The sequence below is a fragment of the Enterovirga sp. CN4-39 genome, from assembly GCF_049446235.1.
In the GTDB taxonomy this organism is placed as follows: Bacteria; Pseudomonadota; Alphaproteobacteria; order Rhizobiales; family Beijerinckiaceae; genus Enterovirga.
The window spans coordinates 111,418-167,542 of record NZ_JBMSEF010000009.1 but is presented as its reverse complement, the minus strand read 5'-3'; the positions used below and the strand labels follow the sequence as shown (position 1 = coordinate 167,542).

Sequence of the window (56,125 nt, the reverse complement as noted above, 5' to 3'; positions counted from 1 at the left end):
CGGAACAGGTGGGGCGCTTAGGAGCGCTCGGCATACGGGCGCACGTCAACGAGAGGGTTCCGATGAGGCGCAAAAGGGCCTGATGCTCGGGCCCCTTCGTTGCCCGGCTCAGAAACTCCGAGAGCTCGATGTGGGAAAGCTGCCCGCCAGACGGCCCGTTCGGCTGATGGATCACGAAGGCATGCCCGTTCTGGGGTCGCGCCCGAGAAACCAGGCATCCCCGTTAGGGCTTCGGTACAGCTCGCGCCGTTCCGTAGTCATGTTGTGGGCTCCTACTTGCCGCCAAGCATACACGTTCGGAGCAGGACGGGGCCGGGACCCGCCCGATCGAATTCTGAAACCGAGGAAGCACCCGAGGGACGGCATCCCTGTGAAAACAGTGGAAAGCGGGGACAAAGGCCCGCCTAGCCATTCTGCTCTAAGCCCGGCGGAACGCGAAGGCGGGAAGGTTCATTCAGTTGTCGTGTTCGGGCGAGACGATGCCGGCTCAGCTCGAGAACGGGCGAGGAGGATCGGGAAATGGCGATCCACTATTTCCACTGCACCGACGGGGTCGACCTGATTCTCGACCGGCATGGCCGCGACACGAAGGCGTTTCAGGACATCATCGTGAAGGCGCGGGAGGTTGCCCGTGAGATCATGACGGCCGTCCCGTCCTACCGTGAATGGGACGACTGGGCCGTCCACATCTACGACGAGGCCGGCCCGCTGGAAGTCGTCCCGTTCGCGGACCAGACAAGGGCGGCTGCCTAAGCCGCTAGAAGGCGCATTCCTCGAAGGCGGGTTCGACCGAACCTGCCCAAGCCCCATGGTAGCGCTCCAGCAGGACATCCGCGCCGGTCCGACCCGTCTCCACGATCGACAGCAGCGGGTCCAGGTGGCGCGTCTCGTCGCGCCCGTCCGGGTCGATGAGGGCCCGCCTCGCGAGGCCAGCCCGCGCGATGCTGAGCACCTCGGAGGCAAGGTCGCGGACGGAGCGGCCCGCAATCTGCGCCTTCAACCCCTGCCGCGGAACCGCGTCCCGTAGCGCCTGACGATCATCGGCTGACCACGGACGGATCAGCTCGTAGGCTTCGTCGAGAGCCGTTCCGTCATAGAGCACGCCGACCCAGAAGGCCGTCAGCGCCCCGATCATCTCCGGCGGCCCGGTATCCGCACCGCGCATTTCCAGGAAGGTCTTGAGCCTCACCTCGGGGAAGATCGTCGACAGATGGTTCGCCCAGTCGGAACTCGTGGCGCGCTCGCCGGGAAGCTGCGGCAGACGACCCGCGAGCAGGTCCCTGAACGATGCACCGGCGACATCGTGATACGTGTCGCCGCGCTTCACGAAATACATCGGAACGTCGAGCGCGTAATCGACGTAGCGCTCGTAACCCATGCCGTCCTCGAACGCGAAGGGCAGCATCCCGGTGCGGTCCCGGTCGGTATCGCGCCAGATCTCCGAACGCATGGACAAAAAGCCGTTCGGGCGTCCGTCCGTGAAGGGCGAATTGGCGAAGAGGGCCGTCGCGACCGGCTGGAGCGCCAGGGATACCCGGAGCTTGCGGACCATGTCCGCCTCGGAGCCGAAGTCGAGATTGGCCTGCACGGTCGCCGTGCGGAACATCATGTCGAGCCCGAGGCGGCCGACCTTCGGCATGTAGGCCGACATGATCCGGTAGCGCCGCTTGGGCATGACAGGGGTCTCGGCCCGGGTCCATTTCGGGCTCATTCCCAGGGTCAGGAAACCGATCCCGAGTGGACCCGCGATGCGCTTCGCCTCGTCCAGGTGCCGCTCGAGCTCGCGCGCGGTGGAATGGACGTCGCGAAGCGGGGCACCCGACAGCTCGAACTGTCCGCCCGGCTCCAGCGAGATGGCGCCGCCGCCCTTCTCGTCCGCCAGGCCGATCGGGAGGCCATCGTCGAGGATCGGCTCCCACCCGTTCAGGGAAGCGAGGCCGTCGAGCAGCGCCTTGATGCCGCGCTCGCCCTCATAGGGCACAGGCGCGTGGCCTTCCCGGTAGAACGGGACCTTCTCGTGCTCGGTCCCCACCCGCCATTCGGAGGCGGGCTTCTCGCCGGCCGCAATCCAGGCGACAAGCTCGTCGCGCCCGGATATCGGCGTCGCATCGGTGACGTCGCGCGCCATGCGCTCCTCGATCGGCGGGCGCGTGGCCCTCGGAGGGGGCCCGGCGCCCCAGTGTGTGGAGCCGGGTACATAGAGCGGCGGACACGACGCCGCAACGACACTCCGCAGTGTCGGACGCCATCCTACCGCCAGTCGCCGATCGTCGCCTGGAGTACGGCCAATGCTGCGACCGCCGCCGTGTCCGCCCGGAGGATACGCGGGCCGAGCGAGAGGCGGATCACATTCTCGCGCGCCAGCAGAAGAGCCCGCTCCTCCGGGGCGAAACCGCCTTCGGGCCCGACCAGGAGTGCCATGGGCCGGCCTCGCCCGGCAGCAGCCAGACCGTCCATCGCGTTCGCGAGCGGCGCGTCCTCGTCGCAGAAGACAAGGACCCGTTCAGGTCCGAGCCGGCCGAGAGCGCGATCCAGCGCCTCGTCCTCAAGGATCTCCGGCACAGCCAGGATGCCGCATTGCTCGGCGGCCTCCACGGCATTGGCCCGCATGCGGTCGAGATTGACGCGGGTTACAACGGTCCGGCGCGTATAGACGGGCCGCAGGCGCCCCACTCCCATCTCGACGGCCTTCTGGACCATGTAGTCGAGCCGGGCATGTTTCAGCGGGGCGAAGAGATAGTCGAGATCCGGGGTGGCGGGCTGCGGCCGGGTGCGCTCCAGCGGCCGCAGGACGGCCGACTTCCGGCCGGACGCGACGATCTCGGCGCGCCACTCGCCGTCCCGTCCGTTGAAGGCGAGGACCATTCCGCCGGGGCCCAGCCGCAGCACGTTGAGGAGGTAGTTCGCCTGCCCGCGGTCGAGATCCACCTCGCCTTCAGTTGCAAGGTCGGCCGCCACGAAAAGCCGCGGGGCGGCGAAGTCATAGGATGCCATCAGGGGCCGCTCTCAACAGGACATCCCGGCGCGAAACGCGATCCGCTCTCGACAAGGGTGGACCTGATGTACCATTGCCGCCACATTCCTGTGGTTACCGGCGGGTCTTCATCATGCCGGAAAAGCCCGAGGCGCGGGACAATGCCCTCGCCCTCCGGGCTGCCAGCCACGTGGGATGTCGTGCGCGACATGCAAGGACCCGGACAAGCCGGGCGTTGTGAGGGGACAAGAACATGATGGTCGGCTCAGGCGCTCCGAAGATCGACGCAGCGCGTCCTGCCGTGAGAAGCATTCTGTTTGCGGCCACGTTCCTGTCGCTATCCTTCGGCGCGGCGCCCGCCTTCGCACAGGGGGCCGGGTGCGGGGATGTGCAACCCATGCTCGTCCAGCGCAAGTCGATCGGCGACCGCATCTCGGCGGCCACGAAGGGCAAGAACATCGACGCCAAGCGCGCCTGCACCGATTTCGGAGCGCTCGTGTCGAATGGCGACAAGCTCCTGAAGTGGACCGAGGCCAACAAGGACTGGTGCCAGGTGCCGGACCAGTTCATTCAGAGCATCAAGGAGGACCACGGCCGCGCCGTGCAGATCCGCCGTCAGGCCTGCGGGGCCGCGGCAAAGCAGGCTCAGATGGAGAAGCAGGCCCGCGAGGGCGGCGGAGGCGGCCTCCTCGGCGGCGGCGGTCTCACCGGGCCGACCCGCATGCCGCAGGGCGCGCTCTAGCGCCCCGGATCAGGCTTCCCGTCCGCAGGCGATCTCCCGCTCTCGGAACACGAGCGGCCGCAGTGGCAGTCTGGCGCTCTTGCGCCGGACCAGGAAGCGCGGGCGCCTGTTGCCGAGCACGGCGAGCCGACGCCTCTCCTGCGATTTTCCGAGGCGAATCTTTCCGAGCTGGCTCGCCAGCGGCTCGGTATAGCCGTCCCAGGCCCGCATCATCGGGGTGATCGCCGCCGAGGTGACGATCGACCGCCAGATCGCGATGACCTCTTCTTCCGGGAACGGGCCAAGGGTGATCAGCGCCTCCCCGGCCGCGTCCACGAGGACGATGCGCAGATCGCCGTTTCCTCGCGTCAGATCGAGAACAGCACCCGCGAGTCGATCACGAGTAATCCCTAGGATCATCCTGGTTCCGGAACCGCCCGTACAGACGGTCCGGCGCAGGTCGGAGCTGCTCCCAGAAGTGGAAGCGGCCCCGACCTGTCCGTCGTAGCCTGACATATCTGATGCCTTACCCTGCCGGCGGCTTTTGTGCCGCTCTGACCTGCGCGACAATGGCACCTGACGACCCGGCAGAAGCTTAATCGCTACGGTAAAATACGCGTTGATCTGTCGCCTTCCCGCCTCATGTTCAACAGAACATTGCGGTCCTGGCCCCGCGCGGCCGCAGGCCGCTGGTCCGGTCCTTGCCGCTGCAAGGTCGGGAACCTATTGCTTCCCTCGAGCATCCCGGCCGCATGACCTCCCTGATCCGCGATCCAAGCGACCTCACCCCCACCGTGCGGGACATCGCCCGCGAGGCAGGTGAGATTGCGATGAAATTCTTCCGCTCGGGCCTTTCCACCTCGGCCCGCATCTGGTCGAAGGCGGGCGGCTCGCCCGTGACTGAGGCAGATGTCGCGGTGGACACGTTCCTGAAGGTCCGGCTGAGCGGCCTTATGCCGGAGGCCGGCTGGCTTTCGGAGGAGACCGCGGACGACCCGAGGCGGCTCGACCGGAAATACGTCTGGATCGTGGATCCGATAGACGGAACTAGGGCATTCCTGTCAGGAAGCCACGATTGGTCGGTCGCGATCGCGCTCCTGGAGAACACGCGGCCGGTGCTGGGAATCGTGTACGCGCCCGCGCACGAGACGATCTACGAGGCCGAGGAAGGCCGTGGAGCCCGCCGGGACGGAGAGGCGATCGCCGTGTCCGACGCGCGTTCGCTCGAGGGGATCAGCGTCGCCGGCCCAAAGCCGTTCCTCGACCGACTGGCCAGGGAGGTACCTTCGATCACCCGGCCGCCCCGGATACCGTCGCTTGCTCTGCGGATCGCAAGGGTGGCGGACGGCACCGTCGATGCCGGCCTCGTGTCCACCGATGCGCGCGACTGGGATATCGCGGCGGCCGACCTGATCCTGCACGAGGCGGGTGGCGCCTTGACGACGCTCGACGGGGACAAGCCGGTCTACAACCGGCCCGAGCCTTCGCACGGCGAACTCGCCGCGGGCCCTCAGCGACTGCACGGCGCCCTCCTTGCCGCCATCGGCGGCCGATGAGCGCCAGAAGACACCATAATCCGGGAACGACATCATGACGGCAGAGAAGCAGCTCCTTCATCTCGTCTTCGGCGGGGAACTGACCGACCTCGAATCGCACGAGTTCCGGGACCTGTCGGCCCTCGACATCGTGGGCATCTACCCGAACTATGCGACCGCGCACGCCGCCTGGAAGGCCAAGGCGCAATCGACGGTCGACAACGCGCAGATGCGCTACTTCATCGTGCACCTGCACCGGCTGCTGGACCCGCAGGGTTCGTGAGCCGATGGGGGTCGTCAAGCGGCTGAGCCGCACGCGCCCGGCCCAGGAGGGGCTTGGGCTATTTCTCGCCCGCTATCTCGATCTCGTGCGCGTGACGAACCGCTTCGTGTACGAGCCGGCCGACATGTATGGCGAGCTCGCGCCGATCCAGCCCTTCATCGGCGCGATGTGGCACGGACATCATTTCATGGCGCCGTACCTGCGCCGACAGCAGGATCGCGCCGCCAGCCTCGTCTCACGGTCCGCGGACGGCGAGTTCAATGCGATCGCCCTGCATCACCTCGGCGTCCGGGCGATCCGCGGCTCGGGAGCGCGCGGCCGCGATCAGCGGCAGAAGGGCGGCGCGCCAGCACTCCGTGCGATGCTGCGTGCGCTCGAGGGCGGCGAGAACATGTTCCTCACCGCAGACGTGCCCAAGATCGCCCGCCGCTGCGGCGAAGGCATCGTCACGCTCGCCCGGATATCGGGGCGCCCGATCGTACCGGTGGCGGTCGCGACGAGCCGACGTTTGGTGTTCAAGAGCTGGGACCGTGCGAGTATCGGGTTGCCCTTCGGCCGCGGCGCGATCGTTGCCGGGCGGCCGATCGCAGTGCCCCGCGATGCCGGTGCCGACGAGATCGAGGACGCCCGGCTCGCCGTCGAACGGGAGCTGAACCGGGTCAACGGCCGCGCCTACGGGCTCGTCGGGCGGACCGATCCCGGCGCGCGCCAGGCGGTCATTCCCGAGCCGGGAAACCCGGCATCCGCATGAGCCAGCGGCTGCCGATCCCGCTCCTCGCCTACAGGGTGGCAACGTCCTGTCTCGCGCCTGCAGCGGCGCCGGCCTGGCTCCGGCGACGCGTGCGCGACGGCAAGGAGGACGAGGGTAGGCTCGGGGAACGCTACGGCTTTGCGGGACGAGAGCGGCCGCCAGGGGAGCTCGTCTGGGCGCATGGGGCGTCGGTCGGCGAGACGATGGCGCTGCTCCCGGTCATCGACGCCCTGGTGCGGCGCGGCGTGAAGGTCCTCGTCACCTCAGGGACGCTGACATCGGCCGGGCTCCTGGCCCGGCGACTTCCCCCGGGTGCTCGCCATCAATTCCTCCCCCTGGACGTGCCACGTTACCTGGCACGTTTCCTCCGCCATTGGCGTCCACGCCTCGCGATCTTCGCCGAGTCGGAGGTCTGGCCGAACACCATCATCGAGTTGGAGCGTGCGGGGATCCCGCTCGTGCTCGTGAACGGGCGCATGTCCGTCGGATCGTTCGAGGGCTGGCGGAAGGCGCCAAAGATTGCCCGTGCCCTGTTCGGCCGCTTCGCGCTCTGCGTGGCACAGAGCCGGGCCGATGCCGAGCGCCTCTCGACCCTGGGTGCGAGCGTCGCGACGATCTCGGGAAACCTCAAGTTCGATCTGCCGCCGCCACCGGCCGATCCGGCGGCGGTCGAGCACTTCGCGAGCATGACGGCCGGACGCGAGATCTGGATGGCCGCGAGCACCCATCCCGGCGAGGATGCGGCTATCTTCGAGGCGCACCAGGCGATTGCCGCACGCCGGCGGAACCTGCTGACCATCCTGGCGCCGCGGCACCCGGAACGCGGCCCGGCGGTCGCGCAGGCGGCCGCGGAGGCTGGCCTGGGCGTGGCGCAGCGCTCGCTTGGGACAGAGCCCGACCAAGCAACCGACCTCTATCTCGTCGATACCCTCGGCGAGCTAGGCCTTTTCTACCGCGTCGCCCCGGTGGTCTTCATGGGAGGCACACTGGTACCGCGCGGTGGCCAGAACCCGTTCGAGCCGGCCCGCCTCGGCACCGCCATCCTGCACGGCCAGCATACGGAGAACTTTGCCGAGATCTTCGATGCGCTCGACCGGAACAATGGAGCCGTCTGCGTGCCCGATGCGGGAAGCCTCGCGGCAGCGGCGGCTGCGTTGCTCGGCAACGGTGCCTTGATGCGCGACATGGCGCGGGCCGCCGCCGATACCGCCGCGTCGCTCGGCGGCGCGCTCGAGCGAACCATGCAGGCGCTGGAACCCTATCTGCCGGCACCGGCCGACGCCCGGGAAGCGTTCTGGTGAAGGCGCCGGGATTCTGGTGGCGTGCGCCGGGGCCGGCCGCCAGATCGCTCCAGCCCACCTCGCTCATCTACGGCGCCGTTGCCGCGCGGCGGATGAGGCAGCCCGGCCAGCGTGCGCAGCTTCCCGTAATCTGCATCGGCAACGTCACGGTGGGCGGCTCGGGCAAGACGCCGACCGCGATCCACATTGCATCCATGCTGCGCAGCATGGGCAGGAGACCAGCCTTCCTCACCCGGGGCTATGGCGGCGCGCTTGCGGGGCCGCTTGTGGTCGATCCGGGGCACCACAGCCCTCGCGAGGTCGGGGACGAGTCGCTCCTGCTCGCCCGCGACGCCCCGACGATCGTCTCCCAGGATCGGCCGGCCGGCGCCGCGCTCGCGGCATCGCTCGCCGCGAACGCCATCGTGATGGATGACGGGCTGCAGAACCCCTCGCTGGAGAAAGACCTGTCCATAGCGGTCTTCGACGGCGCGGTCGGGACAGGGAACGGTCTCTGTCTTCCGGCGGGTCCGTTGCGAGCGCCGCTTTCTGCGCAATGGCCGCAGATCGATGCCGTCATCGTGATCGGTCCTGGCGAGGCCGGGGATGCGGTCCACACCAAGGCCATCCGCCGCGGCCTACCCGTCTTCCGCGGCGAGCTGCGGCCGGACCCAGCGGCTGCGGCGGCGCTCAGTGGGCGCCGGATCCTCGCCTTCGCCGGGATAGGGCGGCCGGAGAAGTTCTTCGCGACCCTGCGGCAGCTCGGAGCGGAGGTGGTGGAGACGCGGGCCTTCGCCGATCACCACCCTTATCGCCCGGGCGAGGTCGCGAACCTGCTCGATGCAGCAAGGCGACACGATCTTGTGCCGGTCACCACGGAAAAGGACGGCGTGCGCCTTGCCGCTCTCGCGGCCGCCGAGCCGCGGGTCAGCGAGGTGCGGGAGCTGCCCGTGAGCCTGTCCCTGCTCCAGGCGGACCGGCTCGGCCGATTGCTGGAAACGACGCTGGCGGGCCGCTGATCAGGCCTTCTTCGCCGGCTGCGGCAGTCCAAGGCGGGTCAGAACCGCAGCGGGAGAGACATAGGCCTCCTGGCGCTCCACGCTCCAATATTTCAGCTGATCCAGCGGAATCGCATCGCCGGTAACGGCGCAGCGTACGAAGCGTCCGGGACGCACGACCCGAATGTTCGAGTCGCGGTACTCGATGATGGCTTCGCCGCCTTCGTACTTGTTCATTGCCTGAAGTCCGGACTCGGGCCGCCTGACCCGTCTTCTCTCAGTTATCGAACAGGCTCGTCTGTACAAGGGGGTCCGGCCGGCGCCGCGGGCGCGCGCCCTCAGCCTGGACCCGCCGGATGCCGTCCGCGAACTCGATCGTGAGCGACTGGCCGGGCGCGACCTCGGCAGCCGCGTGAATGACCGTGTCCCGATCGTCCCGCACCAGCGCATAGCCGCGGGCGAGAACCGACCTGTAGCCGAGGCTTGCGAGCAGGCTCGCCTGCGAGTCGAGGCGGTGGGCGTGGCGATCGAGCGATGCCCGGGCGCTCCGCTCCGCCCGACCGGCGAGGCCTGCGATACGCTCCCGGCAGGTCGCGATCCGGACACGCTCGGCGCGCACCACAGCGTCCCGGCCTGAGGCGAGCCGGGCGGAAAGGTCGGCCAGCGCCTTGCGCCTGTCCGCCACCATGCGGCCGAGACAGATGCGGGGTTTGTCGCCGACAGCGTTCAAACGCGTGCGAATCTCGGCGAGCTTCACGTAGGGGGCCTGCCGCGCGAGCCGATCGGCAACGCGCTTCAGCTCCCGCTCGTGTTCCCGCGCATTAGCCAGCAATCCCGGCCCGAGCTTGGCCCATGCCAGGTCGAGCCGCTGGCGCGGCACGCCGACCAGCGCCTCGGGGCTCGGCAGGGCGCGGCCGGCGGAGCGCAGCTCCGTGCGCCGGCTCTCGACCAGCCGCAACATCGCCTCTGCCTGCCGGCGGGCCGTCCCGCCGACCTGAACGACGAGTTCCGCCCGGACCGGCACCGCCATCTCGGCTGCGCCCGTCGGCGTTGGCGCCCGCAGGTCGGCCGCATGGTCGATCAGCGTCCAGTCGGTCTCGTGGCCGACAGCAGAGATGAGCGGGATCGGGCTCTCGGCGGCGGCCCGTACCACGGCTTCCTCGTTGAAGCCCCACAGGTCTTCGAGCGAGCCGCCTCCCCGCGCGACGATGAGGACGTCGGGCCGCGGAATGGGACCCTCGGGCGAGAGCGCACCGAAGCCGCGGATCGCCGCCGCCACCTCGTCCGCGCAGGTCTCTCCCTGAACCCGGACAGGCCAGACGAGGACATGCCGCGGAAACCGGTCCTCTAGCCGGTGCAGAATGTCCCGGATCACGGCACCCGTCGGCGAGGTCACCACGCCGATCACCCGCGGCAGGAAGGACGGCCGACGCTTCCGCGCTTCGGCGAAAAGGCCTTCTGTCGTCAGGCGCCGCCGCCGCTCCTCCAGCAATGCCATCAGAGCGCCGACGCCGGCGGGCTCGAGTTGCTCGACGACGATCTGGTAGGTCGACTTGCCCGGGAAGGTCGTGATGCGGCCGATCGCGACCACCTCGAGTCCTTCCTGCGGCTTGAAGCGCATGCGGCTGAAGGCCGATTTCCAGATCACCGCATCGATCCGGGCGTCACGGTCCTTCAAGCAGAAATAGGCGTGGCCGGAGGAATGCTGGCCGCGATAGCCTGAAATCTCGCCACGGAGACGCACATGCCCGAACGCGTCCTCCAGTGTGCGCTTGAGGGCGCCCGAAAGCTCCGAGACGCTCCATTCCGGTGCATTGGTGGTCTGGGCGGCGGCGGGAATCATGATCGAGACTTAAGGCCGGCGGTCTCGGGTGGCAAAGAGCCCTCCCCTGTTGAAGGCCCGGCCGAAACTCCGTAGGGCGGAGGGGTCTCAGAGGATCTGCGGTTGAATATCCTGCTCATCGGCTCCGGCGGGCGCGAGCACGCCCTGGCGCGCGCCATCCAGGCGAGCCCGCTTTGCACAAGGCTGGTCACGGCGCCTGGAAATCCGGGCACGGCCCAGCACGGCACGAACGCTGCCATCGACATCACGGATCACGCAGCGATCACCGAGCTGTGCCGACGCGAGGCGGTCGACTTCGTTGTGGTAGGTCCGGAAGCGCCTCTCGTCGCCGGCCTCGTGGACGATCTTGCGGCAGCCGGCATCAAGGCCTTCGGGCCGACCGGCGCGGCCGCGCAGCTCGAAGGCTCCAAGGCCTTTACGAAGGAGCTCGCGCGCGAGTTCGACATCCCGACCGCCGCCTTCGTGCGCTTCACCGACGCCGCCGCCGCCAAGGCCTATCTTGGCGAGCGCGGCGCCCCGATCGTGATCAAGGCGGACGGCTTGGCGGCCGGAAAGGGCGTGGTCGTCGCGGCGACGCTGGAGGAAGCCGAGGAGGCTGTCGAGTCGATGCTGGGCGGCAGCCTGGGCCAGGCCGGCGCCGAGGTCGTCATCGAGGAATGCCTCGTCGGCGAGGAGGCGAGCTTCTTCGCCCTGTGCGACGGCAGCCACGCCGTCCCGCTCGGCACCGCACAGGATCACAAGCGGGTCCATGACGGGGACCGGGGGCCGAATACGGGCGGGATGGGCGCCTATTCGCCGGCGCCCGTCCTCACCCCGGCCCTGGAGACGGAGGTGATGGAGACCATCATCCTCCCGACGCTGGACGGCATGCGGCAGCGCGGCACGCCCTTTACGGGCATCCTCTATGCCGGCCTGATGCTCACGGCCGAAGGGCCCAAGCTCATCGAGTACAACACCCGCTTCGGCGATCCGGAGGCGGAGGTGATCCTCCCCCGGATGCGGACCGACATCGTGGCCGCGATGGTCGCGGCCGTCGACGGCGTCCTCGACGAGGTCCGGATCAGTTGGTCCGATTTCGCCGCCCTGACCGTCGTCATGGCCGCAAAGGGCTATCCCGGCGCGGTCGAGAAGGGCTCGGTCATCAGGGGTGTCGAGGAAGTCGGCCGGCGCGATCAGGTGATTGTCTTCCAGGCCGGGACGGCGTTGCGCGGCGAGGATCTGGTGGCGAATGGCGGTCGCGTGCTGGCCGTGACAGCGCTCGGTCCGACCATCCGGGAGGCTCAGGAGAAGGCCTACGAGGCCGTCCGGGGAATCGACTGGCCGGAGGGATTCTACCGGACCGATATCGGCTGGCGCGCGGTGGCGCGAGAGCCCTAGCTAGCTATCCGCCTCCGGTCGGGCCACGAAGGTCATGCGCTTTGGGTTGTGACCGAGATTGGCGGAGCGCCGGACGGCCGTGAACCCGCGGCCGCGCAGGATGTCCAGCATCTCGCCTTCCGCGTAGTGCGTGAGCCCGAGTTCCGCCCTCAGCTTGCGGTAATCCGAGACCGCCGTCTGGGCGAGGCCCTTGAGGGCCGCCAGAAGGAACCCGCCCTTCCAGCCGAAAGATAGAAGCGCGGCCGCATCATCGACCGCCCGGATGTCGGGCGGGATGACGTCGGCCAGCACCAACTGGCCGGTGCCCTTGAGCTTGGCGCGCCAGAGGCTGAGGAGTTCCCCGAACTCCTCAACCGAGAGGTATTGCAGGAGCGAGTTGACGACGATCAGGTCGAGCGTGCCATCGGCGACGGCTCCCATGTCCTCCGGCGCGAGCACAACCACCTTCGGGTCGCCCCGAAACCGGGCGTTCAGGCGCTCCCGCACGAGCGGCGCGCCATCGCAGAGGTACAGACGACCACAGGCCGCGGCCACGCGGCCGGCCGAGAGGGCCTCGCCGCATCCGTAATCGAGGACGATCGCATCGCGGGAGGGAATGAGTTCGACAATGTCGCGGGCAACGAGCCCGTAATGGAGCGCCTTGTGACGCTCGTTCACATAGATGGGGGTGTCAGCGTTCCAGAAGTCGCGCCAGCTCATGCGACCAGCGCGTCCGCCCAGAGCCTGAGAAGAATGCCGTCTTCACCCTGCACGGGATCAGCCTCCGGGAACGGCACGGCGGCGATCCGGTCGAGAGCCGGACCGAGGCTGGCCGAGCGCGGCCTCAGGATGTCCCAATGCCGGCCGCCTGCATAGGCCCCCACCACCAGGAAGCCGTCCCGCTCCTCTACGAGCTTATGCGCGACGCCCGCCGGAACCACGAGCACGTCGCCTGCCGAAACCTCGACCTCCCGCCCATCCTCGCCGCCGAGGCACAGCCGGGCCGAGCCGCTTGCGATCCCGAGCACCTCGTGCGCCGTCGAGTGGTAGTGGTGGTAGGGGTAGACACCGTTCCGCCAGGTCCCCGTCCAGCCATTCCGGCGGAACGTTTCCTCGAAGGATGCGGGCGCGTCCTCCGGGTCCGGGGCGATGGCGGCGCGCAGCAGCACGACCGGGAGGGCGTTGTTCGGCACGTCGCCCGCCGGGGCGAGGCGCACGACCTCGATCCCGGTATCGGGCTCGGCCTGGGTTTCGGTCGGCGCTCTTGGGCGGCGTCGTGCCGTGGTCTTGGTCGAAATGGGTGGGACGTCCGAGTTGATCAGAGGCCCAGCGAGTAGGCCGTTACCGCCCGGTACACCGACACGCAGAACACTGCAAAGGCCACGAGCGCGGCTATCCCGAACTCCACATTCTGGTTCTTGAGCAGTTGCGAGCGTCGGAAGGCGTTTGCCCCTAGGGCCGCGCAGAGCCAGGCGGCGGTCATGAGCGCCGGGAGTGCAAAGAGGTAGGAGGCGGTGCTCTCAGGCCGCTCAAAGGGATCGATCAGACCCCGGATATTCCGCACCCAGGGCGCATAGGCAGCCGCATAAGCCGAGGCGAGCCAGGCGAGCCCGACCGCTATTCCGAGATGTTCTACGAACGTCCGGTGAAGGCGCGTGAAATCATCGGGAGCACGCCCGCTTGGGATCGCCTGAGGTGTCATGTTGCCCTGCTGCCCCGCCGACGGCTGGCCGGCCTTGTGCTGGCCGACCTTTGCGCGCCATCGTTAAGCGAGGGTTACAGCGGGAAGCGCGCCTGCGGCAACCGGGCTGTTTCGTCGCAGGGAACCGTCAGGCTCCTTTTGCGTTGCGCTGCTCCATCAGCTTCACGAACCGCCCGAACAGGTAGTGGCTGTCGCGCGGGCCGGGGGAGGCCTCCGGGTGATACTGGACCGAGAAGGCCGGCCGATCGGTCAGCTCAATGCCGCAATTCGTCCCGTCGAAGAGCGATACATGCGTCTGGGCGGCGTTGCGCGGCAGGGTCGCGGGATCGACGGCAAAGCCGTGGTTCATCGACACGATCTCGACCTTCCCGGTCGTATTGTCCCGAACCGGGTGATTCGCGCCGTGATGCCCCTGGTGCATCTTCATCGTCTTGGCCCCGATCGCGAGGCTCATGAGCTGGTGCCCGAGGCAGATCCCGAAGGTCGGCACCTTCCGGTCCAGGAGTTCGCGGATCACCGGCACGGCATATTCACCCGTCGCCGCCGGATCCCCCGGACCGTTCGACAGGAAAATGCCATCCGGCTCGAGCGCGAGGATCTGGTCCGCGGTGGCGGTGGCGGGAACGACCGTCACGCGGCAGCCCGCATCCGTGAGAAGCCGCAGAATGTTGCGCTTGATGCCGAAATCGATCGCCACGACGTGGAAGCGGCCAGCTTCGCCGATGCCGTAGCCCTCGCCCAGCTTCCAAACCGTCTCCGTCCACTGGCCGTTCGCATCCCGGGTGACCATGGGGACCAGGTCGAGGCCTTCCATCGACGGCAGGCCCGCCGCCCGAGCCTTCAGGGCCTCCAGGTCGAACCGGCCCGAGGGGTCATGCGCGATCACGGCATTCGGCATCCCACGATCCCGGATGAGGGCCGTCAGGGCGCGCGTATCGACGCCAGTAATGCCGATGATCCCGCGCACCTTCAGCCAGGCATCCAGCGGCCGGGTCGCGCGCCAATTCGCCGGCTCGGTGATGCTGGCGCCGAGGACGGTGCCGCATACGCCGGAGGTCTTTTCGACATCGACGGTTTCGACATCCTCCTCGTTTGCCCCGACATTGCCGATATGCGGGAACGTGAAGGTGACGATCTGCCCGGCATAGGACGGGTCGGTCAGGATCTCCTGGTAGCCGGTCATAGAGGTGTTGAAGCAGACCTCGCCGGACGCCTCTCCCACAGCGCCGATGCCTTGTCCCTCGATCACGGTCCCGTCAGCCAGGACGAGGAGCGCGGTCGGGCGCGGCTCTTCCCAGCCGGACACTGAATCGGCGGGCGCGGGGGATTGCCGTCCCGGCAGGGCGCCGGGGGCGTGGGGCTGTTGCGACATCGGGCTGATCCGGGCTAAGTCGCGCCGACCTCGACACATTCGGTCACGGGCGCGTTTCGACACTTAGGAGCGCCTCACCGCCGCGTCAACGCGCCGGACCGTGTCATCCTGGACCAGAGCCATGCCGCTGCGCGAACGTTTCACCGAGGACCTGAAGACGGCCATGAAGGCCGGCGACAAGGCCCGCCTCTCGACGATCCGCCTGATCCAGGCCGCCCTGAAGGACAGGGACATCGAGGCGCGCGGCCAGGGGAAAGACCCGATCTCCGAAGACGAGATCCTCGCGCTCCTCCAGAAGATGGTGAAGCAGCGCCAGGAATCGGTCGCCATCTACGAGCAGAACGATCGCCCCGAACTCGCCGCTCAGGAGAAGGGCGAGATCGAGGTCATCTCGTCCTTCCTGCCCCAGCAACTCGGCGAGGCCGAGATCGACGCCGCCATCGCGGCTGCGATCGCCGATACCGGGGCCGCGTCCGTGAAGGACATGGGCAAGGTCATCGCCAAGCTTCGCGCCGACTACGCCGGCCGGATGGATTTCGGGAAGGTCAGCCCGAGGGTGAAGGACAAGCTGTCCGCGGGATAGGGTCCGGCGGGGCAGCCGCCCGCATCCCACACCTATTCCACCACGACCCGCACCGGCCGGGAGGCGCCTTCCTGGAGGGGGAGACGGACCTGGAAGCGGTGCACCCCCGGCTGCATCGGCCAGAATACCGGAAGGTCGGGATCCGTGACGGCAAAAGGCTCGCCATCGACGTACCAGACGACCTGCGGCACGCGCGGCTCCACATTCGCCTTGAGCACGATCCGGTTCGCGGCTGGCGGCGCGTCCGGGTTCCGCCACAGCCGGGCGTTCTGCTCGGGCGTCGCCACTGAAAGCTTGACCGGGCCAGGCGATGTCGGCGGGGCGTCGTCGAGCGGGTAGCCCTCCTGCCGCGCCCAGGCCCGATGGGCCGCTGGCACCACCAGTTCGAGACGCGGCCCTGCCGCAGTAGAACGCAGGACGGCGACGTCCTCGAGCGGGGGCAACTCGTCCGGCTTCACCCATTCCGTCAGGGTAGGCCCGCAGTTCCCGGCGGATCGCTTCCCTCCGATCAGGCAGAGTTCGACGGGCACCCTGCCCTCCGGCGCCGGAAAGCCGGTTTCGGCAAGGTCCCCCGGCTTCGATCCGTGCAACTCGTGCAAGATCGCCTGCGCGAGACGCGCTGCGGCCCGCCCGCCGGAGAGCGCGTTCATGGTTCCGGCATCGGGACGGCCGACCCATACGCCGACGACGTATTTGGCGGACCAGCCGAGTAGCCAAGCATCACGGTAGCCCTGGCTCGTCCCGGTCTTGAGCGCGACCGGAAACGGGAACTCGGTCGCGCCATACCGCGGGAAACTCGGTAGCCGGGCCAGGGGATCGGCCAGGAAGAGCGTCACGAGCCGCGCGCTCTCGACGGAGAGGACGCGGCGCGGCGGGGCGACGCGCTCGCCTGCGTACCAGACGAGATCGCCGATCACGCCATCCTCGGCCAAAGCCGCATAGGCCCGGACAAGCTGGTCGAGGCTCGTCGGCAGCGAGCCGATTGCCATCGAAAGCCCGAAACTCTCGGCCGGCACCTCGAGATCGTGCAATCCGAGCGCCCGGAAGTGGCGGAAGGTCGCCTCGAGGCCGATCTCGCGCAGGAGGTTCGTGGCCGGGACATTGCGGGAATTGGCGAGCGCCTGGCGAGGCAGCATCGGGCCGAGGAAGGCTCCGTCGGCATTCCCGATCCCGGCCGCGCCCTCGGCAAGATCGGCGATGACGTCGCTCGTACGGAGACGTCCTCGCTCGAGGGCGAGTGCATAGATAAAGGGCTTGAGCGTCGAGCCCGGAGAGCGCTGCACGCGCGTGAAATCGATCGCCCCGCCCCGCCGGTCGCGATAATCCACCGAGCCGAGCGAGGCGAGGACGCGGCGCGTGCCGCGCTCGACCACCCTGACGGCGACCTGCTCGGCGCCGGCCGCACGCCAGCCGGCCAGGTGCTTGCCCGCGAGCCGACTCACCCGCTCCTGAATGCCGAGATCGAGGCTCGTCGTGATACGGGGATCGCTCGCCCGCGCCGGCACGAGTTGCCCGGCCTCGCGCAGCGCCTCGAACCGAAGCAGCGCATGCAGGGCGCCTGGCCGGCGTGGTCGGGGGGGCGGCGCAATCTCGTCGAGCTGACGGTGGGCGAGCGACAGCTCCGCCCCGGTCACGATCCCCTGCCGGCCGAGCTCGTCGAGCATGGAATGCCCACGCCTGATGGCGCCGGCGAGCCCCTCCGGCCGGAGCGGATTCATCCGGGTCGGCGACTGCGGGATCGCCGACAGGAGCGCGATCTCGGCCCAGGACAGGTCCTCGACGGGCTTGTCGAGATAGAACCGGGCCGCATGCGCAATGCCGTGGCTGCCGTTGCCATAAGGCACGAGCCGCAGGTACTGCGCGAGCACCGCCTCGCGGCCGTAGCGGAGCGTCAGCGCGACGGCGGTCGCGGCCTCGAGCGCCTTCGACCCAAGATGACGCGCGGCCGGCCGCTGCATGCGGGCGACCTGCATGGCGATCGTGGAAGCGCCGGAGATGCGCCGCCCGCTCGTCAGGTTCTGCCGGACCGCGCGGGCGAGGGCGAGCGGGTCCAGCCCCGGATGCGACCGGAAGCGCCGGTCTTCCAGCGCGAGCGTCGCGGCAACCACCCGATCGGGGAGCTTCTCCAGCGGCCAATACCCGTAATCGATCTGCCGCCCGCCCCCCTCCGCCCCGGTCTCATTCCCAAGCTGCGCCAGGAACGCCCCGCTGCGATCGTAGAGGATCGGCGTGGCGGGCGGGGATTCGAGACGCGCACGGTCGAGGACGAGGAGAGCGAGGGCCGCACCGAGTGCGGTCGTGACAAGCGCAACGGTGAGGGCGAGGCGCTTCCCCTCCCCCCGCAAAAGCGGCGGGGAGGGGCTAGGGGTGGGGGGAGCCCGGCCGAACCAGCGCGTGAGAGGTCGCAACTGCCACGACCGCCCCCCACCCTTACCCTCCCCGCCGCAAGCGGGGGGAGGGAGAGGCACCCGCTCGCTCATCCCCCTACCCTCAAGCCCGGCTCCGGCAGGGCAGCCAGAATCCTCTCGACAACGCCGTCGAGGTTCTCAACGACCTCGCCGTTCCAGAAACGAAGGATGCGGTGGCCGGCCCCCTCGAGATAAGCTGCGCGAACAGCATCGTGCCGCTGCCCCGCCGGCAGCCCGTGCTGCGCACCGTCGAGTTCCACGATCACCCTCGCGCCCTGATGCGCGAAGTCGGCGAAATAGGGCCCGATCGGCACCTGACGGCGAAAGTGGCCACCCTGAAGCTCCAACAGACGAAGCTGCCGCCAGAGCCTCCGCTCCGCGGGGGTCGCGCTCCGCCGAAGACTGCGCGCCCTTGGGGTCCGAGGATCGCGCCTGTCGCGCTGATCTGCGGAGCGGGCCATCTCCCTACCGCTCGATCACCACTCGCGCACCCGCCGAGGCGCCGTAGATCCCCACTTGGTACATCGTCTCCGCCTCACCGGGCGGGGACGTGAAGGTTCCCGGGATCAGGGCGCGCGTGCGGAACACGAAGCGGTAATTGCCCTTTGGAAGCTGCTCGTAGGCGTAGAGGACGTGGTCGTCGTTGAACGCGACGTACGTCGGGGCAAGCGTCGGGCCGGCCGACGGCACGGCCTCCGCTGGGGCGGTCGCGAGGTTGGGGTTCAACGGCTCGAGCCCGGCCGCGAGCGGAAGACGGATGGCGACATGCGTCCGGTCCTCGCCGTTGACGAGCTCGGCGCTCTCCTCGACCACCTCGCCGACCTTGAGGCGGACGGCGTTGTCGTTGTCGACTTCCAGCCGCTCCATGGGCGCGCCGCCGCCCGGCACCTTGAAGAACGTCCGGGACAGCACGAAGCCGTTCGCGGCAGGCTTGGCCAGATAGCCCGGCTCGACGGGCTGGTAGCGGGTGTCGACGAGCGTCACGACCGGGCGCCCGCCGTTGTTCTCGACGCGCTGCGCCTGCGGCTCCGTCGAGACCCGTCGGACGAGCGGCGTCGAGCCGCCGAGCGTCACGCGCTCCGAGCCGCTCGGGCGCGAGAGCGTGACCGGAACGGAGGCATTCGCGGCCCGCCAAGTCTCGGCGAGCGCACGGATCGCCGCCGCATTGGCATTGGTCGAGCCCCAGCCGTTCCCCTCCCCGAGCCGGATCAGCCCGTCCCGAAGGACGGCATTGCGGGAATCCTCCGACGCCGCGACCGCGGTCGCGCGCACCATTTCGGCGAGGGTCCGGGTCTCGGAGGGCAGGATCGCCGGGCTCGCGCTCTCGCCCGAGATGCCCGCATAGATCGGGCGGCCGTCGCGGTTGAGGATGCGGACACGGCTCCAAAGCGTGTCTACTAGGCTCTCCTGCAGCCGGCGGTCATCGCCCGGCAGCTTGGAAACAGCATAGGTCGCCTCTGCGACCGCGAGGCTCGGCATCGCGTCCGCGCGGCGCGCGAGTTCGGTCGCGTAAGCCTCGTCCACGAGCCCGCCCTCGGCGAGCGCGGTCAGCGCCTCGACCCGCTCGCGCAACTCGTTGTCGCGCAGGAGCCGCGGGTAGTCGGAGCGGAGCGCGAGCTTCAGCACTTTCGAGAGGCGGTCGAGCAGGGTCTTGTCGACGCTCTCGCCCGCCTTCTCGGCCGAGACCAGGAAGCGGTAGGCCCACGCCGTCAGGGAGACATTGCCCTTCGCACGGGGCCAGAAGGCCACGAGCCCGTCCTCATCGATAGCCGCGTTGATCGAGCGCTGGGTCGAGCGGACATTGTCCGAGAGACGGTCGCCGAGCCCGCTCGCCTGCAGGATCGGCAGGAACGGCTTCAGGGCAAGGCCCGCCGACGCCGTCGCGATACGCTGCTCCGTGCAGCCATAGGGATATTCGACGAGATAGGTCATGCCCCCGATGAGTCGCACCACGACCGGATCGTTCGCGACGGTGACGGTCCGCGAATAGGAGCCCGGGCGTACGGCGCCTGAAGGCAGCGCGAGATCGACCGCCCGGCCGGACGCGATCTCCGAAACCTCGCGCCGCCTGACCGGCGGGCGGTCGGGCCGGACTGGCAGGTCGATCTGCACCGCGTCGCCCGCCTTGTCGGCGTCCCGCTGCAGCACGAAGCGCAGGCGCGCGCGCTCCTCGCCGGGCCGGGGCTCGCCGATCGTGAGCGGGAAGTCGGCCCGCGCCGGGAGGTTGCGCTCCCAGGCGAGCAGGCGTTCGGCCGGCCCTTCGAGCGCCGCGCCCTCCGCCGTGATCGCGACCCGCCCGGTGCCGCCCGGCCCTTCCACGATGCGGCCGATAAGGCCGGCATCGAACCGGTCGCCCGGGCGTACGAAGCGCGGCAGCGCCGGCTGCGCCACGAGCTCCTGCCGGATCAGCATCTCGCCGGTCGCGAAACCGAAGCGGTCCGGGCCGGAGATCGCCTTCGCCCGGAGCTTGAACACCGTCAGCGTGTCCGGAAGCTTCACCTTGATCCTGGCGATGCCATCCTCGCCCACGGGCACGCGGGGCAGGTAGACCGGGACCGGCGTGAAGTTCTTCCGCACCGAGATGTTCTCGATCCCCCAATCGTCCACGGCTTCGTCGCCACCTGGGTTCTCGTCCAGCGGAATGATGCCGAACGCCATGTTGCGCGTGTCGCGCGCCGCCATCCGGGTCGGGCGGTTCACCACGAAGGACGGCAGCGGATCGAGCGGCCGCTCTCGCGCCAGTGACAGAACCGCCTGATCCACCATCCAGAAGGTCGCCTCGCCGGCGACCGGCTTGCCGGTATCGTCCGCGAGCCGCAGAGCCACCTCGACCTCATCACCCGGGCGGGCCCGCGCGGGCGCTTCGAGCGAGGCCACAACGATGTTCTTGGCGGGCGAGACCTTCACCCATTTTGTCGCCGCAATGGTGGTGGGCTTGGCAAGGTCGAAGGGCGCGGTCGGGTTCTGCTCAGCCCCGGCAAGCCGGCCCCGCATCACGAGGAAATGGACAGCGACCTTCGGCAGTTGCTGCTTCCGCAACGTCAGCTGGTAGCGGCCGAAGCCGTTCTGGATATCGACCCAGTCGTAGAGGAACCGGCCTTCCGGCTCCTCGACGATCGCCAGCGCCCGGGCGTTCTGGAACGGGCTCTGGACGACGAGCGTCGCGGTTTCGCCCGGCGCGTATTCCTCCTTCTCGGTCGAGACCGAGACCGTTTCGGCCGGCGGCCGCGACCAAGTCACGGGCGTCGAGCCGCCCATGAAGAAGTCGACCGACACGATCTGGCGGCGCCCGATCCGGTCCGACGCCTCGACCTGAACCAGATAGACGCCCGCCTCCCGCGCCTCGAAGGACAGCTTCTGCGCTTCCGCCCCGGACGTGATCTTCCGCTCGACCAGCGTCTCATCGATCACCTGGGTCACGTATTTCGCCGAACCCTGGCTGAAATCAGAGGCTTGCAGCACCGAGCTCCAGTTCCGCCTGACGAGGCGGACATTCATATCGAGCCCTGCGAGCGGCGTGCCGTCTGCCTTGACGGCCAGGATTTCAGGCTCGATCGCACCCGCCTGAGGCAGATAGCGCGGGATCTTCACACCGAGGGTGAAGGGCGGCAGTGCCACGACGTTCTGGATGGAGCGGACCTGGATGTCGTCGTCGCCCGTAACGGTCGCCTCGACCGAATAGCGCCGCGGCTGCGCGGTCGGCTCGATCGTCGGGTCCAGCGTGAGCCGGGCCGAGCCGCCTGCATCGGTCTTCGCCTCGCGCTCCAGCACCGGCGTCGAGCGGAACTTCTGCTCGCCCGAGAAGCGGGAATCGGAGGAGAAGAGAAACCCCTCCCGGCCTGGCGGGCTCCAGACCTGCGGGAACTGCGTCACCCGCCACTTGATCGGGCGCTCGGCCACGAGGCCGCCGGCGAAGTACTTGGCGATGAGGTCGACGGAGAACTCGCCATCGAGCGGCACCTCTCGCGGGCCGTTGAGCAGCACCTCGAAGGTCGGGAGCCGATAGGCTTCCTTCTTGAACAGGAACTCGCCGCAGGTCTCCTCCTCGCCGTCCGGCTGGAAGCGGACGGAGTAGTCGCCCGTCGCCTCCGTGGTGACGTCGAACTTGTGATAGAAGCCACCGACCTGATCGAGCGAGACCGGGTACTTCCATTCCGCGTCGCCAGGCCCGTTCACGATCACCGTGCCGCCCTTCGAAGCGAAGGACAGCTCGCCGCCGAGATAGCGGCGGACCATTCCCTTGATGTGGACCGGCTCCTCCGGCCGGTAGATTGGCCGTTCGGTGAAGACGTGACAGAGGGTGCGCGCCTCCTCCCGGCGCTTCTCGTCCGGGTTCACGCTCCAGGCGAGCCAAGGCTCCTCCGGCTTCGTCCAGTTCTCGTCGCGGTATTCGGCCGGGCCGCGCGTTGGCTCGAGGACAAGCGTGTCGAGCCCCTTCTGCACGACGATGCGCCTGACCTCTCCCTTCTGCCGCGTCGCGAGGTTCCAGACGAAAGCCCCCTCCCCGTCCGTTCGGCCGCGCGCGAGTGTCACGAAGCGGTCGTTGCGCAGGCCTTCCAACCGGATATCGGCCTCCCCGACCGGGCGCGCTGTCGAGAGCGAGGTCACGGCGAAGCGGACGCGCTCGGCCTCCTCCACGGAGGTCAGGACGAGGTCCGTCACCTGGACGCGGATCCAGCGGCGCTTGCCGCCGTCGATCGGGCGGAGGCCGACCAGGTAGGTGCCCGGCTGCTCGGGTCCGGCGATCTTGGCAAACTCGGTTTTCAGATCGAGCCCGAACTTGGCCTCTCCGCCGCCGCGCTGGCTCGGCAGTTGGACGATCTCCGAGACGGGGGGTGAGCCGAGCGAGCGGATGCGCTCGGCCATGCCACCCGACCCGATGTCGCTCTTGTCCGTCCAGAGACCGGCCTCGTTGCCGGCGAGTGGCGGCGTGTCGTCGTCGCTAGTCTCGAGCCCGTCGGCCGGGAACGGCCAGAAGTGTCGGGCCAGCGGGTCGATGGCGTGGATGCGGATGTCGGCGCGCTCGTAGCCACGGCCGCGCAGCGGGATCATCTGCGGGCCGAACCGCTCCGCGATACCCTGCGCGGCGTCCCACTTCAGGCGGGGCCGGTCGGGCAGGAAGGCGAGCCTCGTTCGAAACGCCTCGCCGGCGAGCGAGCGGCCGCGCGCATCCTTCAGCGACCCGGGGTCGACGCGGAGGTCGTAGATCGTCTCCGCGCGGAAGCGGCCGGACACCTTCAGGCGCGAGCCATCCCGCTCCACCGAGAGGTCGTCCACGGCCGGCGTCAGGCGGAACGCGCCGCGTGCCCGCACGACATCCGGCATTTCGGGCTCTGCCGAGAAACTGACGACGAAGCTGCGCCTTGGCGCGGCCTCACTCTCGTTCTCGACGCCGTACTCGTTCGGGTCACATTGGTTGATGCCGTCTCTCACCTGGCGAGAGAAGCCCCGTCCGCAGCCGAATTCCGTGATCGCAAATGGAACGGCGGATCGCAGCGAGAGCTCGAAGCTCGGATCGTCGAGCCCCGGCTCATCGGATAGCCTCAGGCGCAGGATGGCGAGACGCCCGTCCGGCACGGGCTGGCGCAAGCGGACGAGATAGGATTGCCCGTCCGAGCGCCTGGCGCGCTCGAGCGCCTTGATCTCGAAATCCCCCGCGCCCAGCACCTGCCCGCTTTCCGCACCGATGCCCGGCAGCGGCCGCAGTTCGACGGAAAGGAGGCGACGTAGCGCCTCGACCTCGACCGGTTCCGGGAAGGTCAGCCCGAACTGATCGAGATCGGGGATGCCGTCGCGGTTTGGCTCGGGGGACGTCGCGCTCGGGGTGGGCAGAAGCGGGACCAGCCGCGTGGTCTTGCCCGCCGCCGCGATCTCTACCCGCTCCAGCGGCCGCCAGGTCTCGGCGGGGCGGAACTGCAATGTGCGGGCGTTCAGCCATTGCCAGGATCCCGCGGCCGCCGGGGACATCTTAACCACGCGGCCGGGATCGTCCTCAGGCCCGCCGGAGGCAGGCCCGGTGTCAGCCGCAAAGAAGATGGTGATCGGATCCCAGCGGCGCAGGAATTTCTCGGGCACGACGCTCGCGCCGTCTGCGCGTTGCAGCCGGTCGAGCTGGACCGGCGGGCGTGGCGGCTCCGCGGCGAGGTTCTGGGCCGAGGCGGCGGCCGGGAGGAGTAGCGAACCCGCCAAGGCGAGCACCCGAACGACTTCCCTCCCCCTCGTCAGGAGGGCATCGGGCGCGGGTCTCCTCTCCCAGCGGGGTAGCTGGCAGGCGCGAAGCGCCTGACGGAGGGGGACGGACCCTTCCCCGGTTCGAACCTCCGGCTCGACTTTGCCCGCCCCGCTGAGGGGAGAGAAGAACCGCTGCGTCAGGACAGCGAGAGAGCGCTTCATCGACGGGCCCTCAGCGGGTGGGCGCGGTCGGGGCGAGGCCGACCATCTGCAGGTAAGTCCGGACGACGTCCGGCGGCGGGCCGGCGGGGGGCGGCTCCAAGCCGACGATCGCGGGCCGGACGATCGCCGTCCGGCCATCCGCCGGAATGCTCGCCTCGAGCACGTAGCGGCCAGGCTCCAGCTTCTGAAGCTGCGCCACCCCTCTTCCGAGCGGGCGGCCCGATGCATCGAGCAGCCGCACGGAGGCAATGTCCGGCTCGGCTCGCACGCCGATTCCGATCTCTGCCGAACGCTTGGCCTCGAAGCCGAAGAGCACGGCTCCGCCCGCCGCAACTGTCACCGGCTCTCCAATTCCCTCCCCGGCGGGGATCACGGCGCTCGCCGTGAGTTCGACCGAACCCGCAAGGGCGCCGTCATGGGGGGAATAGAGACGGAGGGCGGCGTCGCCCGGGGTTAGGAGGGCGTGGAACTCCGCCCCCGACGGGAAGGCGAGCTGCGGGGCGGACCCACCCTGCTGCGCTAGCGCCAGGATCACCGGCGCGCTCGTGCGAACGTGAAGGAGTTTTGGCCCGTCTGCCTTGAGGGCGAGCGACATGGCGGGGCCGTCGAGCTTCACCACCGACGGGAGTTCCACCGGTTGCGTGACGGGCTCCGGCCAGGGGGAGCGCCCGCCACGCTCGAGCCAGGCCGCAACGAGGCCGCCCTTGTGGGACAAGATGAGCTCGCCGGGCCCGGAAAGGGGAATCGAGCCGCCCCGCAGCACGCGGCCGTTCTTGCCCGTGAAGGTCGCATCGGCCCCGGCCGTCATGAGCCGATCCCCAGGCTCAGCCACGACCCGGAGGGCGAGCGACCCGGCGGCGCCGAAGAAGCGCTTCAGCGCCGCGTCGGCCTTCAGCTCGGCCAGTCCCTCCCCGGCCGGCGCCACGGCGAGCCGGACGGGCCTTGCCTCCGGCGTCAGGTTCACGAGCAGGACGTTCGTCCACTCGCCGGTCGCGGTCCGGGTCAGGGTCTCGTTGCCGGCCCAGACCGTCATCGCGTGCGGGTGCGCCCAGTCCGCAATGGCGGCGGTCCCGGCAGGCAGATCGAAGGTGAGGCGCTTGAGGCCTGCAGGCAGCCGGACCGGCTGCGCCGTTCCAGCCTGGACGAGGCCGGAGAACTCCGTCGCCTTACGCACCTCCTCGACAAGCTTCAGGTCGCGCGCGCCGATCCGGACCGGAAGGGCGTCCGAGCCGCCAGCATTCCAGGCTCGGAGCGCCTCGTAGCCGCCGAGCGCAACCGCGCTCCCGCTCGCGACCCCCATGCCGCGGCCTCCGGAGAGGCCCGGCTGGCCGAAAGTGGAGGTCGCGCGCCAGACCCGCACCTCGCCCGCGCCCGGCGCGACCTTGGGCCAGTTCGCTTTGCCCTCGGCCGGAACGGTCAGAGGCATCTCGTCCAGCGGCAGGGCGGCGGGCTCGAGTTCGACCTTGCCGGGATCGCCGCGCGAAACGAGCCAGACCGTGTCGCCTTGCGGCACAATATTCCCATCCGCTGGCCGGAGCGCCTGCCCGGAGACAGAGCCCTGCAACAAGTTCCGGGGTGCCTGCCTGAATGTGAGCACACCGGAGCCAGGCGCGGCCGTCAGGTCGATGCGAACATCGCCCGAGACACGCCCGAGCGGCACAGGATCAAAGGATAGCAGGCCCGTTCCGCCGGGCTCCCGGTGGATGGCGCGCGCCGCGATTTCGATCCGTGCCAAGCCCCCATCCACCGTCCAGGCCGCCACGCGCCAGGGCCGGGAGGCATCGCCGTCACCCGGCGCGGCCACGAGCGGCGACAAACCGCGATCGGTGCCGATGACCGTCCAGCGACCGCCCGCCTCGTGGCGCTCGAGGGAGAGCACGGATTCCGTGCCGGCCTTCGCGGCCACGACGAGCAGATGCCCTGCCTCGACGGCGGGAAGGCCGAAGACCCGCACACCGGCTGCTTCGACCACGCGCTCGCCCTCGCCGTCGAGCGCGGGCTGCTCGACGCTTTCCGGCAGCGCGAGGCGGATCTCGATGCGGTGGTCGGCCGGCGGGGTCTCGTCTCGGGTCTCCGCGTCCGCGACAGCCTGCTCGCTGGCCGGCTGCTCGCCACTCTCGGCTTCGGCAGTCTCGTCCGTCGGGGCGGGCTCGGCCTCGTTCTCCGCTGCTGCGTCCACGCTCTCGGCACCGGGAGGTGACTCATCCTGGCGAACGGGGGCGCCTTCCACGGGCGACAGTTCGAGCGTGTAGGCCCCTGCCGGCAGGCGGCGGGACAGGCCAATGTTCCAGTCGTCCGCCCGGTCGTCGAGGCGCTCGATGACCCTGCCCTCGGAGTCCTTCAGGATTCCGCGAAGATCCGTCCGGCCGAAGGTCGTCAGGCTGACGACGCGATCCTCTGCGATGGCAAAGGGCACAGTCACGGGAAGCTCGACCTTGCGCACCACGCCCGGCTGCAGCTCTTTCGCGGAGAGCGACACGCGATAATCGAGCCGGTCGTTGCGGCCCTGCGCGCGCGCCTCCAGGGTGTAGCGGCCGGGTTGCAGGCGGCCCGAAAAACCCTGCTTGCCGACGACCCTGGCCACGGGCTGGGTCTCGCCATCCTTGAAGAGCTCGCCCGCCATGCCGTCCGAGAGGCTGAGCGTCACCTCCGCAGGCCCGGCGAGTGCGAAGGCCCAGCGGTCCGGCACCCGCTCCTGTCCCAGGGCGGCCGGCTCGCGCCATTGGAAGGGTGCCTCGGCGTCGAAGGGCAGCGGATGCGGCCCGCGCCCCGAGAGCTCGCGTTCCGGGACAATGCGGGTGAGCCGCACGACGGCCCGCGCTTCGACGGACGGCGGCAGGAGCACGAGGCGGTAGCTTCCCGGCTCGAAAACGCGCTCGAGCGTGGTGAGCGGACCGGGAGCGGCGAGTGGCCACCCTTCCGCATCCTCCAGCCGGGCGCGGAACGGCTCGCCGAGTGCAAAGAGCTCCAGGCGATAGCGCCCGGCTTCCGCGATTTCGATCGGGAATACGGCCCCGACGCCGTCGGCGAGCGTGGCGCGCACGCTGGTTTCCGGCGCGAGCACGCCCCGTTCGGGCAGGGAAGCGGGCACGGCGGTTAGCCCGAGCCGGCCGGCGGAATCCTGCGCCTTCACGGCGACTCGATAGCGGCCGACCTTCAGATAGGTGAGGGACAGCGCATTTTGCCCTGCTCCATTCGCCTCAGCCTTGTCGATCCGTGGCAGAAAGGAGGTCGCGAGCATCAGGCTCGTCCTGAGCCGGCCCAGCGTCTCGATGCGGTAGAGCCCGCCTTCCTTGACGTCGACCGCAAAACTCCTCTGCGCATCCCGGGCGAGGTCGAAGAAGCGTGGGGTGCCGGCCGTCACGGCCTCGAGTTGCTCGGCCGCGGGCGGCGGCGCGACAGGCGTGTGCTTAGTCGGATCCAGCCACGAGAGGACGGTGCCGCGGGCTTGGGCCGGGGCCGGGAGGCGCACGGTAGCCGAGCGGCCATTCGCAAGCTGCCTCTCGTCGGCCAGTGCCAACGCAACCGGAACGCCGTTCACGGCCACGGCCGCCAGGCTACCCGCCTTCGGCATGCGCACGGGAACGTCGAGCGGCTGCCCCGCCGCCTGATAGAGCGGGAGCGGGGCCGCTTCGAGGTCTGCCGGCAGGAGGCGGGCGACCGGCGCGAGCACCAGGCCCGGCGCCTCGTTGGCCAGGATCTGATAGTTGCCGTTCTGGTCGAGGTTCTGGATGCCGAGCGGGATGGAGGGACGCGCCGCCTGTGCCCTCAGGGGCTCGGCCGAGACCCCGGGCGGTCCGAGCGTCACGTCGAGCGCCCCGAAGGCACCCGCGACCGGGGCCAGCGTCAGCTTGTACCAGCCCGGCTCGAGATCCCAGCGCGGCGTCCGGCCGTCCGTACGCGGCGGGCGGCCGCCGAGAAGCGGAGTGATCGTGGCGTTCGTCTTCGGCCCGGTGGTGGCCACCGCAATCGGCGTCGCTCCCGTGATCTCGAAGATCAGGCTGGCCGTCCCCCGGAGATTCAGCTTCTGGCGCCAGGCCATGCCCGGGCCGACCTGCGGCGCATTGGAGGCGAGGACACGGCCGCCCCTGCCCTGTTCGAACCGGGCGAGGAGCACCGTCGCCGGGACCTCGTCTCCGCCCTCCCCGGCGACATCCACCGCGATCCAGTGCGGGCCGCCCCCCGAGATGCGGCGCGAGGCCGAAGGATCGAGAGCACGCAGGCGGAAGGGCTGTCCCTCCTGGCCCGACACCTCGACGACAGCCGGCTTCGATGGGTCGCCGCTGCTGGACAGCGTTACGAACGGCTCGCGCGTCGCCTTCGAGATGGCGGCCGTGACCGCGGAACCGGTCTCGCGGCGCACGGAGAGGGTCGCCGCGGTGGGCTCGGGAAGCTCAAGAAGGAACTGGGTTGCGGCGCCGGGCGCCTCGAAGCGGGCCGCACCCGTCGGGCCGATCGTGCCCTCGACCCATCCGCCCATTGGCTCGGGAAGCCCGAGCCTGACGTGAAGCGGTTCGGCCGGATCGCCGTCCGTCCAGGCGAGCTTCGGCCCGCCATAGGCGGTGATCAGATAGAGGCCCGGCTCGACCTCGCCATCGATCCGGGCGCGGGTGAGCGGATGGCCTGATTTTGGCGTTACCCGCGAGATTCTAGGCTCGACAGGTGCGAGGTCCCGCCCATTCTGCCAGAGGCGCAGGTCCGCAAGGCTGCGCCCCGCCGCCTCGACCGAGACGCGGCCGGGCTTTTCGACCTGGAACCACCAGGAACGCTGGGTCAGATCGGACAGGTCGGTCGAGGCCGCGCCGCCATGGGCCAGTGCCGCCGATATCTCGCCGCGTTCGCGGACCGGCTCGATCACCAGCTTGGCCTCGCCCGGCGCATTCGGCGCACCAAGGACCCGAAGCTTGTAGGTGCCCGCGTCGAGGAGTTCGTCGATCCGGCCGTCCTTCACGCCCGGCTCGCCCTGGTGCTCGCCCGGTCCCGACATCTGGCTCACGAGTTGCAGAGCCATGCCGGTCCGGCTCTCGGCGCGGATCGCAAAGCGGCCGGGAGACTGCACCGCGAGCATCACGTCTGTCCGGCCGGCGGCTGGAACCGTGCTGCGCGACAGCGAGGCTTCCGCGGGAGCGGCCGAGACCGGCAGCGCCGCGACCGGAGGAAGAGGGGGCGACGGCAGTACCTGGGCGTCCGTCGGCGCCGCGGCGGGTCCAGGCCGCACGGCCGCGCCGGGGTTGGCGGGCGGCAGGGGCATCGCGGCCGCTGGGGTGGCAGCGGCCGCAGCGTTCATGGCCGTGAGTCGGGTTCGATAAAGGCCCTGCAGGCACGCGGCCACGCGCTGGAGCGGCTCGTTCTTCGAGGCGCAGAGGCGGTCGCGGTTCGCAAGCCAGCTCCGCTGCTCGCCCCGCAATGCGCCGGCTTGCGCCGGCTCACGGCCGAGGCGCGCCGAATAGGCGATCGCTAGCGCGCGATCCTGCTCGATCAGCCCCGGCGTCGCGCAGATCGCCTGCTCGACCGGCGTGCGAGCCTTTGTACAGTCGAGGCCCTGGGCCGCAGCCGGCAGCGCCCCGACGAGAAGGCCTATCGCGAGGACTGACGCTCTGGTGGGCTGCATCCGACTGGGACCCCTCCGAGCTCGCGCCCGCAAGCTTAACAGGTCTTGAGATAATCGCGATCCATGCCGGCTCTGTTTCGGCAGGCGCTCCAACCTGAAACGATGCCGCACGGCACGAAATCAAGGGCCCGAACCACGCAATTCACACGACACCGCGATCCCGCAGAGAGAGGCCGAACGGAGAACGGCCCGGTGACGAGGCTGCAGGGAGGCATGATGTCGACGAAACTGAAGATGGCGGGAACGGCAGCCGCGCTCGCCGCGGCGCTCGGCGAGTTCGTGCTGATCAGCGCCGGCGAGAGCGCGTCCGTGGCGGCGGCGCCCGCCGCCCTCGCACCTGCGCCATCCGCTTCGCTGGACGCGAAGCCTGCGCCCGCGCACCAGGCAGCCGCCGCCGATTGCGGGAAGCAGGCCTGGCCCTACGTGGCGCCCGAATGCCTCGCCGCCGCCAGAGGCACGCCGGTCCGCAAGGCCATCCGCGCCATCGAGGTCAGCGCCCGCTGAACTCGTTCACTGCAGGTCGACCTTGTCGAAAGCGTGCCGGCCGAGGAGGTCCATGCGGAAGCCCGTGACCTCCTTGCGGGTCGCCATGAAGACCAGCGAATGGGCGATCGGCACCCAGGGCGCCTCGCGTTTCGCAATGGCCTGTGCCTCCCGATAGAGGCCCTCGCGTTCGTTGCGATCGAGAATGCGCTTCGCCCGGGTGACCAGGCTGTCATAGGTGGGCTCGCACCATTTGGCGATATTGTTGCCGCCCGGACGGGCGGATGTGCAGCCGAGCAGAACATCGAGGAAGTTGTCCGGATCGCCGATATCGCCTGTCCAGCCGAACAGCGCCATGGGCGCTTCCCCGGCCAGCAGCTTCGCCCGGTAGGCACTCCAGTCGGCCGTCAACAGGCGCAGCCGGATCCCGAGCTTGGCGAGGTCCGCCTGGATCATCTCTGCCACACGCTTGCCATTCGGATTGTAGGGGCGGCTGACCGGCAGGTACCACAGCTCGGTCTCGAACCCGGCGGCGTGGCCCGCCTCCGCGAGCAGCTTCCGCGCGCCTTCCAGGTCGAAGGGGTAGTCGCGGATCTCGGCGTTGAAGGACCAGAGCATGGGCGGGAACGGGTTCTTCGCCACTGTCCCGGCGCCACCATAGACGGCCTCCACGATCGCGGCCCTGTCCATTGCCATGTTCACCGCGCGGCGCACGCGCACGTCGTCGAACGGCTTCATCGTCGTGTTCAGCCCGACATAGCCGATGTTCAGCCCCTCCTGGCTCAGGAGCCGCAAGGCAGGGTCGGCGGAGATGCGGTCGGCGTCGGCGGGGTTTGGATAGGCCATCACGTGGCATTCGCCAGACTTGAGCTTCGTCAGCCTGACGGCCGCATTCGGCGTGATGGAGAAAACTAGCGTGTCGACCGGCTGGCGCCCGCCCCAGTAATCCTCGAAGGCGCGATAGCGAACGACGACGTCCTTCTGGTAGCCCGCGAAAACGAAGGGCCCCGTCCCGATCGGCGCCTCGTCGATGAGCTCCTTTCGGCCTTCGCGCGCCAGGAATTGCCCGTATTCGGCCGAGAGCACCACGTTGAAGGGCATCCCGAGGCTCGGCAGGAACGTCGCCTCTGGCCGCTTGATGGTGATCCGGAGCGTGTGGTCGTCGATTTTCTCGACGCGCTCGAGCAATTCCGGCATCCCGACGTCGCGGAAGTAATCGTACTGGCCGCCAGAGATTTTGTGGAACGGGTGGCTCTGCTTCCATTGCCGCTCGAGCGAGAAGATGACGTCATCCGCGTTGAGGTCGCGCGACGGCTTGAAGCGCTCGCTCGCGTGAAACTTCACGCCCCGCCGGAGGTGGAACGTATAGGCGAGCCCGTCCTCGGAGATCGTCCAGCTTTCAGCCAGCGCGGGAACAGGCTGCAGCGTCCCGCTATCCAGCTCCACCAGATTGTTGAACATCGGGCGTCCGGCATTCATTCCGGTCGTGTCCGTCACGAGCTGGGGATTGAGCGACCGGGGATCGCCCTCCGAGCAGAAGACCAGGGTCTTGGCGGGGGCCGCCGAGACGGCCAGGAGACCGAGAAGGCTCAGCCCGAAAGCGGTTCTCATGTCCCCTCCTCCACAAGCTCGGCCTTGCGCCGCGCGTCCGCTTCCGGCCCCGCCGGGACCGTCGCAGGGATGTCGATCCGGACGGTCGTGCCCTCCCCGCGGCGGCTCTCGATGTCGATCCGCCCTCCGAGCGTTCCCGTCACCAGATTGTAGATGATGTGGAGCCCGAGGCCGGTCGAACCTCGGTCCCGGCCGGTCGTGTAGAATGGGTCGAATATTTTAGGGAGGTGCTCGGGCGCGATGCCGACGCCGTCGTCGGAGAATTCGATCCTCACCCAATCGCTCGGCAGGGTCGTGGCGACGAGCGAGAGATGCCCCCTGCGGCCATCCGGGAAAGCGTGGTCCCGCGCGTTGGAGATCAGGTTCGTGATCACCTGGACGAGCGCGCCCGGATAGGAGTCCAGCATGAGATCGTCAGGGCACTCAGCGCTCATCTCGTGCCCTGCGCGGCGCAGCATCGGGCCGAGGCTCGTGAGCAACTCGTGTAGCCAGCCCTTCAGCTCGAACCGCCGGCGCTCTCCCGATGCCTGGTCGGCGGCGATCTGCTTGAAGCTGTAGACCAGCTCTGCCGCGCGGTTCAGGTTGACGAAGGTGAGGCGGGCGCCCTCCGACAGGCGATCGACGGCACGCGTCATGTCCGACCGGAGGAGACGCCCGCTCTCGACCTTCTTGCGCAGCGTCTCCACCTCGCTTTCGAGCGCCGTCGAGGTCGTCATCGCGACCCCGACCGGCGTGTTGATCTCGTGGGCCACGCCCGCCACGAGCTGGCCGAGGGACGCGAGCTTCTCGGCTTGGATCAGGCTGCGCTGCGCGTCCCGAAGCTCGGCCAGGGCGATGTCGGCACATTCCTTGGCGCCGCGCAGGTCGCGCTCCCGCCGGCTGAGCTCGGTCACGAAGACGTTCGCGGCCCGGGCCATGGCGCCGAGTTCGTCCCGGCGGTTTGCCTCCTCGATCAGGCTGCCGGCCGGGTTGGCCGCAAGCCCGATCATGCGCCGCTGCAGATTGCGCAACGGCCGGGTGATGGAGCGCGCGACCACATAGGCCGTCAGTGAGCCGAGCAGGAGCCCGATCGCCGCGCCGATCACCAGCGTCGTCCGGACAAGATGGCCGATGCGGTCCGCATTGGAGGTGAGTGTCTCGTAGACGCCGCTCGCCCGGGACGTCATGACCTCGGCGGTCTCCATCATGCGCGAGAGGATCGCATTCTGCTCGCGGATGCTCTCTCCGGCCGCCGCCAGGCGCTCCTGCCACTGACTCGTGGCCTCCATCATTTCGGTCTGGATCAGCGGCGAGATCGGCAACTCGCCGATGGTGCGCGCCAGGATCTTGCTCTCGCCCACCATGCGGGCGACCGCATCCGCATCGCGCCTTGCAAGCGCGGTGGTCGTGAGCCGCTCCAGTTCCAGCATCTCGATGGCGATGTTCTGCGTCGCCTGCTCCGTCTCGGCCGCCTGGACGGCATAGGTGAGAAGCTGTGTCACCTCGTCGTGGAGCGCGCGTTCCTCGGTCGCGTTCACCTTGATGAGGCGCTCGATCCAGTCGTCGAACCGCCTCGCGCCATCACGGGTCACCGCCCCGGCGACGCTCACCTTCAGCTGGTCGGCCGCGCGGGAATCGCCGGCGGCCCGCAGGCTGTCCGCAAGCCGTTCCGCCGCGTTCCTGATCCGCGCCTCCGCGAGCAGCGACGTGTCCCCTGCCGCCTGGCCGTCACCCGCCGCGACCAGCCGCCCTTCGAGCGCGGCGGCCCGCAGGTCATGCGCGCCACTGACGATGTCGCGGGCTTGGCGGAGCTTCCGGTCGCCTCCCGTGATCGACGCGATGATGTCGGCATTGGAGGCGTGCTGTCGCGTGCGGGCGCGATCGGTCAGCACGACCAGCGACGCGGTCCGGGCGTTCAGTTCGGCAACCTTCTGATCGCTCGCCCGCGTCAGGGACCTGAGCTGCGCCATCTCGCCCGAATAGCTGTCGAGGATGCGCAGCAACTCCTCGGCCGTGGTCCGCTGGGTATCCGCGCCGGAATCGTCGAGTTCCGCGAGGAGGGCACGGGCTCGCGCCGCGGCCGCGTTGAAGCGCTCCGCCTGCTGCTCACGCCCGCCCGGCTGCGCCCGGATGTAGCTCTCCCGGGCATTCACGACCTGGACCAGATCGCTCAGGGCGGCGCCGGCCAGCGCGGCTCCGCTTCGCGCGCGCTCGGCCTGGTCGAGGAGGAGCCACGCGATGAGCGCGATCGCCGCCGCGACCGTGATCGGGATGATCCCGACCAGGGCGACTTTGTAACGGATGCGCATCTGCTCGGGTCTGGGCTCGTGGTCTCTCGTTAGGGCGGCGCGGGCGACTGCTCGCACTCCAATGTTTCAATCTCAATTCGTCCCCATGCCAACGTCGCGCTCAGCGTGCGGCGCGTGGTCCCTTTTAAGCGGTGGCAGAAGACTGCCCGCCGGCCGCCACCATTGGGCCCGAAGCGGGGCGGAGAGGACGGCGTGTGTGGGGGCGCGGGCGAACGCCTTGATTGCGGTCGTTGAACCGCCCCCGCCCCGCTTCGTTCTTCAAGGATGAGCGCTCCTGCGTCCAAGCAACCCGACGCGATCTCCAGCCTGCCGGTCGGCCTCGACACGCACCCCATGGAGGCGCGCTCGGTCAATGAAGTTCCGGCCGGCGAGGGCTGGCAGTTCGAGCCCAAATGGGACGGGTTTCGCTGCCTCGCCTTCAAGGCGGGCGAAGAGGTGGAGCTCAGGGCGAAGTCTGGCAAGCCGCTCGGGCGCTATTTTCCGGAGGTCGTGCAGGCGCTGCGCGAGCTGGCGCCGGCCTCGTTCGTGCTCGACGGCGAACTCGCCATCCCGCAGGAGGAAACGCTCAGCTTTGATGCCCTTCAGCTCCGGCTGCACCCGGCCGAAAGCCGCATCCGCAAGCTCGCGCGGGAGACGCCGGCCCGGCTGATCCTGTTCGACATCCTGCTGACGCCGGAAGGCCGGGACATGCGGAATGTGCCCCTGTCGGAGCGGCGGGAGGCGCTCGAGGCATTCTGGGGATCCCTGGATGACAGGAGCCTGTTGCGGCTCTCGCCCTATTCCCGCGACAGGGCCGAGGCGGAGGGTTGGCTCGCCAAGGCTGGCGGGGCGCTGGACGGCGTTGTCGCGAAACGCGTGGACGGCCGCTATGAGGCAGGCGAGCGCGCCATGCTCAAGATCAAGCGCCTGCGCAGCGCCGATTGCGTGGTCGGCGGCTTCCGCTACGAGGCGAAGCGCAAGCTGGTCGGCTCCCTGCTCCTCGGCCTCTACGACGAGGAGGGGCGCCTGGACCATGTCGGCTTTACGTCGGGGATCGCCGATGCCGAGAAGCCGGGCCTGACGAAGAGGCTGGAGGCGCTGATCGAGCCGCCCGGCTTCACCGGGGACGCGCCCGGCGGACCGAGCCGCTGGGCGACGGAGCGCAGCACGGAATGGCAGCCGCTCCGTCCCGAGCTCGTCGCCGAGGTGCGCTACGACCATGTCACCGGCGGGCGCTTCCGGCACGGCACGCGGTTCCTGCGCTGGAGGCCCGACAAGGCGCCCTCGCAATGCACCTTCGAGCAGATGCAGGAGGGGGCCCGGCCAAGCCGGGTGATCGCGGCCGTGACGGAGGGCTGAGACTGGGATGGCGAAGGAGGAAACCGAGATCGACGGCGTCCGTCTCACGAGCCCCGACAAGGTGCTCTACCCCGAGCAGGGCGTCACCAAGCGCGATCTGGCCGAATACTACCTGGCCGTCGCAGACGTGATGCTGCCCCATGTGGCGCGGCGGCCGATCACGCTGGTCCGCTGCCCGACCGGCCGGGAAAAGAAGTGCTTCTACCAACGCCATGCCGGCTCGGGTGTCCCGCCGGAGCTCAAGCAGATCCCGATCGAAGGCTTCGAGGAACCCTACTTATACCTGGAGGATAGCCGCGGCCTGATCGCGCTGGTGCAGATGGGCGTGCTCGAGATCCATCCCTGGAACTCGCATGTCGACAAGCCGCACCGGCCCGACCAGGTGGTCTTCGACCTCGATCCCGGCGAGGGGCTCGCCTTCCCGGACGTCGTCGCGGCCGCGCATGAATTGAGGGCCAAGCTCGACAGCCTCGGACTCGCGAGCGTCCCGAAGACGACCGGAGGCAAGGGCCTCCACCTCGTCGTGCCGATCGAGCGCCGCTACGAATGGCGCGACGTGAAGAGCTTCGCCAAGGCCGTGGGGAACGCCCTCGCGAAGGATGCGCCGGACCGCTACCTCACGAAGCAATCCATCGCCGAGCGCCGGGGGCGGATCTATATCGATTACCTCCGGAACGACCCGACCTCGACGGCGGTCGCGCCCTACTCGACCCGATCGCGCGAAGGCGCGCCGGTCTCGGTGCCTCTGACCTGGGACGAGGTCGTGCCGAGCCTCGACCCGAAGGCCTTCACAGTCCGGACGGTCCCGACCCGCGTGGCCAGCCTGAAGGCCGATCCCTGGGCGAGCATCGCGGAGATGAAGCAGCGACTGCCGAAGCTCTGACCCTCACTCGATCAGGATCGCCCGGAAATCGTTCACGTTGGTCAGCGTGGGGCCGGTCACCACCTGGTCACCCAGCGCCTCGAAGAAGCCGTGGCCGTCGTTGCGGGCGAGGCTGTCGGCGATCCGGATGCCCTTCTCGAGCGCCCGCCCGATGGAATCCGGCGCCAGATAGGCGCCTGCGACTTCCTCGGCCCCGTCCACCCCGTCGGTGTCACCGGCCAGTGCATGGATGCCGGCATGGCCGGTGAGCGCCTGGCCGAGCCCGAGCAGGAATTCGACATTGCGGCCGCCCCTGCCCTCTCCGCGGATCGTGACGGTCGTCTCGCCCCCGGAGAGGAGAAGACAAGGCTTCGGGAAAGGCTGGTTTCGGCGTGCGATCTGGAGGGCGATCCCGGCCAGCACCTTGCCGACGTCGCGCGCCTCGCCCTCGATCGCGTCTCCTAGGATGTGCACCGGGATGCCGGCTTCCTGGCCGACGGCCGCCGCGGCCTCGAGCGCCATCTGGGGCGTGGCAATGAGGTGGAACTCCGAGCCGGCGAGGCGCGGATCGCCCGGCTTCACGCTCTCGCCGCGACCACTCTCCAGGATCTCGCGCGCGGCCGCCGGAACCTCGACGCCGTAGCGGGCCAGGATGGCCATGGCGTCCTCGCAAGTGGTTGCGTCCGGCACGGTCGGGCCGGAGGCGATCACGGCCGGATCGTCGCCCGGCACGTCCGAGATCGCGAGCGTGACCACCCTCGCCGGATGGCAAGCTGCCGCGAGCCGGCCGCCCTTGATGGCTGACAGGTGCCGGCGGACGATGTTCATCTCGCCGATATCCGCACCGGAGCGAAGAAGCGCGCGGTTGATCTCCTGCTTGTCCGCGAGGGTCAGACCCTCGGCTGGCAGCGCCAATAGAGCCGAACCGCCGCCGGAGATGAGGCAGATCACGAGATCGTCCGCCGTGAGCCCGCGGACGAGTTCCAGAATCCGCCGGGCGGCACGCTCACCTGCCGCATCCGGCACGGGATGGGACGCCTCGACGATCTCGATGCGACGGGTCGGGGCCGCATGACCATAACGCGTCACGACGAGGCCGGAGAGTTCGCCCGGCCAGTGCTCCTCGAGCGCACGGGCCATCTCGGCCGAAGCCTTGCCGGCGCCAATCACCAGCGTGCGGCCGCGCGGCGGCTCAGGCAGGTGGCGGGCGAAGACCCGCGCCGGCTGCGCCGAAGCGACCGCCGCGTTGAAGAGGCGCGTCAGCAGCGCCTTGGGGTCATCGATTGCAGCCATCGCGTGTCCTCGCCTCCCCTGCCCTGCCCGAAACAGGCAGGCCGGGGCAAGAAGCGGCTGGCGCAAGCTACCTCGGCAACGCTAGATGAAGTCAGCCGCACCAGACGGCTCACATCGGGAGGAAGCGCATGCTGTCGGAGGCAACGCGCGCCAAGCTGAAGACGGTTTCTGTCGCCACGCTGACGACGGCACTCTTCAAGCGCGGGCTGCGAAACCAGTTCATGCAGGACGTCCATCCGCTGAACCCGAGCGGCGCCCCGATGGTCGGCCCGGCCTTCACGCTTCGCTACATGCCGGCTCGGGAAGACCTGAACCCGATCTCCGTCTTCCAGGACCGATCCCACCCGCAGCGCAAGGCCGTGGAGGAATGCCCGCCGGGGGCGGTCTTCGTGATCGACAGCCGTGGGGACCCTCGGGCCGCTTCCGCCGGCGGGATCCTTGTCACGCGCCTCATGAAGCGCGGCGTCGCCGGGATCGTGACCGATGGCGGCTTCCGCGACTCGCCCGAGATCGCAGGCCTCGACATCCCCGCCTATCATCGCCGCCCGGCCCCGCCGACGAACCTGACCCGGCTTCAGGCGATCGACATCAACGTGCCGGTCGGCTGCGGCGAGGCACCCGTCTTTCCCGGTGACGTGATCGTGGGCGATGCCGAGGGCGTCGTCGTCCTTCCCGCCCATCTCGCGGAGGAACTCGCGGACGAGGCCGTCGAGATGACGGCTTTCGAGGATTTCGTGACGGAGGAGGTTCGCAAGGGCCGGTCGATCCTGGGCCTCTATCCGCCGACGGATCCCGAGACGCCGGCGCAGTTCTCCGCCTGGCGGAAGGCGAACGGGCGGTGAGCGAGACCATGAGCAGGCGCAAAACTCCCGAGGATCTTCGCAGCCAGCGCTGGTTCGCGCCGCAGGACCTCCGCTCATTCGGGCACCGGTCCCGGATGCTGCAGATGGGCTATTCGACCGCCGACTTCGCCGGGAAGCCGGTCGTGGCCATCATCAATACCTGGAGCGATCTGCAGCAATGCCATCAGCACTTCAAGGCACGCGTCGAGGAAGTGAAGCGCGGCGTTTGGCAGGCGGGCGGCTTCCCGGTCGAGTTGCCGGCCTTGTCGCTCTCGGAAAGCTTCACCAAGCCGACCACGATGCTCTACCGCAACCTCCTCGCGCTCGAGGTCGAGGAGTTGCTTCGCCAGCACCCGGTCGACGGGGCGGTTCTGATGGGCGGGTGCGACAAGACCACGCCCGCCACCATCATGGGCGCCATCAGCATGGACCTGCCCACGATCTTCATGCCGGCCGGCCCGATGATGCGCGGCCATTTCGGCGGGCAGATCGTCGGCTCGGGCTCGGACGTTTGGAAATACTGGGCCGAGAAGGAAGCCGGCACCATCACGAACCAGCAATGGAACGACATGGAGGCCGGGATTGCCCGCTCGGCCGGCACCTGCATGACGATGGGTACGGCCTCGACGATGACCATCATTGCCGAGGCACTCGGCCTGACGCTGCCGGGCGCGACCTCGATCCCGGCTGCGGACGCCGCCCATCCCCGGATGGCGACGGAGTGCGGACGGCGCATCGTCGAGATGATCTGGGAGGACCTGAAGCCGTCCGACATCATCGACCGGCGCTCGGTCGAGAACGCGCTCGTGGTGCACAATGCGCTCGCCGGCTCGACCAACGCCATGATCCATCTGGTCGCGATGGGCCGCCGCGCCGGCGTTGAGGTAAGCCTGCGCGACTTCGACGACTTCGCCGGGCGCGTGCCGGTGATCGCCAACCTGCGTCCGTCGGGCGCCTGGCTGATGGAGGATCTCCACATAGCCGGCGGGACGCGTGCGCTCTTCAAGCGGCTCGAAGGCATGCTGCACCTCGATGCGCGCACCGTGTCGGGCGCCTTCGGCGAGGGCTTCGCCCATTCGGCCGTCTACAACGACGACGTCATCCGGCCGCTCGACCAGCCGATTGCGGCTTCCGGTGGGACGGCGATCCTCTACGGCAACCTCGCGCCCGACGGCTGCGTGATCAAGCCGCCCGCAGCGGAGCGGCGTCTGCTGCAGCATACGGGGCCGGCCATCGTCTTCGACCATTACGACGAGATGACCGCGGCCGTGAACGATCCGGATCTCGACGTCACGCCGGACCACGTGATGGTGTTTCGCAACGCCGGCCCAATCGGCGGCCCGGGCATGCCGGAATGGGGCATGCTGCCCTTGCCCAAGAAGCTCCTCGCCCAGGGCGTGCGCGACATGGTCCGCATCTCGGATGCCCGCATGTCCGGCACGAGCTACGGCGCCTGCATCCTGCATGTTTCGCCCGAGGCAGCAATCGGCGGGCCGCTCGCAGCCCTCCGCAACGGCGACCTAGTCACTGTCGACGTGGCCGGTCGGCGCCTGCACGCACATCTCTCTGACGACGAAATCGCGGAGCGGCTCAAGAGCTGGACGCCGCCTCGGGGCGAGTACCCCCGTGGCTACAACCGCCTCTACGCAAAGCATGTCCGGCAGGCTCATGAGGGCTGCGATTTCGACTTCCTGGAGGGCGCAGGCGGGGTCGGTGAGCCGGAGATCCACTAGGGCCTGCCGGCCAGCTGCATGGCTGCGCAAACCCAGGCAAGTTCTCGCCTTCGGGTATCGTCCGCATTGACTCTGTGCCGAACGAGGACCGTGCACGGCCGGAACAGGGCATCGTCGCGCCTGTTTGAACCCTCGGAATCCGCGCGGTCTGCCGCGCATCGGAGAGAATGACCCATGCTTCCCGCGTCCAGGAAGGCGAAGTTCGGCCTCTTGGCTCTCGGTCTCAGCTGCTTGGTCGCCCCGGCGCTTGCGCAGGGCCCCCTGGACGGGCTGACGGATGAGGGCTGGAAGAACCTTCGGGCGAAGGCGAAGTCGAGCGGATATTCGTCGTGCATCGCCTCGGCCAGCAAGCAGACGACGAATCAGGCCCTCGTGACGTCGTATTGCGGGTGCATCGCCGAGAGCATCGCGGCGATGCCGGCCGATACGATGAAGCAATACTACGCGGCATCGCTGACGAACGCGCCACCCACCGGTACGCTGAAGGACATGCTGGATCAGCAGGCAGCCGAGTGCATCAAGGGCGCGATGAAAGCCTTGCCGACGACGCAGTAAGGTCCAGCCGGCTGCTCCCCTCAGCTGGCGCGGGACTGTTTGGGACCCTGGCGCCCCGGTGATCTCCAGCTCAAGCCGGTTTCGGACGCAGCCGGTTTCCGACAGGGCCACGAGCCAAGCCTTTCATCCTTCAGTTGCGATGGCGAGACTTTGACGGAGAGCGTCATCTCGCTCGGCCACTCCTGCCCGGCGTCGTGGCCGCGGCTACATGAGGTCGGCGGCTTCGGCTTCCCGGAGGGCGCTGCCTCGAGGAACCGGAAATCCACTAAGGCCCGTCTGGGCCGCGGCCTGGGCGAGGCCTGTAGCGCGGTAGCGACCAACCCCGCCAGAGCGCTGTCCCGCGTACGAGCAGCCCCGCCGCGAGCCCGGCCGCAAGCGCGCTTTCGCGGGAGAGGCCGAGCCCCGTGAGCCCAACGAAGACCACCGCCCCGATCAGGGCGGCCGTCACGTAGACCTCGCGCGACAGCACCACCGGGCTTTCATGGCCCAGAACGTCCCGGATGATCCCGCCGAACGTCGCCGTGATCACCCCCATGGCGACTGCGACCACGGGCCCTGTCTCAGCGAGGAGCGCGCGCTCGGCACCCGTAACGGCGAAAAGCGCGAGGCCGAGCGCATCGAACCAGAGGAGCACGCGATACCGGCTCTGAGGCAAATGGGCCGTCAGGAAGACCAGCCCCGAGACGATCACGCAGACGATCAGGTAGGCCGGTTCCGTCACCCAGAAGACCGGCCCGGTATCGAGAAGAATGTCGCGCAGCGTGCCTCCGCCGATCCCGGTGACGGTGCCGAGCATCGCGAAGCCGACGATGTCCATCTGCTTGCGCGACGCGACCAGAGCGCCGGAGACCGCGAAGACGATCACGCCCAGCCAGTCGAGCGCGGCGGCAACTGTGTCGAACAGGATCAAGACGGATCGTCACCTCGCCCGGGGAGAGGCCCGGGGCGTAGTGTGAGGTGTGTCCTGGGTCAAACCGACCCTGCGTCCCCGGCCACCGACTGGGAGGCCGTCAGCCGACCGTTCCGAGCTCGACCGCCATGACCTGCGTCAGGGTGATGACGCCACCGTTCCATGCGCCGTGGGCCGAGCGCCCGAGGTTGCCCCGCATGCCGGATACAAGGGCGAGGTCGACGATCGCCCCGCCGCCGTGCCGGCGCATGCAGCGCGCCGCACCCCTGCTTAGCAGAGTTCGCATGGCGTGCACCGGGGAGGGTTCTTGGCCCAATGCATAGGTCCCGGCTGCTTGATCTTTGGTTCGGCCTGTCTCAACACTCCCGGCCAACGAGGCGGCCGAGAATGGATCGCCCGGATTTGGGAAACGTCGCTGGCTGCGCGCCAGGATCGAGGGGAGAGCTTAGATGGACCTGTCTCGTCGCTTGCTGCTGAAGGCGACTGCCTCGACCGCCCTGGTCGGCGGTACGATCGGCGCACCCTGGATCGCTCGCGCGCAATCGGCCGAGTACACTTACAAGTACGCCAACAATCTCCCCGTTACCCATCCGATGAACGTTCGCGCCCGCGAGATGGCGGAGGCGATCAAGGCGGAGACCGGGGGAAAGGTCGAGATCCAGATTTTCCCGTCCAACCAGCTCGGCTCGGACACGGACATGCTGAGCCAGCTCCGCTCGGGCGGCATCGAGTTCTTCACCCTCTCGGGGCTGATCCTGTCGACGCTGGTACCAGCCGCCTCGATCAATGGCGTCGGGTTCGCGTTCCCCGATTACGACTCGGTCTGGAAGGCGATGGACGGCGACCTCGGCGCCTATGTGCGCGCGCAGATCGCCAAGGCGAACCTCGTCGCGATGGAGAAGATCTGGGACAACGGCTTCCGCCAGACGACCTCCTCGACGAAGCCCATCGCTGCCCCCGAGGACTTCAAAGGCTTCAAGATCCGGGTGCCGGTCTCCCCGCTCTGGACGTCCATGTTCAAGGCGCTGGAATCCGCGCCGGCGAGCATCAATTTCGCCGAAGTCTATACGGCGCTGCAGACCAAGACCGTCGACGGCCAGGAGAACCCGCTCGCGATCATCTCGACCGCGAAGCTGTACGAGGTCCAGAAATACTGCTCGCTGACGAACCACATGTGGGACGGGTTCTGGTTCCTGGCGAACCGCCGCGCCTGGGAGCGCCTTCCCGAGAACCTGCGCACGGTGGTCGCCAAGCACGTCAACGAGGCGGGCATGAAGGAGCGCGCCGACGTCGCCCAGCTCAATGCCTCGCTCCAGAAGGAGCTGGCCGACAAGGGCATGACGTTCAACCAGCCCAAGATCGACGCCTTCCGCGACAAGCTGCGCCAGGCCGGCTTCTATGCGGAATGGAAGGGCAAGTACGGCGACGAGGCCTGGGCAATCCTGGAGCGCTCCACCGGAAAGCTCGCCTGACAGCGCCCTGAAATCGGGCGGCCCGGAGCCGGGCTGCCCTTTCCCCGGCCCGCCCCTGATGGGCGAGGTCGAGATACTCGGTTCCTCCATGACCCGTTCGAGCACCGCTTCGGCCGAGGCCTTCGTCCCCGGTGTCCCGTCCGTCGCATTGATCGAGACGGAGGGGGCGCGGCCCGGCTCCCGTTTCATGCGGCCGCTCGAGGCAATCGCCGCGGCGTTGCTCGTCGCGATCGTCGCCCTGCTCTTCGCGGGGGTGGTGTCGCGCTACGTGTTCTCGCTCCCCGTCGTTTGGATCGACGAGGTGGCATCCCTCTGCTTCCTGTGGCTCGCCATGCTCGGCTCCGCGATCGCGGTCGACCGGAACGAGCATCTGCGGCTCACCCTGTTCCTGAACAGGGTGCCCCAGCAGGCACGCGGGTTCGTGGAGGTCTTCGGGGCCCTCGTGGTCGCCGCCTTCCTGGCGGGAATGATCCCGTCCGCTTTCGACTACGCCTCAGAGGAATGGTTCATCACCTCGCCGGCGCTCAACATCCCCAACACCTTCCGCGTCTCGGCCATTCCGTTCGGGATGGTGACGATGTTCGGCATCGTGGTCACCTACGCGCTCCGAAGGTCGCGTTGGCGCGACCTCGTCCTTGCGGCCGCCGTCGTGGCAGCCATCGGCCTCGCGCTATGGCTGCTTTCGCCGACGCTCGTCCGGACGGGACAGGTGAAGATCGTCCTGTTCCTGGTGGTCTTTGTCGCCGTGACCCTGGCGGCAGGTGTTCCGATCGCCTTCTGCTTCGGTATCGGGACGCTGACCTATCTGGCCTTCGCCACGAGGGTTCCAGTCTTCGTCATCATCGGTCGGATGGACGAGGGCATGTCCAGCCTCATCCTGCTCTCGGTGCCGGTCTTCGTCCTCCTCGGCTGCATCCTCGACGCGACCGGGATGGGCAAGGCGATCGTCAGTTTCCTCGCGTCGCTTCTCGGCCATGTGCGGGCCGGCATGTCCTACGTGCTCCTCGGCTCGCTCTTCGTGGTGTCCGGCATCTCCGGCTCGAAGGTCTCCGACATGGCGACCGTCGCTCCGGCACTCTTCCCGGAGATGAAGCGGCGCGGCCATTCCCCGCGCGAGATGATCGCGCTTCTGGCGACCGGCGCCGCGATGGCCGATACGGTCCCGCCCTCGATCGTCCTCATCGTGCTGGGCTCCGTCGCGGGCGTCTCGATCGCGGGTCTGTTCACGAGCGGCTTCGCGATCGCGATGGTGCTGCTCCTGATGCTGGCCGTCCTGGCCCGCTGGAAGTCCCGGCACGAGAGCCTCGAGGGGGTGCGGCGGGCCCCGGTCGGGGTCATCGGCCGCACGATGCTGGTCGCGGCTCCGGCCCTCGTCCTGCCGTTCCTGATCCGATGGACCGTCGCCGATGGCATCGCGACCGCGACCGAGGTCTCGACGATAGCGGTGCTCTACGCGCTCCTGATCGGCATCGTGCTCTATGGCGGGATCGGCCGACGGGCGTTCTACGCGATGCTGGTCGAGACGGCCGCGCTCACCGGCGCGATCCTCCTCATCCTGGGGACCGCACTGGCGATGGCCTGGGCGATTACCCAGGCCGGCATCGCGCAGCAGGTCGCATCCTTCATGACAGGCCTCCCGGGCGGGTGGATCGCCTTCATGGGGCTCAGCATCGCCGTGTTCCTGGTCCTCGGCTGCTTCCTGGAAGGCCTGCCGGCGATCGTCCTGATGGCGCCTCTGATGTTTCCGATCGCCAGGAATCTCGGGATCAACGACATTCACTATTCGATGGTCATCGTCACGGCGATGAATATCGGGCTGATGACCCCGCCCATCGGCATCGGGTTCTACCTCGCCTGCAAGATCGGCGGCGTCTCGCCGGACGAGGCCCTTGGCGCGATCTGGCCGTATCTCGTGGCTCTCTTCGCCGGCTTGGTGTTGATCGCGGCGGTGCCCTGGTTCTCGACCGCGTTCCTATGACGATCCGGCTTCGTCAACGACTTCGCCGCGTAGCCCGGCTGCAACAACCGGACCCGCGGCGACATCCCGCGGAAATGGGCGGCGCCCAACCTCCATCTCGGGCCAGCCAGGCAAGAGGTTGGAGATGGCGAGACATCATGCGACCCCACCGAACGTAGCGGCAGCCTGCAACGACAATGGTTGCCCCGCCGCCTGTGCAGGCGCGCTTGCGCCGAGAGGCATCCTGTCGGCAGTCCGTCGCACCTGCGGCCCGATCGAGCTGAGCTATCTCGCGACCGGCACCCTGCGGATCTCGGGGACGAGCCGCGCGAGGGCTTCGGCGGCGGCGTGATACTGCTACTAACAATTGTTATCAGCCAAGCTGAAACCTAGGCCTTTCCCGGGACTTAAGACTCCGTACGTGGCGGGAGGGGCCATTGATCATCGTTACCGAACCGGGCCCGATTCACGGTGGAGGGCGCGGTCGCTCGCGAGCGGACCAATTCGCGACGCTGCTTCAGGGTTTCTACCAGGACCTGCTCGAGCAGGGAGTGCCCGAACGGCTGGCCGGGTTGGTTCGCCAGATCGCCGACCAGCACGGCTCCCTGTCGCAGGATGACCGTCCATTGGCCCTCGTCGTCGAGTCGAACGAGGAGAGCAGGGCCTTGGCGGCGACCCTCCTCGAGGAAACCGAGCTCGTCGTCATCGAATGTGCTGAGCAATCGGCAGCTCTGGCCTTCCTGAAACAATACGGCGAGCGCATTGCTTTCGTGTTCGTGGACGAGGAACTGGCAGGTCCAGACGACGGGTTCGACCTCGCCCGTTCGACCGCGACCCTTTGGCCCCATGTCCACGTCGTCGTCACGACGGGCAGGGACGACGACAAGCTGTCAGTACCCGAGGGCGTCCGGGCGCTTCGCAAGCCGTGGCGGGGACTGGACGTCCTGCTCGCCGCCGAGCGGGCGTTGGCGGATCGAAAAGCCGTCCGCCTCTGATCTGCGCGCCAGCTCTGGCCGCGTTAAAGCCTCGTTTTCAGCTGCCTCTCTGCTCGATCGGCATCCTTTCGAGATCCGATCCGGCGCGCAGGCTCCATGCTGGCGTCCCGAGTTTTCTGCTCCACTCGAGGCTTTGCCTGAAGCAGCGCTCTGCTTCCGCACGCTTTGAGGCATCCGCCCCGAACGTGATTCCTCCCCTCATCCGCAGGAGCTCGGGGAGATAGGCCAGCGCTCCGGTCGTCTCGTCGTGCCGGATCCTCTCGTCGAGCAACGCCATCGCTTCCGTCGATCTGCCGATCGAGGCCATTCCCTCTGCAAGCGAGATCGTGAAAGGTGTCGCGAGCAGCGTGTAGCGCGCAGCCTCCAGGTCGCTCAGACAAGCCTGCAGTTCCTGTACGGCGAACTCGGCATCGTTCCGCCGGAGCGAGAGTTCCCCCCTGAACCCTCGCCCGACTGCGCGGAACGGCGTCAGCGAATGGGACTCGGCATGGGCAACGAGTTGCTCCGTGTAGTGCTCTGCGCTCTGGAGATCCCCGATCCACAGGAAGACTGTCACGGCACAGTTGAAAGCGATCGATAGTGAGATCGGGCGGCCCAGGAGCGCCGCGGCGTCCACGCTATGTCTTGCTCGTTCTTCGGCCTCGTCCGGCCGGCCTTCCAGCCAAAGGTTTCTCGCCAGGGTGCCGCTCGCCCAATTGGCATGGCTGAACCCGAGATAGATCATGCTCGGCCGTGCAGCTGCCCTCGCGTGCTGCAGGGCCGCCTCGAGCTCCGCACCAGCTCCGCGGATATCACCCATGTGGTGGAGGGACACACCGACGGCGCAATGGCCGATCGCCGCTGCCACAGGATCCTTCATTGCCTCGGCGCATGCGAGCGCCTGACGCCCATAGCGGAGAGCGGTCCGGAAATCGCTGGTCCGGTGGTGGAACATGTGGAGCAGCGCCAGCGACTGTACCTCGCTGAGGGTGTCTCGGCGTCGCCCGGCGATGTCCAGGCTCCGGCCTGCGGCCTTGCGGGCAGCCTCCGTCTCACCCCTCGTGAAGATCAGCGATAGCCCGAGCGCCGCCTGAAGCCGCATCTCGTCCGTTCCGCCGCGCCCGCCGGCATCTAGGGCGAGGAGAGCGGATTTCGACCAGCGGGAGCACTCCGTGAACAAGGAGATGGCGAGAAAAACAGGTGCGGCCGCGGCTGCCAATCCGACGCCGATGACGGGATCTCCGTCGGGCCCGAAGCACCATTCCAGGGCGGAACGGACGTCGCCGAGGCGCGCCAGATAGGCCGCACGCTCGGCCGCGCTTGGGGAGGCTTGCGGCGGCTCCAGCCAGCGCTGCCAGTAGCGGGCATGGCGCGCAGACACTTCAGCGAGTTCCGTCCGCTCCAGCCCGATGTCGCGTGCATAGGTGCGGGTGGTCTCGAGCAACCGATAGTGCATGGTCGCCCCGACCGGATGGGCTGCGATCATCGACTTGGCCACCAGGCCGTCCACTGTCGCGATCAGCAGCCCATCGTCGAGATTGAGGTCAGGCACGACGGCCAGGGCCGCTTCCAGCGTGAATTGCCCGACGAACGCGGTAAGGCGGCCGAGAACCCTCCGCTCATCGTCGGTCAGTAGCTGGTAGCTCCAGTCCAGCGTGGCCTGCAGGGTCTTCTGCCGTGGCGGCGCGGTCCGTTTGCCACCCCAGAGCAGAGATAGCCGCTGGTCGAGCAGAGAGGCCGTCTGTTGCAGGCCGTAGGCCTGGACCCGCCCAACGGCGAGCTCGATCGCCAGGGGAAGTCCATCGAGCTTGCGGCATATGCCACTGATCAGCGTGACGCTCTCGTCGTCGAGCTCGAGGCGGGCACCGCTCGCCAGGGCTCTGTCGAGAAACAGCTGGGGCGCCGAGTAGTTGAGGGCGTCTGCCGCCGTGAGTTCAGGCGCATCCGATGGAACCGCGAGCGTCGCCAGCCGGCGGACATGCTCCCCCTCAACCCGAAGAGCTTCCCGGCTGGTCGCCAGGAGATGAACCTCCGGCGCGCCGGCCATGATCCGCGCGGCCAGCCCGGCGGCCGCCTCGATCAGGTGTTCGCAGTTGTCGAGTATCAACAGGATCCGCTTGTCGCGAAGAAAGGCGACAATGCTGGGCGCTGGATCCTCGGACTGCACGGAAAGGCCGAGCGATGCAGCAACGGAGGCGGCCACGAAGGTCGGATCGCTCAGTGCGGCGAGATCAACGAAAAGGACCGCGCCTTCGAACGCCTCCGCCAGATCGTATGCGACCGCGACGGCGACCGTCGTCTTGCCCACCCCACCCGGGCCTACGATCGTGATGAAGCGCGAAGCGGGCAGCTCGCCCGAGAGCGTCCTCACGGTGTCGTCCCGGCCGATCATCCGGACGAGGCGAGCGGGCAGGTAGCTGCGCGAAATGAGAGGGGAAGCCGATGCCTGGGTAGGCGCCGGATCGTCCGATGCAGAGGTTGGCGCGACGAAGCAGTAGCCCCGGCCGGCCAAGGTCGCGATGTACCGGGCGTCATCCTTTCCGTCGCCGAGCGCCTTGCGGAGAGCGGCGACGTGGAACCGAAGGCTTCCCTCTTCGACGGTCACGTCCGGCCAGACAAGCGCCATGAGATCCCTCTTGCTCACGGCCTCGTGCGGACGCGAGGTGAGGGCCAAGAGCACGTCGAGCGTCCGCGCCCCCAATTCGACAGGCCTGCCAGCCTTCAGCAGGAGTCGTTCGCTCGCGATCAGGGTGAATGGGCCGAAGGATATGCGCTCACCGGCCGGTGCTCGCGAGAGGCTAGCCATGGGCAATCCCCACCGGATGGACGCTCCCGACCATAAGCGATCGGGAGCGCACGCACCACGCGGAGGGTCCTGAGCGCGACGCTCACGGGCGCTGACATCGGCTCACAAGCGATAACGGGCGGCACCTCGGCCCCTCTGGCAGTGTCGGCGACGCAATCGCCCGACGAGCCTTTTGGCAGAGGAGGACCAACGTGACCGCACTGTCGCTCTCGCCCCACCGCCGCGCGCTGTTGGCAACCGCAGCAGCCCTGGGCGCGGCCAGCGTCTCTCCTGTCACGGCGCACGGCGCGGGAGACCCTATTCATCCCTTCCGGGTCCAGGTCCCCGACGAGCAGCTCGTCGACCTGCGCCGACGGCTTGCCGCCACGAAGTGGCCGAGTAGGGAACTCGTGGCGGACGCGTCCCAGGGAGTTCAACTCGCGACGATGGAGAAGCTCGCACGCTACTGGGCGACCGAGCACGATTGGCGCAGGTTCGAGGCGCGGCTGAACGCGTTCCCTCAGTTCATCACCGAGATCGACGGGCTCGACATTCATTTCATCCACGTTCGCTCGAAGCACGAGAATGCGCTGCCGCTGATCGTGACCCATGGATGGCCGGGCTCGATTGCCGAGCAGCTCAAGATCATCGATCCGCTCACGAACCCGACGGCACACGGCGCCGGCGCGTCGGACGCCTTCCATGTCGTGATCCCGTCGCTTCCCGGGCACGGCTTCTCCGGTCAGCCCAAGACGACCGGCTGGGGACCGGAGCGCGTCGCCCGAGCCTGGGCGGAGCTGATGAACCGGCTCGGGTATCGGCGCTATGCCGCCCAGGGCGGCGACTGGGGTGTCATGGTGACCGAACTCATGGCCGTACAGGCCGCCCCCGGGTTGATCGGCCTCCACACCAACATGCCCTTCGCGGTGCCGGCCGAGATCTTCAGCGCGCTCCAGGGCGGCCCGGCGCTGGCCGGTCTTTCGACGGAGGAGAGGCAGGCCTACGACCAGCTCGCCTTCTTCTTCAAGAAGGGCCTCGCCTATGCCCAGGAGATGGGGAACCGACCCCAGACCCTGTACGGCATCGAGGATTCGCCAATCGGTCTCGCCGCTTGGATGCTCGACCACGACTTGCGCAGCTACGAGTTGATCGCGCGCGTCTTCGACGGTGAGGTGGAGGGGCTCACGCGAGATGACATTCTGGACAATGTCACACTGTATTGGGTGACGAATAGCGGAGTGTCTTCCGCCCGCCTCTACTGGGAGAACAAGCTCCCGTTCTTCTCGCCGCTGGACATCACCGTTCCGGTCGCCGTCAGCGCCTTTCCGGACGAGTTGTACCAATGCCCGCGGAGCTGGGCGGAAAGAGCCTATCCCAAGCTCATACATTACAACCGGCTCGAGAAGGGCGGGCACTTCGCCGCCTGGGAACAACCGGCGCTCCTCTCCGCCGAGCTTCGAACCGCGTTCAGACCGCTCCGCCAGCTTCTCTGAGGAGGGTCCGGTGCAGCGACTTCGGCGAGCCGCGAGAGGAGTTCCCGCGTGTCTCACGGCTCAGGACACCCGACGGGAGATTCAGCTCCTGCGGCGACTAGAAAGGCCCAACTCCATGGCATCATCTGGAAAGACGCTCGCCGCGGCGATGCTGGTCATGGCGACGACAGTCTTCGCAGCGAGAGCGCAGGACGCGGTTCTGGCTGGGCTGAAGCGCACCGACCTCGTGAGGCAGGATCTCAGCATTCCCGGGCGCGAGGTCGTCCAAGTGCTCGTTGAATTCGCGCCGGGGCTTTCCGCCCAGCGCCACACGCATCCGGGCGAGGAGCTCGTCTATGTGGTCGAAGGCGCGCTCGAATACGTGCTCGATGGGCGCTCCCCGGTGACGCTCCGGGCCGGCGACGCGCTGATGATACCCCGGGGAACGCCGCATGCCGTGAGGAATGTCGGCAGCGGCAAGGCCGCTGAACTCGCGACCTACATCGTCGAGAAGGGCAAGCCGCTCCTGACGCTCGTCGATTGAGAGCGTCTTTCCGGTGATCCTCTCTCACGCGCCAAGGAGGAAGCCATGAACCAGTCAGGCCCGACGACCATGAGCAGCAGCAGTTCCGGCAAGGTCATCTACACCGCGAGGACGCATACGACGGGAGGCCGCGAGAGTGGCGTCTCGCGCAGTTCCGATGGCCAGCTCGACATCAAGCTGTCGTCGCCGGGCTCCTCTCGACCGGGGACCAACCCGGAGCAGCTTTTCGCGGCCGGCTGGTCGGCGTGTTTCGAGGGAGCCCTCGGTGTGGTGGCTCGCGGGAAGAGGCTCGACCTGCCTTCGGACCTCGCTGTCGATGCGGAGGTCGATCTCCTTGCAAATGGTGGCGAATACGCCCTCAGGGCACGCCTAAACGTATCCATGCCGGGTGTGGAGCGAAGCGTCGCGCAGGAGCTGGTGGAAGCCGCCGCGAAGGTATGTCCGTACTCGAAGGCGACGAGCGGCAATATCGATGTCGCCTACAACGTGATCTGAGCACCCATCCGCCGCACCAGGGTACTCGACCGATCCCACCACTCCCGACTTAGGAGGCCTCCTGCCATGAGCAGTTCAGGACAATTCGGCCCTGACCGTCGCCGGTTCCTCAGCGCCGCAGTCTTGGCCACAGCCTCTCTTCAACTCGGAGCGGGCCGGCCAGCGTGGGCGCAGGTCGGCCGCGTCGGCATCAACCCGTCCTTCGGCCCGCTCAGGCAGGTCCGTGCGGGCGTCCTGGATACCGGCTACGTCGAACTCGGCCCGCAGGACGGGCCGGTTGTGATCCTCCTGCATGGCTGGCCGTATGACATCCACACCTATGCCGAAGTGGCCCCCCTTCTGGCCGCCTCCGGCTATCGGGCCATCGTTCCCTACCTGCGCGGATACGGGAGCACGCGCTTCGTCTCGGATGCGTCGGCGCGGAACGGGCAGCAGGCGGTGATCGCGGCGGACATCGTCGCCCTCATGGACGCGCTGGGGATCGACAAGGCCACGGTCGCAGGCTGCGATTGGGGGGCGCGCACCGCGAACATCATCGCGGCGCTGTGGCCCGAGCGCTGCAACGCCCTCGTGTCGGTGAGCGGCTACCTGATCGGGAGCCCCGAGCTGAACAGGATGCCGCTGCCGCCCAGGAACGAGCTCGAGTGGTGGTACCAGTACTACTTCGCGACGGAGCGCGGCCGGGAGGGCTATGACCGCTACAGGCGCGATTTCGCCAGGCTGATCTGGCAACTCGCATCGCCGAAATGGAACTTCGACGACGTCACCTTCGAGCGGTCCGCCGTCGCCTTCGACAACCCCGACCATGTCGCCATCGTGATCCACAATTACCGCTGGCGGCTCGGCTTGGCCGACGGGGAGCGGCAGTATGACGACCTCGAGAAGCGGCTCGCGGCCTTTCCGGCCATCGCGGTGCCGACGATCACGCTCGAAGGCGACGCGAACGGGGCGCCGCACCCCGACCCTGCCGCCTATGCCAAGAAGTTCTCCGGCCGGTACGAGCACCGGCTCGTCACGGGCGGGGTGGGACACAACCTTCCTCAGGAGGCGCCCCGGGATTTCGCCCGTGCCGTCGTGGACATCGCCCGGGGCAGCTGACCTGCCCCGCCAACACGGCTTCATCAAATCTGGCCCGGCGACCTGAGGTCAGCCCGCTCCGCCAACGCCGTCGCCGAGGAGCCCAGCCAGGCGCTGGTTCTCAGCCCGCAGCCGGGCGATCTCGTCGTGCATCGGACGGATGGCCCGCTTCACCTCCTCCTCCGTGAAGCGGGGCGTGATGTGCTGCGGGCAGTTCCAGTCGAATGCCTCCACTCGGATCAGCGCCACGCGTTCGATCGCAGCCTCGTAGCCCGGCACCCCGAGGCTCGCGACGAGTTCCGGCTTTGCGCCGGCCTCGATCATCTGCAGATGCCCGAACATCTTGAGCCGTCGCTGGTGGGCGTAGTCCATGAGGAAGAGCGAGACTCGATCATCGGCGGCCACGTTGCCGGTCGTGACGTACTGACGATTCCCCCGGAAATCGGCGAAGCCGAGGGTGCGCTCGTCGAGAACCCTCAGGAACCCGACAGGCCCGCCCCGATACTGAACGTAGGGCCATCCGGTTTCCGAGACGGAGGCGAGATAGAACCCGTCCCGCTCCGCGATGAAGGCCCGCTCGGCCGGGCCGAGCCGGTCGTTACGGACTGGTCCGTCCCGGTCCAGCGTGCCGTCGAGGCGAGCATATTGAGCGGCACTGCCATAGCGCTCGCGGGCCGCCTTGACCGAAGGCGTGGAGGCAAGCTGGAGCCACTTGTGAAGCATTTCGGTCGGCCTCCTCGAAGGCGAGCCTGCGTGCGTCGGCCCTAGTCCTGGAACGCCCAATCCGCCGGAAGCCAGCTGAACCGACCGCCCTCCGAGACGACGCGTCCCAGCCCCGGGAACGGCATGTGGGTGGCCGCAATCAGCACCCCCTCCTCCGCGGCCCGGGGAAAGAACCGGGTGCGCATGGCATGCGCGGCCGCGCGATCTTGCTCGAACAGGAAATTCACGTCCGTTCCCATCGTCGGATGCACGACGGGAAAGAGCATGTCAGAGACCATGACGAGGCTGCGGGACCCGTCCTCAAGGCGAACGCCGATATGGCCCGGGGTGTGTCCCGAGAGATCGATCAGCGACAGCCCAGGCGCGATCCGGTGATCGCCCTGGGTGGCCTGCAGCTTCGGGTAAAGCCGGAGCAGTTCGGACGAGAGACGGAAGCTGGTCTGGAGATAGTCCGGGGCGCCGGCCTGACGGGCCGGATCCGTCCAGTGCGCTACGTCCCGCCGGTCGGCGTAGACCTCCGCATTCGGGAAGTTTCGCCTCCCGCCCGCGACGAGGCCGCCAAGGTGATCCTGGTGCATGTGGGTGACGATGACGGCATCGATTTGATCCGGCCGCAGGCCGCGGACCGCTAGGGCGGCAGGTAGCCGCCCGGTCTCGCCCAGCGTCCCCGCCGGCCCGGCATCGATCAGGATGCGGCTTGTTCCGTCCTCGACGAGATACTGGTTGAACACGAAGCGGACGCCGCTTGGCCGGGCCGTGAACTGCGCCTTCGCGGCAGCCTCCACCTGCTCGGGCGTGCGTCCGGGAAAGTAGCTGTACGGCATGTCCGCATATCCGTCCGACAGAGCCGTCACGGTGAAGCGGCCGACCTTGATCTGGGCCAGCGGCGTCAACTCGGGGGAGGAGGACGGCGCGTCCGCCCTCGCCGCCATCGTCTGCGCACCCGTGCCGAGGGTGACGGTGGAAAGCCCGAGCATAACAGCACGACGGGGAAGCGAGGCAGCCATGAGACAAGCTCCAGGAAGGCGCGATGTCGGACATCCCAGCGTCGCCCGGCGGTCCGAACCGACAGGAAGGTAGAGCCTCCCTCCAGGAAGCTGTATCCTGGCATCTCAGGAAGCTTCCTCCCATTTTTCGGAAGACACGATGGATCGCCTCGACGCCATGTCCGTGCTGCTGGCCGTGGTGGAGGAGGGTAGCCTTTCCGCCGGATCGCGGCGGCTGCGCGCGCCGCTCGCCACGGTGAGTCGCAAGGTCGCCGACCTCGAGAAGCACTTGGGCGCTCAGCTTCTGGTGCGCACGAGCCGTCGCGTGCAACTCACGGAGGCCGGTCGGGCCTATGTCGAATCCGCCCGACGCATCCTGGAGCAGGTCGAGGAGGCGGAGCGGAGCGCCGCGGGCGAGTACAGCACGCCCAAAGGCGAACTCTACGTGACGGCGCCGACGATGTTCGGCCGTACGCACCTCCTGCCGCTCGCGATCGACTTCCTGAAGGAGCAGCCGGAGATCGACATGCGGCTTCTACTCAACGATCGCCAGGTTGACCTCGTCGAGGAGCACATCGACGTTGCGGTCCGCATCGGACACCTGATCGATCATGATCTCCGGGCCCGCAAGGTGGGCGAAGTGCGGCGGGTCGCCTGCGCGAGCCCTGCCTATCTCGCGCAACGTGGAACGCCCACGGTCCCCGAGGATCTACTCTCGCATGACGGCATCACGTTCAGGGGCTTCGCGAACGCGCCCGAATGGCGCTACCGGGGCGACGGCCCGGCGTGGGAGGCCGAGCCGCGCACGCGCCTTGCCGTGAACTCGACGGAGGCCGCGATCGCCGCAGCCGTCGCCGGTGTCGGCATCGCCCGCCTTCTCTCGTATCAGATCGAGGACGAGTTGCGGTCCGGCTCGCTCGTCGCGATCCTGGAGGAATTCGCACCTCCGCCCCTGCCGGTGAACCTGGTCTATCCCGAGGCACGTCTGGTACCGCGCAAGCTCCGCGCTTTCCTGGATTGGACCGCACCCCGGCTTCGGGCACGTCTCTGAACCGCAACCTCTGCCGCCTCCCCGCTGGGGGTCTTCGAGCGCCGGCCTCAGCCCGAGCCCAGCCGCCCTGCCCGGGAAGGCGCGGAAATCGCAGGCACCGTCAGCGGCTCCCGCCAGTCCTCCGAGACCAGGACAGAGAAGATCGTATCCGAGTCCCCGGCCGACAGGATCGCGTCCCGAACGGCCCGGTCCCGCAGGCGGCGGGCCACGCAGGACATGGACCGCAGGAGGGTGGATGGGTCGTCCTGCGGCGACAGGACGAGCGCCACGATTTGCACGAGTTCGCCATCGGCCGCCCCGAACGGGATCGGCCGCGCAAGGCGGGCAAGGAACGCCGCGGGCGCCTCCAACCCCTCGATGCAGGCATGCGGCATCGCCACCCCGCGGGCCGGTCCGAAGGTGGGCAGGTCCGGTTGGGACACGAGGGCATTGAAGACCGTGCGGTGGTCGACCCCGAGTTGCGGGGCCGCGACGCCGACCAGGTCGCGAAGGACCTGACGCCTGCTCGAGGCGTGCAGCCGAGGGAAAATGCGGTGGGGCGAGATCAGCCGCGCGAGCGCCGGCACCTGGATCATGTCCGCGTGCTCCGGCCCACAAACCCGCTTTGGCCCGGCGCCGCGCCTTGATGCTGTGCCGCGATCATGACAGCCGAAATGTCTGCGAAGAGCGGGCGGGTTTCAACCCCGCGCGTCCCGCGAGGCGCCGAAGCCCTGACCTGCACGTCAAGGCCGGAGTTTCCGGACCATGTAGCGGGCGCCCTCTCCGTAGCTCGAAAGATCTGCGGAGGGTACGGCCGCATCGTCCACCCGGAAGCCGTGCCGTTCCCAGAACGAAAGCGCTCCATCTACGGCCACGAGAGACAGG

46 protein-coding genes (1 of these 46 cut by a window edge) are annotated in these 56,125 nt (G+C 68.5%); 23 read left to right on the top strand and 23 right to left on the bottom strand.

Annotation, left to right across the window (positions count from 1 at the left end):
- Positions 1 to 519 precede the first annotated feature (519 nt).
- Positions 520 to 753, top strand: coding sequence for a DUF6894 family protein (locus ACO2SS_RS16235; protein ID WP_423278792.1), 234 nt, complete (start codon positions 520 to 522; stop codon positions 751 to 753).
- A 4-nt stretch (positions 754 to 757) separates the two neighbouring features.
- On the opposite strand, the gene ACO2SS_RS16230 is transcribed toward ACO2SS_RS16235, so the two are convergent.
- Positions 758 to 2,128: a glutamate--cysteine ligase gene (locus ACO2SS_RS16230; RefSeq protein WP_423278791.1), complete on the bottom strand. Its 1,371-nt coding sequence runs from the start codon at positions 2,126 to 2,128 to the stop codon at positions 758 to 760.
- Between the two features lie 122 nt (positions 2,129 to 2,250).
- Entirely contained in the window at positions 2,251 to 2,994 is a 744-nt protein-coding gene (locus tag ACO2SS_RS16225; protein ID WP_423278790.1) for a 16S rRNA (uracil(1498)-N(3))-methyltransferase, read from the bottom strand.
- A gap of 233 nt (positions 2,995 to 3,227) precedes the next feature.
- Here ACO2SS_RS16225 and ACO2SS_RS16220 point away from each other — a divergent pair, with 233 nt between their 5' ends.
- On the top strand, positions 3,228 to 3,716 hold the full coding sequence (locus ACO2SS_RS16220) for a hypothetical protein (RefSeq protein WP_423278789.1): 489 nt from the start codon (positions 3,228 to 3,230) through the stop codon (positions 3,714 to 3,716).
- A gap of 9 nt (positions 3,717 to 3,725) precedes the next feature.
- Here ACO2SS_RS16220 and ACO2SS_RS16215 read toward each other — a convergent pair whose 3' ends face one another.
- Positions 3,726 to 4,115, bottom strand: coding sequence for a DUF6101 family protein (locus ACO2SS_RS16215; protein ID WP_423278788.1), 390 nt, complete (start codon positions 4,113 to 4,115; stop codon positions 3,726 to 3,728).
- A 332-nt stretch (positions 4,116 to 4,447) separates the two neighbouring features.
- Between ACO2SS_RS16215 and ACO2SS_RS16210 the strand changes: the two genes are divergently transcribed.
- From ACO2SS_RS16210 to lpxK, 5 genes are read left to right on the top strand one after another with little or no spacing between them, the layout of a single operon-like run.
- Positions 4,448 to 5,251 carry a 3'(2'),5'-bisphosphate nucleotidase CysQ gene (locus tag ACO2SS_RS16210; RefSeq protein WP_423278787.1) on the top strand — a complete coding sequence of 268 codons (804 nt, stop codon included), beginning with the start codon at positions 4,448 to 4,450 and terminating at the stop codon, positions 5,249 to 5,251.
- A 34-nt stretch (positions 5,252 to 5,285) separates the two neighbouring features.
- A complete protein-coding gene (locus ACO2SS_RS16205; RefSeq protein WP_423278786.1) occupies positions 5,286 to 5,513 on the top strand; it encodes a DUF4170 domain-containing protein in 228 nt (75 codons plus the stop codon).
- Between the two features lie 4 nt (positions 5,514 to 5,517).
- On the top strand, positions 5,518 to 6,264 hold the full coding sequence (locus ACO2SS_RS16200; protein WP_423278785.1) for a lysophospholipid acyltransferase family protein: 747 nt from the start codon (positions 5,518 to 5,520) through the stop codon (positions 6,262 to 6,264).
- Entirely contained in the window at positions 6,261 to 7,565 is a 1,305-nt protein-coding gene (locus tag ACO2SS_RS16195) for a 3-deoxy-D-manno-octulosonic acid transferase (RefSeq protein ID WP_423278784.1), read from the top strand. The genes ACO2SS_RS16200 and ACO2SS_RS16195 overlap by 4 nt, the downstream gene beginning before the upstream one ends.
- A complete protein-coding gene (gene lpxK, locus ACO2SS_RS16190; protein WP_423278782.1) occupies positions 7,562 to 8,563 on the top strand; it encodes a tetraacyldisaccharide 4'-kinase in 1,002 nt (333 codons plus the stop codon). The genes ACO2SS_RS16195 and lpxK overlap by 4 nt, the downstream gene beginning before the upstream one ends.
- Here the strand turns inward: lpxK and ACO2SS_RS16185 are convergent, their stop codons facing one another.
- Both ACO2SS_RS16185 and xseA read right to left on the bottom strand, forming a co-directional pair.
- Positions 8,564 to 8,779 (bottom strand): DUF2093 domain-containing protein, encoded by a 216-nt coding sequence (locus tag ACO2SS_RS16185; RefSeq protein WP_423278780.1) that lies wholly within the window; start codon positions 8,777 to 8,779, stop codon positions 8,564 to 8,566. It abuts the gene before it with no gap.
- 40 nt (positions 8,780 to 8,819) lie between these two features.
- Entirely contained in the window at positions 8,820 to 10,385 is a 1,566-nt protein-coding gene (xseA, locus tag ACO2SS_RS16180) for an exodeoxyribonuclease VII large subunit (RefSeq protein ID WP_423278778.1), read from the bottom strand.
- Positions 10,386 to 10,487: 102 nt separating this feature from the next.
- Between xseA and purD the strand changes: the two genes are divergently transcribed.
- Positions 10,488 to 11,762, top strand: coding sequence for a phosphoribosylamine--glycine ligase (purD, locus tag ACO2SS_RS16175; protein ID WP_423278776.1), 1,275 nt, complete (start codon positions 10,488 to 10,490; stop codon positions 11,760 to 11,762).
- Here the strand turns inward: purD and ACO2SS_RS16170 are convergent, their stop codons facing one another.
- The 4 genes from ACO2SS_RS16170 to carA form a co-directional block, all read right to left on the bottom strand.
- Positions 11,763 to 12,461 carry a class I SAM-dependent methyltransferase gene (locus ACO2SS_RS16170; RefSeq protein ID WP_423278774.1) on the bottom strand — a complete coding sequence of 233 codons (699 nt, stop codon included), beginning with the start codon at positions 12,459 to 12,461 and terminating at the stop codon, positions 11,763 to 11,765.
- Positions 12,458 to 12,958 (bottom strand): cupin domain-containing protein, encoded by a 501-nt coding sequence (locus tag ACO2SS_RS16165; protein ID WP_423278772.1) that lies wholly within the window; start codon positions 12,956 to 12,958, stop codon positions 12,458 to 12,460. Before ACO2SS_RS16165 ends, ACO2SS_RS16170 begins: the two co-directional genes overlap by 4 nt.
- A gap of 101 nt (positions 12,959 to 13,059) precedes the next feature.
- The gene (locus tag ACO2SS_RS16160) at positions 13,060 to 13,443 is read right to left on the bottom strand and encodes a hypothetical protein (RefSeq protein WP_423278770.1); all 384 of its coding nucleotides are present in this window, start codon (positions 13,441 to 13,443) and stop codon (positions 13,060 to 13,062) included.
- A gap of 127 nt (positions 13,444 to 13,570) precedes the next feature.
- Positions 13,571 to 14,815: a glutamine-hydrolyzing carbamoyl-phosphate synthase small subunit gene (gene carA / locus ACO2SS_RS16155; RefSeq protein ID WP_423278768.1), complete on the bottom strand. Its 1,245-nt coding sequence runs from the start codon at positions 14,813 to 14,815 to the stop codon at positions 13,571 to 13,573.
- 121 nt (positions 14,816 to 14,936) lie between these two features.
- Between carA and ACO2SS_RS16150 the strand changes: the two genes are divergently transcribed.
- Entirely contained in the window at positions 14,937 to 15,398 is a 462-nt protein-coding gene (locus ACO2SS_RS16150) for a GatB/YqeY domain-containing protein (RefSeq protein ID WP_423278766.1), read from the top strand.
- Positions 15,399 to 15,430: 32 nt separating this feature from the next.
- Here the strand turns inward: ACO2SS_RS16150 and ACO2SS_RS16145 are convergent, their stop codons facing one another.
- The 4 genes from ACO2SS_RS16145 to ACO2SS_RS16130 all read right to left on the bottom strand — a co-directional run bounded on the left by ACO2SS_RS16145 (position 15,431) and on the right by ACO2SS_RS16130 (position 29,810).
- On the bottom strand, positions 15,431 to 17,806 hold the full coding sequence (locus tag ACO2SS_RS16145; protein WP_423278764.1) for a transglycosylase domain-containing protein: 2,376 nt from the start codon (positions 17,804 to 17,806) through the stop codon (positions 15,431 to 15,433).
- A gap of 68 nt (positions 17,807 to 17,874) precedes the next feature.
- Positions 17,875 to 18,267 carry an endonuclease domain-containing protein gene (locus ACO2SS_RS16140; RefSeq protein WP_423278762.1) on the bottom strand — a complete coding sequence of 131 codons (393 nt, stop codon included), beginning with the start codon at positions 18,265 to 18,267 and terminating at the stop codon, positions 17,875 to 17,877.
- 4 nt (positions 18,268 to 18,271) lie between these two features.
- The gene (locus tag ACO2SS_RS16135) at positions 18,272 to 24,004 is read right to left on the bottom strand and encodes an alpha-2-macroglobulin (protein ID WP_423278760.1); all 5,733 of its coding nucleotides are present in this window, start codon (positions 24,002 to 24,004) and stop codon (positions 18,272 to 18,274) included.
- A 205-nt stretch (positions 24,005 to 24,209) separates the two neighbouring features.
- On the bottom strand, positions 24,210 to 29,810 hold the full coding sequence (locus tag ACO2SS_RS16130; protein WP_423278758.1) for a lysozyme inhibitor LprI family protein: 5,601 nt from the start codon (positions 29,808 to 29,810) through the stop codon (positions 24,210 to 24,212).
- Between the two features lie 213 nt (positions 29,811 to 30,023).
- On the opposite strand from ACO2SS_RS16130, the gene ACO2SS_RS16125 reads away from it, so the two are divergent.
- On the top strand, positions 30,024 to 30,314 hold the full coding sequence (locus ACO2SS_RS16125) for a hypothetical protein (protein WP_423278756.1): 291 nt from the start codon (positions 30,024 to 30,026) through the stop codon (positions 30,312 to 30,314).
- Between the two features lie 6 nt (positions 30,315 to 30,320).
- On the opposite strand, the gene ACO2SS_RS16120 is transcribed toward ACO2SS_RS16125, so the two are convergent.
- Both ACO2SS_RS16120 and ACO2SS_RS16115 read right to left on the bottom strand, forming a co-directional pair.
- Positions 30,321 to 31,904 (bottom strand): ABC transporter substrate-binding protein, encoded by a 1,584-nt coding sequence (locus ACO2SS_RS16120; RefSeq protein WP_423278754.1) that lies wholly within the window; start codon positions 31,902 to 31,904, stop codon positions 30,321 to 30,323.
- Positions 31,901 to 34,192 (bottom strand): ATP-binding protein, encoded by a 2,292-nt coding sequence (locus ACO2SS_RS16115; protein WP_423278752.1) that lies wholly within the window; start codon positions 34,190 to 34,192, stop codon positions 31,901 to 31,903. Before ACO2SS_RS16115 ends, ACO2SS_RS16120 begins: the two co-directional genes overlap by 4 nt.
- 264 nt (positions 34,193 to 34,456) lie before the next feature.
- Here ACO2SS_RS16115 and ACO2SS_RS16110 point away from each other — a divergent pair, with 264 nt between their 5' ends.
- Both ACO2SS_RS16110 and ligD read left to right on the top strand, forming a co-directional pair.
- Complete coding sequence (locus ACO2SS_RS16110; RefSeq protein ID WP_423278749.1) at positions 34,457 to 35,530, top strand: ATP-dependent DNA ligase; 1,074 nt, start codon at positions 34,457 to 34,459, stop codon at positions 35,528 to 35,530.
- A gap of 7 nt (positions 35,531 to 35,537) precedes the next feature.
- The gene (gene ligD / locus ACO2SS_RS16105; RefSeq protein WP_423278745.1) at positions 35,538 to 36,413 is read left to right on the top strand and encodes a non-homologous end-joining DNA ligase; all 876 of its coding nucleotides are present in this window, start codon (positions 35,538 to 35,540) and stop codon (positions 36,411 to 36,413) included.
- Positions 36,414 to 36,416: 3 nt separating this feature from the next.
- Here the strand turns inward: ligD and ACO2SS_RS16100 are convergent, their stop codons facing one another.
- Positions 36,417 to 37,685, bottom strand: coding sequence for a glycerate kinase type-2 family protein (locus tag ACO2SS_RS16100; RefSeq protein ID WP_423278743.1), 1,269 nt, complete (start codon positions 37,683 to 37,685; stop codon positions 36,417 to 36,419).
- A gap of 128 nt (positions 37,686 to 37,813) precedes the next feature.
- On the opposite strand from ACO2SS_RS16100, the gene ACO2SS_RS16095 reads away from it, so the two are divergent.
- The 3 genes from ACO2SS_RS16095 to ACO2SS_RS16085 all read left to right on the top strand — a co-directional run bounded on the left by ACO2SS_RS16095 (position 37,814) and on the right by ACO2SS_RS16085 (position 40,815).
- Positions 37,814 to 38,527: a ribonuclease activity regulator RraA gene (locus ACO2SS_RS16095; RefSeq protein WP_423278741.1), complete on the top strand. Its 714-nt coding sequence runs from the start codon at positions 37,814 to 37,816 to the stop codon at positions 38,525 to 38,527.
- Positions 38,528 to 38,535: 8 nt separating this feature from the next.
- Positions 38,536 to 40,260, top strand: coding sequence for an L-arabinonate dehydratase (gene araD / locus ACO2SS_RS16090; protein WP_423278739.1), 1,725 nt, complete (start codon positions 38,536 to 38,538; stop codon positions 40,258 to 40,260).
- 174 nt (positions 40,261 to 40,434) lie between these two features.
- A complete protein-coding gene (locus tag ACO2SS_RS16085; protein ID WP_423278737.1) occupies positions 40,435 to 40,815 on the top strand; it encodes a hypothetical protein in 381 nt (126 codons plus the stop codon).
- A 265-nt stretch (positions 40,816 to 41,080) separates the two neighbouring features.
- Here ACO2SS_RS16085 and ACO2SS_RS16080 read toward each other — a convergent pair whose 3' ends face one another.
- Complete coding sequence (locus ACO2SS_RS16080; RefSeq protein ID WP_423278859.1) at positions 41,081 to 41,719, bottom strand: trimeric intracellular cation channel family protein; 639 nt, start codon at positions 41,717 to 41,719, stop codon at positions 41,081 to 41,083.
- 106 nt (positions 41,720 to 41,825) lie between these two features.
- Positions 41,826 to 42,011: a hypothetical protein gene (locus ACO2SS_RS16075; RefSeq protein ID WP_423278735.1), complete on the bottom strand. Its 186-nt coding sequence runs from the start codon at positions 42,009 to 42,011 to the stop codon at positions 41,826 to 41,828.
- A gap of 163 nt (positions 42,012 to 42,174) precedes the next feature.
- On the opposite strand from ACO2SS_RS16075, the gene ACO2SS_RS16070 reads away from it, so the two are divergent.
- From ACO2SS_RS16070 to ACO2SS_RS16060, 3 genes are all read left to right on the top strand, one after another.
- A complete protein-coding gene (locus tag ACO2SS_RS16070; RefSeq protein WP_423278733.1) occupies positions 42,175 to 43,197 on the top strand; it encodes a TRAP transporter substrate-binding protein in 1,023 nt (340 codons plus the stop codon).
- A gap of 88 nt (positions 43,198 to 43,285) precedes the next feature.
- A complete protein-coding gene (locus ACO2SS_RS16065; protein WP_423278731.1) occupies positions 43,286 to 45,175 on the top strand; it encodes a TRAP transporter large permease subunit in 1,890 nt (629 codons plus the stop codon).
- A gap of 416 nt (positions 45,176 to 45,591) precedes the next feature.
- Entirely contained in the window at positions 45,592 to 46,149 is a 558-nt protein-coding gene (locus ACO2SS_RS16060; RefSeq protein ID WP_423278729.1) for a response regulator, read from the top strand.
- 37 nt (positions 46,150 to 46,186) lie between these two features.
- Here the strand turns inward: ACO2SS_RS16060 and ACO2SS_RS16055 are convergent, their stop codons facing one another.
- Positions 46,187 to 48,934: an ATP-binding protein gene (locus ACO2SS_RS16055; protein WP_423278727.1), complete on the bottom strand. Its 2,748-nt coding sequence runs from the start codon at positions 48,932 to 48,934 to the stop codon at positions 46,187 to 46,189.
- Between the two features lie 191 nt (positions 48,935 to 49,125).
- Between ACO2SS_RS16055 and ACO2SS_RS16050 the strand changes: the two genes are divergently transcribed.
- The 4 genes from ACO2SS_RS16050 to ACO2SS_RS16035 all read left to right on the top strand — a co-directional run bounded on the left by ACO2SS_RS16050 (position 49,126) and on the right by ACO2SS_RS16035 (position 52,522).
- On the top strand, positions 49,126 to 50,406 hold the full coding sequence (locus ACO2SS_RS16050) for an epoxide hydrolase family protein (protein ID WP_423278725.1): 1,281 nt from the start codon (positions 49,126 to 49,128) through the stop codon (positions 50,404 to 50,406).
- A gap of 115 nt (positions 50,407 to 50,521) precedes the next feature.
- Positions 50,522 to 50,929, top strand: coding sequence for a cupin domain-containing protein (locus tag ACO2SS_RS16045; RefSeq protein ID WP_423278723.1), 408 nt, complete (start codon positions 50,522 to 50,524; stop codon positions 50,927 to 50,929).
- 45 nt (positions 50,930 to 50,974) lie between these two features.
- Positions 50,975 to 51,424 carry an organic hydroperoxide resistance protein gene (locus tag ACO2SS_RS16040; protein ID WP_423278721.1) on the top strand — a complete coding sequence of 150 codons (450 nt, stop codon included), beginning with the start codon at positions 50,975 to 50,977 and terminating at the stop codon, positions 51,422 to 51,424.
- A gap of 66 nt (positions 51,425 to 51,490) precedes the next feature.
- On the top strand, positions 51,491 to 52,522 hold the full coding sequence (locus ACO2SS_RS16035) for an alpha/beta fold hydrolase (protein ID WP_423278719.1): 1,032 nt from the start codon (positions 51,491 to 51,493) through the stop codon (positions 52,520 to 52,522).
- A gap of 48 nt (positions 52,523 to 52,570) precedes the next feature.
- Here the strand turns inward: ACO2SS_RS16035 and ACO2SS_RS16030 are convergent, their stop codons facing one another.
- Together ACO2SS_RS16030 and ACO2SS_RS16025 are read right to left on the bottom strand one after the other, a co-directional pair.
- Positions 52,571 to 53,224: a pyridoxamine 5'-phosphate oxidase family protein gene (locus ACO2SS_RS16030; RefSeq protein WP_423278717.1), complete on the bottom strand. Its 654-nt coding sequence runs from the start codon at positions 53,222 to 53,224 to the stop codon at positions 52,571 to 52,573.
- 41 nt (positions 53,225 to 53,265) lie between these two features.
- Entirely contained in the window at positions 53,266 to 54,201 is a 936-nt protein-coding gene (locus tag ACO2SS_RS16025) for an MBL fold metallo-hydrolase (protein ID WP_423278858.1), read from the bottom strand.
- 169 nt (positions 54,202 to 54,370) lie between these two features.
- Between ACO2SS_RS16025 and ACO2SS_RS16020 the strand changes: the two genes are divergently transcribed.
- Complete coding sequence (locus ACO2SS_RS16020) at positions 54,371 to 55,261, top strand: LysR substrate-binding domain-containing protein (protein WP_423278715.1); 891 nt, start codon at positions 54,371 to 54,373, stop codon at positions 55,259 to 55,261.
- A gap of 47 nt (positions 55,262 to 55,308) precedes the next feature.
- Here ACO2SS_RS16020 and ACO2SS_RS16015 read toward each other — a convergent pair whose 3' ends face one another.
- Positions 55,309 to 55,836 (bottom strand): PTS sugar transporter subunit IIA, encoded by a 528-nt coding sequence (locus ACO2SS_RS16015; RefSeq protein WP_423278713.1) that lies wholly within the window; start codon positions 55,834 to 55,836, stop codon positions 55,309 to 55,311.
- Between the two features lie 147 nt (positions 55,837 to 55,983).
- Positions 55,984 to 56,125, bottom strand: partial view of a GNAT family N-acetyltransferase gene (locus tag ACO2SS_RS16010; protein WP_423278711.1) — the 3' end only. 314 nt of this gene lie beyond the right edge of the window; the window shows 142 of its 456 coding nt (coding positions 315-456); its start codon lies beyond the right edge, outside the window; it ends in the stop codon at positions 55,984 to 55,986.

What these genes read in the sequence shown, in the direction of transcription:
- ACO2SS_RS16200 (WP_423278785.1), top strand. Translation starts at nt 5,518, where the DNA reads ATGGGGGTCGTCAAGCGGCTGAGCCGCACGCGCCCGGCCCAGGAGGGG.
- ACO2SS_RS16195 (WP_423278784.1), top strand. Translation starts at nt 6,261, where the DNA reads ATGAGCCAGCGGCTGCCGATCCCGCTCCTCGCCTACAGGGTGGCAACG.
- ACO2SS_RS16065 (WP_423278731.1), top strand. Translation starts at nt 43,286, where the DNA reads ATGACCCGTTCGAGCACCGCTTCGGCCGAGGCCTTCGTCCCCGGTGTC.
- ACO2SS_RS16100 (WP_423278743.1), bottom strand. Translation starts at nt 37,685, where the DNA reads ATGGCTGCAATCGATGACCCCAAGGCGCTGCTGACGCGCCTCTTCAAC.
- ACO2SS_RS16210 (WP_423278787.1), top strand. Translation starts at nt 4,448, where the DNA reads ATGACCTCCCTGATCCGCGATCCAAGCGACCTCACCCCCACCGTGCGG.
- ACO2SS_RS16170 (WP_423278774.1), bottom strand. Translation starts at nt 12,461, where the DNA reads ATGAGCTGGCGCGACTTCTGGAACGCTGACACCCCCATCTATGTGAAC.
- ACO2SS_RS16030 (WP_423278717.1), bottom strand. Translation starts at nt 53,224, where the DNA reads ATGCTTCACAAGTGGCTCCAGCTTGCCTCCACGCCTTCGGTCAAGGCG.
- ACO2SS_RS16160 (WP_423278770.1), bottom strand. Translation starts at nt 13,443, where the DNA reads ATGACACCTCAGGCGATCCCAAGCGGGCGTGCTCCCGATGATTTCACG.
- ACO2SS_RS16150 (WP_423278766.1), top strand. Translation starts at nt 14,937, where the DNA reads ATGCCGCTGCGCGAACGTTTCACCGAGGACCTGAAGACGGCCATGAAG.
- ACO2SS_RS16140 (WP_423278762.1), bottom strand. Translation starts at nt 18,267, where the DNA reads ATGGCCCGCTCCGCAGATCAGCGCGACAGGCGCGATCCTCGGACCCCA.
- araD (WP_423278739.1), top strand. Translation starts at nt 38,536, where the DNA reads ATGAGCAGGCGCAAAACTCCCGAGGATCTTCGCAGCCAGCGCTGGTTC.
- ACO2SS_RS16035 (WP_423278719.1), top strand. Translation starts at nt 51,491, where the DNA reads ATGAGCAGTTCAGGACAATTCGGCCCTGACCGTCGCCGGTTCCTCAGC.
- ligD (WP_423278745.1), top strand. Translation starts at nt 35,538, where the DNA reads ATGGCGAAGGAGGAAACCGAGATCGACGGCGTCCGTCTCACGAGCCCC.
- ACO2SS_RS16130 (WP_423278758.1), bottom strand. Translation starts at nt 29,810, where the DNA reads ATGCAGCCCACCAGAGCGTCAGTCCTCGCGATAGGCCTTCTCGTCGGG.
- ACO2SS_RS16025 (WP_423278858.1), bottom strand. Translation starts at nt 54,201, where the DNA reads ATGCTCGGGCTTTCCACCGTCACCCTCGGCACGGGTGCGCAGACGATG.
- ACO2SS_RS16055 (WP_423278727.1), bottom strand. Translation starts at nt 48,934, where the DNA reads ATGGCTAGCCTCTCGCGAGCACCGGCCGGTGAGCGCATATCCTTCGGC.
- ACO2SS_RS16215 (WP_423278788.1), bottom strand. Translation starts at nt 4,115, where the DNA reads ATGATCCTAGGGATTACTCGTGATCGACTCGCGGGTGCTGTTCTCGAT.
- xseA (WP_423278778.1), bottom strand. Translation starts at nt 10,385, where the DNA reads ATGATTCCCGCCGCCGCCCAGACCACCAATGCACCGGAATGGAGCGTC.
- ACO2SS_RS16120 (WP_423278754.1), bottom strand. Translation starts at nt 31,904, where the DNA reads ATGAGAACCGCTTTCGGGCTGAGCCTTCTCGGTCTCCTGGCCGTCTCG.
- ACO2SS_RS16095 (WP_423278741.1), top strand. Translation starts at nt 37,814, where the DNA reads ATGCTGTCGGAGGCAACGCGCGCCAAGCTGAAGACGGTTTCTGTCGCC.
- ACO2SS_RS16075 (WP_423278735.1), bottom strand. Translation starts at nt 42,011, where the DNA reads ATGCGAACTCTGCTAAGCAGGGGTGCGGCGCGCTGCATGCGCCGGCAC.
- ACO2SS_RS16205 (WP_423278786.1), top strand. Translation starts at nt 5,286, where the DNA reads ATGACGGCAGAGAAGCAGCTCCTTCATCTCGTCTTCGGCGGGGAACTG.
- ACO2SS_RS16185 (WP_423278780.1), bottom strand. Translation starts at nt 8,779, where the DNA reads ATGAACAAGTACGAAGGCGGCGAAGCCATCATCGAGTACCGCGACTCG.
- ACO2SS_RS16125 (WP_423278756.1), top strand. Translation starts at nt 30,024, where the DNA reads ATGATGTCGACGAAACTGAAGATGGCGGGAACGGCAGCCGCGCTCGCC.
- ACO2SS_RS16020 (WP_423278715.1), top strand. Translation starts at nt 54,371, where the DNA reads ATGGATCGCCTCGACGCCATGTCCGTGCTGCTGGCCGTGGTGGAGGAG.
- ACO2SS_RS16225 (WP_423278790.1), bottom strand. Translation starts at nt 2,994, where the DNA reads ATGGCATCCTATGACTTCGCCGCCCCGCGGCTTTTCGTGGCGGCCGAC.
- ACO2SS_RS16040 (WP_423278721.1), top strand. Translation starts at nt 50,975, where the DNA reads ATGAACCAGTCAGGCCCGACGACCATGAGCAGCAGCAGTTCCGGCAAG.
- ACO2SS_RS16220 (WP_423278789.1), top strand. Translation starts at nt 3,228, where the DNA reads ATGATGGTCGGCTCAGGCGCTCCGAAGATCGACGCAGCGCGTCCTGCC.
- carA (WP_423278768.1), bottom strand. Translation starts at nt 14,815, where the DNA reads ATGTCGCAACAGCCCCACGCCCCCGGCGCCCTGCCGGGACGGCAATCC.
- ACO2SS_RS16085 (WP_423278737.1), top strand. Translation starts at nt 40,435, where the DNA reads ATGCTTCCCGCGTCCAGGAAGGCGAAGTTCGGCCTCTTGGCTCTCGGT.
- ACO2SS_RS16230 (WP_423278791.1), bottom strand. Translation starts at nt 2,128, where the DNA reads ATGGCGCGCGACGTCACCGATGCGACGCCGATATCCGGGCGCGACGAG.
- ACO2SS_RS16115 (WP_423278752.1), bottom strand. Translation starts at nt 34,192, where the DNA reads ATGCGCATCCGTTACAAAGTCGCCCTGGTCGGGATCATCCCGATCACG.
- ACO2SS_RS16045 (WP_423278723.1), top strand. Translation starts at nt 50,522, where the DNA reads ATGGCATCATCTGGAAAGACGCTCGCCGCGGCGATGCTGGTCATGGCG.
- ACO2SS_RS16110 (WP_423278749.1), top strand. Translation starts at nt 34,457, where the DNA reads ATGAGCGCTCCTGCGTCCAAGCAACCCGACGCGATCTCCAGCCTGCCG.
- ACO2SS_RS16235 (WP_423278792.1), top strand. Translation starts at nt 520, where the DNA reads ATGGCGATCCACTATTTCCACTGCACCGACGGGGTCGACCTGATTCTC.
- ACO2SS_RS16015 (WP_423278713.1), bottom strand. Translation starts at nt 55,836, where the DNA reads ATGATCCAGGTGCCGGCGCTCGCGCGGCTGATCTCGCCCCACCGCATT.
- ACO2SS_RS16070 (WP_423278733.1), top strand. Translation starts at nt 42,175, where the DNA reads ATGGACCTGTCTCGTCGCTTGCTGCTGAAGGCGACTGCCTCGACCGCC.